General features: G+C 63.5%; 43 protein-coding genes and 1 pseudogene. 28 read left to right on the top strand and 16 right to left on the bottom strand.

Annotated features, from left to right (window positions below):
- Positions 1 to 245 (top strand): annotated as a pseudogene (locus MUO32_RS10635) (hypothetical protein); the annotation flags it as partial.
- A gap of 13 nt (positions 246 to 258) precedes the next feature.
- On the opposite strand, the gene MUO32_RS10630 reads toward MUO32_RS10635, so the two are convergent.
- Positions 259 to 1,164: a LysR family transcriptional regulator gene (locus tag MUO32_RS10630; protein ID WP_257948201.1), complete on the bottom strand. Its 906-nt coding sequence runs from the start codon at positions 1,162 to 1,164 to the stop codon at positions 259 to 261.
- Between the two features lie 226 nt (positions 1,165 to 1,390).
- Here MUO32_RS10630 and MUO32_RS10625 point away from each other — a divergent pair, with 226 nt between their 5' ends.
- The 5 genes from MUO32_RS10625 to MUO32_RS10605 all read left to right on the top strand — a co-directional run bounded on the left by MUO32_RS10625 (position 1,391) and on the right by MUO32_RS10605 (position 5,966).
- On the top strand, positions 1,391 to 2,176 hold the full coding sequence (locus tag MUO32_RS10625; RefSeq protein ID WP_257948200.1) for a transporter substrate-binding domain-containing protein: 786 nt from the start codon (positions 1,391 to 1,393) through the stop codon (positions 2,174 to 2,176).
- Between the two features lie 79 nt (positions 2,177 to 2,255).
- Entirely contained in the window at positions 2,256 to 2,981 is a 726-nt protein-coding gene (locus MUO32_RS10620) for an ABC transporter permease (protein ID WP_257948198.1), read from the top strand.
- Entirely contained in the window at positions 2,974 to 3,651 is a 678-nt protein-coding gene (locus MUO32_RS10615; protein ID WP_257948197.1) for an ABC transporter permease, read from the top strand. Before MUO32_RS10620 ends, MUO32_RS10615 begins: the two co-directional genes overlap by 8 nt.
- Before the next feature lie 10 nt (positions 3,652 to 3,661).
- Positions 3,662 to 4,405 carry an amino acid ABC transporter ATP-binding protein gene (locus MUO32_RS10610; protein WP_257948196.1) on the top strand — a complete coding sequence of 248 codons (744 nt, stop codon included), beginning with the start codon at positions 3,662 to 3,664 and terminating at the stop codon, positions 4,403 to 4,405.
- A 73-nt stretch (positions 4,406 to 4,478) separates the two neighbouring features.
- Positions 4,479 to 5,966 (top strand): M81 family metallopeptidase, encoded by a 1,488-nt coding sequence (locus MUO32_RS10605; RefSeq protein WP_257948195.1) that lies wholly within the window; start codon positions 4,479 to 4,481, stop codon positions 5,964 to 5,966.
- A gap of 102 nt (positions 5,967 to 6,068) precedes the next feature.
- On the opposite strand, the gene MUO32_RS10600 is transcribed toward MUO32_RS10605, so the two are convergent.
- The 4 genes from MUO32_RS10600 to MUO32_RS10585 form a co-directional block, all read right to left on the bottom strand.
- Positions 6,069 to 6,338: a hypothetical protein gene (locus MUO32_RS10600; protein ID WP_257948194.1), complete on the bottom strand. Its 270-nt coding sequence runs from the start codon at positions 6,336 to 6,338 to the stop codon at positions 6,069 to 6,071.
- A 176-nt stretch (positions 6,339 to 6,514) separates the two neighbouring features.
- A complete protein-coding gene (locus tag MUO32_RS10595; protein ID WP_257948192.1) occupies positions 6,515 to 9,712 on the bottom strand; it encodes an efflux RND transporter permease subunit in 3,198 nt (1,065 codons plus the stop codon).
- Positions 9,713 to 9,836: 124 nt separating this feature from the next.
- Positions 9,837 to 11,027 carry an efflux RND transporter periplasmic adaptor subunit gene (locus MUO32_RS10590; protein WP_257948190.1) on the bottom strand — a complete coding sequence of 397 codons (1,191 nt, stop codon included), beginning with the start codon at positions 11,025 to 11,027 and terminating at the stop codon, positions 9,837 to 9,839.
- 50 nt (positions 11,028 to 11,077) lie between these two features.
- On the bottom strand, positions 11,078 to 11,875 hold the full coding sequence (locus MUO32_RS10585) for an alpha/beta hydrolase fold domain-containing protein (RefSeq protein ID WP_257948189.1): 798 nt from the start codon (positions 11,873 to 11,875) through the stop codon (positions 11,078 to 11,080).
- A 143-nt stretch (positions 11,876 to 12,018) separates the two neighbouring features.
- Between MUO32_RS10585 and MUO32_RS10580 the strand changes: the two genes are divergently transcribed.
- Complete coding sequence (locus tag MUO32_RS10580; RefSeq protein WP_257948188.1) at positions 12,019 to 12,942, top strand: LysR family transcriptional regulator; 924 nt, start codon at positions 12,019 to 12,021, stop codon at positions 12,940 to 12,942.
- 4 nt (positions 12,943 to 12,946) lie between these two features.
- Here MUO32_RS10580 and MUO32_RS10575 read toward each other — a convergent pair whose 3' ends face one another.
- Genes MUO32_RS10575 through mtnK form a run of 5 tightly spaced genes read right to left on the bottom strand, consistent with a single transcriptional unit; the run spans position 12,947 to position 18,371 of the window.
- Entirely contained in the window at positions 12,947 to 14,065 is a 1,119-nt protein-coding gene (locus MUO32_RS10575; RefSeq protein ID WP_257948187.1) for a RuBisCO large subunit C-terminal-like domain-containing protein, read from the bottom strand.
- Positions 14,065 to 15,066 carry a transketolase family protein gene (locus MUO32_RS10570; RefSeq protein ID WP_257948186.1) on the bottom strand — a complete coding sequence of 334 codons (1,002 nt, stop codon included), beginning with the start codon at positions 15,064 to 15,066 and terminating at the stop codon, positions 14,065 to 14,067. The genes MUO32_RS10575 and MUO32_RS10570 overlap by 1 nt, the downstream gene beginning before the upstream one ends.
- Positions 15,067 to 15,068: 2 nt before the next feature.
- On the bottom strand, positions 15,069 to 16,004 hold the full coding sequence (locus tag MUO32_RS10565) for a transketolase (RefSeq protein ID WP_257948185.1): 936 nt from the start codon (positions 16,002 to 16,004) through the stop codon (positions 15,069 to 15,071).
- 4 nt (positions 16,005 to 16,008) lie between these two features.
- Positions 16,009 to 17,103: an S-methyl-5-thioribose-1-phosphate isomerase gene (gene mtnA, locus MUO32_RS10560; protein ID WP_257948184.1), complete on the bottom strand. Its 1,095-nt coding sequence runs from the start codon at positions 17,101 to 17,103 to the stop codon at positions 16,009 to 16,011.
- The gene (mtnK, locus tag MUO32_RS10555; protein WP_257948183.1) at positions 17,100 to 18,371 is read right to left on the bottom strand and encodes an S-methyl-5-thioribose kinase; all 1,272 of its coding nucleotides are present in this window, start codon (positions 18,369 to 18,371) and stop codon (positions 17,100 to 17,102) included. Before mtnK ends, mtnA begins: the two co-directional genes overlap by 4 nt.
- A 146-nt stretch (positions 18,372 to 18,517) precedes the next feature.
- Between mtnK and MUO32_RS10550 the strand changes: the two genes are divergently transcribed.
- The 5 genes from MUO32_RS10550 to MUO32_RS10530 all read left to right on the top strand — a co-directional run bounded on the left by MUO32_RS10550 (position 18,518) and on the right by MUO32_RS10530 (position 22,873).
- Positions 18,518 to 20,032: a sugar ABC transporter ATP-binding protein gene (locus MUO32_RS10550; protein WP_257948182.1), complete on the top strand. Its 1,515-nt coding sequence runs from the start codon at positions 18,518 to 18,520 to the stop codon at positions 20,030 to 20,032.
- Positions 20,032 to 21,081, top strand: a complete 1,050-nt coding sequence (locus MUO32_RS10545) for an ABC transporter permease (RefSeq protein ID WP_257948252.1) — start codon at positions 20,032 to 20,034, stop codon at positions 21,079 to 21,081. The genes MUO32_RS10550 and MUO32_RS10545 overlap by 1 nt, the downstream gene beginning before the upstream one ends.
- 50 nt (positions 21,082 to 21,131) lie before the next feature.
- A complete protein-coding gene (locus MUO32_RS10540) occupies positions 21,132 to 22,175 on the top strand; it encodes a substrate-binding domain-containing protein (protein WP_257948181.1) in 1,044 nt (347 codons plus the stop codon).
- Positions 22,176 to 22,274: 99 nt separating this feature from the next.
- Entirely contained in the window at positions 22,275 to 22,550 is a 276-nt protein-coding gene (locus tag MUO32_RS10535) for a type II toxin-antitoxin system Phd/YefM family antitoxin (protein ID WP_257948180.1), read from the top strand.
- The gene (locus MUO32_RS10530) at positions 22,550 to 22,873 is read left to right on the top strand and encodes a type II toxin-antitoxin system RelE/ParE family toxin (RefSeq protein ID WP_257948179.1); all 324 of its coding nucleotides are present in this window, start codon (positions 22,550 to 22,552) and stop codon (positions 22,871 to 22,873) included. Before MUO32_RS10535 ends, MUO32_RS10530 begins: the two co-directional genes overlap by 1 nt.
- A gap of 41 nt (positions 22,874 to 22,914) precedes the next feature.
- Here the strand turns inward: MUO32_RS10530 and MUO32_RS10525 are convergent, their stop codons facing one another.
- The 3 genes from MUO32_RS10525 to hutC form a co-directional block, all read right to left on the bottom strand.
- Positions 22,915 to 24,969: a bifunctional aldolase/short-chain dehydrogenase gene (locus MUO32_RS10525; protein WP_257948178.1), complete on the bottom strand. Its 2,055-nt coding sequence runs from the start codon at positions 24,967 to 24,969 to the stop codon at positions 22,915 to 22,917.
- Positions 24,970 to 25,029: 60 nt separating this feature from the next.
- Complete coding sequence (locus MUO32_RS10520; RefSeq protein WP_257948177.1) at positions 25,030 to 26,025, bottom strand: sugar-binding transcriptional regulator; 996 nt, start codon at positions 26,023 to 26,025, stop codon at positions 25,030 to 25,032.
- Between the two features lie 331 nt (positions 26,026 to 26,356).
- Positions 26,357 to 27,097: a histidine utilization repressor gene (gene hutC / locus MUO32_RS10515; RefSeq protein WP_257948176.1), complete on the bottom strand. Its 741-nt coding sequence runs from the start codon at positions 27,095 to 27,097 to the stop codon at positions 26,357 to 26,359.
- Positions 27,098 to 27,613: 516 nt separating this feature from the next.
- Here hutC and MUO32_RS10510 point away from each other — a divergent pair.
- The 6 genes from MUO32_RS10510 (at position 27,614) to MUO32_RS10485 (ending at position 34,558) form a co-directional block, all read left to right on the top strand.
- Positions 27,614 to 28,633: an ABC transporter substrate-binding protein gene (locus tag MUO32_RS10510; protein WP_257948175.1), complete on the top strand. Its 1,020-nt coding sequence runs from the start codon at positions 27,614 to 27,616 to the stop codon at positions 28,631 to 28,633.
- A 99-nt stretch (positions 28,634 to 28,732) separates the two neighbouring features.
- Positions 28,733 to 29,590: a proline/glycine betaine ABC transporter permease gene (locus MUO32_RS10505; protein WP_257948174.1), complete on the top strand. Its 858-nt coding sequence runs from the start codon at positions 28,733 to 28,735 to the stop codon at positions 29,588 to 29,590.
- Positions 29,583 to 30,413 carry a glycine betaine/L-proline ABC transporter ATP-binding protein gene (locus MUO32_RS10500; protein WP_257948173.1) on the top strand — a complete coding sequence of 277 codons (831 nt, stop codon included), beginning with the start codon at positions 29,583 to 29,585 and terminating at the stop codon, positions 30,411 to 30,413. Before MUO32_RS10505 ends, MUO32_RS10500 begins: the two co-directional genes overlap by 8 nt.
- Positions 30,406 to 31,899, top strand: a complete 1,494-nt coding sequence (gene hutH / locus MUO32_RS10495) for a histidine ammonia-lyase (RefSeq protein WP_257948172.1) — start codon at positions 30,406 to 30,408, stop codon at positions 31,897 to 31,899. The genes MUO32_RS10500 and hutH overlap by 8 nt, the downstream gene beginning before the upstream one ends.
- 371 nt (positions 31,900 to 32,270) lie before the next feature.
- A complete protein-coding gene (locus MUO32_RS10490; protein WP_257948171.1) occupies positions 32,271 to 33,422 on the top strand; it encodes a CaiB/BaiF CoA-transferase family protein in 1,152 nt (383 codons plus the stop codon).
- A complete protein-coding gene (locus MUO32_RS10485) occupies positions 33,422 to 34,558 on the top strand; it encodes an extracellular solute-binding protein (protein WP_257948170.1) in 1,137 nt (378 codons plus the stop codon). The genes MUO32_RS10490 and MUO32_RS10485 overlap by 1 nt, the downstream gene beginning before the upstream one ends.
- Before the next feature lie 30 nt (positions 34,559 to 34,588).
- Here MUO32_RS10485 and MUO32_RS10480 read toward each other — a convergent pair whose 3' ends face one another.
- Positions 34,589 to 35,116: a MaoC family dehydratase gene (locus MUO32_RS10480; RefSeq protein ID WP_257948169.1), complete on the bottom strand. Its 528-nt coding sequence runs from the start codon at positions 35,114 to 35,116 to the stop codon at positions 34,589 to 34,591.
- A 63-nt stretch (positions 35,117 to 35,179) separates the two neighbouring features.
- A complete protein-coding gene (locus MUO32_RS10475; RefSeq protein ID WP_257948168.1) occupies positions 35,180 to 35,968 on the bottom strand; it encodes an IclR family transcriptional regulator in 789 nt (262 codons plus the stop codon).
- 157 nt (positions 35,969 to 36,125) lie between these two features.
- Here MUO32_RS10475 and MUO32_RS10470 point away from each other — a divergent pair, with 157 nt between their 5' ends.
- The 10 genes from MUO32_RS10470 to MUO32_RS10425 all read left to right on the top strand — a co-directional run bounded on the left by MUO32_RS10470 (position 36,126) and on the right by MUO32_RS10425 (position 45,556).
- Positions 36,126 to 37,442: a sugar ABC transporter substrate-binding protein gene (locus tag MUO32_RS10470; RefSeq protein WP_257948167.1), complete on the top strand. Its 1,317-nt coding sequence runs from the start codon at positions 36,126 to 36,128 to the stop codon at positions 37,440 to 37,442.
- Positions 37,443 to 37,603: 161 nt separating this feature from the next.
- Entirely contained in the window at positions 37,604 to 38,500 is an 897-nt protein-coding gene (locus MUO32_RS10465; RefSeq protein ID WP_257948166.1) for a carbohydrate ABC transporter permease, read from the top strand.
- Between the two features lie 13 nt (positions 38,501 to 38,513).
- Positions 38,514 to 39,380, top strand: coding sequence for a carbohydrate ABC transporter permease (locus MUO32_RS10460; RefSeq protein WP_257948165.1), 867 nt, complete (start codon positions 38,514 to 38,516; stop codon positions 39,378 to 39,380).
- A 3-nt stretch (positions 39,381 to 39,383) separates the two neighbouring features.
- Complete coding sequence (locus MUO32_RS10455; protein ID WP_257948164.1) at positions 39,384 to 40,481, top strand: ABC transporter ATP-binding protein; 1,098 nt, start codon at positions 39,384 to 39,386, stop codon at positions 40,479 to 40,481.
- A gap of 1 nt (position 40,482) precedes the next feature.
- Positions 40,483 to 41,601, top strand: a complete 1,119-nt coding sequence (locus MUO32_RS10450) for a mandelate racemase/muconate lactonizing enzyme family protein (protein ID WP_257948163.1) — start codon at positions 40,483 to 40,485, stop codon at positions 41,599 to 41,601.
- Between the two features lie 3 nt (positions 41,602 to 41,604).
- Positions 41,605 to 41,934: an L-rhamnose mutarotase gene (locus MUO32_RS10445; protein WP_257948162.1), complete on the top strand. Its 330-nt coding sequence runs from the start codon at positions 41,605 to 41,607 to the stop codon at positions 41,932 to 41,934.
- The gene (locus MUO32_RS10440) at positions 41,927 to 42,997 is read left to right on the top strand and encodes a Gfo/Idh/MocA family protein (protein WP_257948161.1); all 1,071 of its coding nucleotides are present in this window, start codon (positions 41,927 to 41,929) and stop codon (positions 42,995 to 42,997) included. The genes MUO32_RS10445 and MUO32_RS10440 overlap by 8 nt, the downstream gene beginning before the upstream one ends.
- Before the next feature lie 13 nt (positions 42,998 to 43,010).
- On the top strand, positions 43,011 to 43,460 hold the full coding sequence (locus MUO32_RS10435; protein WP_257948160.1) for a MaoC/PaaZ C-terminal domain-containing protein: 450 nt from the start codon (positions 43,011 to 43,013) through the stop codon (positions 43,458 to 43,460).
- A 21-nt stretch (positions 43,461 to 43,481) separates the two neighbouring features.
- Positions 43,482 to 44,216, top strand: coding sequence for an SDR family oxidoreductase (locus tag MUO32_RS10430; RefSeq protein ID WP_257948159.1), 735 nt, complete (start codon positions 43,482 to 43,484; stop codon positions 44,214 to 44,216).
- A gap of 62 nt (positions 44,217 to 44,278) precedes the next feature.
- Positions 44,279 to 45,556, top strand: coding sequence for an L-fuconate dehydratase (locus tag MUO32_RS10425; protein WP_257948158.1), 1,278 nt, complete (start codon positions 44,279 to 44,281; stop codon positions 45,554 to 45,556).
- 63 nt (positions 45,557 to 45,619) lie between these two features.
- On the opposite strand, the gene MUO32_RS10420 is transcribed toward MUO32_RS10425, so the two are convergent.
- The gene (locus MUO32_RS10420) at positions 45,620 to 46,624 is read right to left on the bottom strand and encodes an AraC family transcriptional regulator (protein ID WP_257948157.1); all 1,005 of its coding nucleotides are present in this window, start codon (positions 46,622 to 46,624) and stop codon (positions 45,620 to 45,622) included.
- Positions 46,625 to 46,783: the final 159 nt, after the last annotated feature.

Genomic DNA, 46,783 nt, shown 5'->3' with positions numbered 1-46,783 from the left:
GATGTTTTTTATCGCGATATGTATTTTTGTGGTATGGTCCCGCCACGATCCCAAACGGAGACCTAAACCATCATGACCGACGCCCAAACAAAACCCATTATCTGGCCGACGAGTGCGACAGAAAAGTTTGTCGCGGACGCAACGTCATCGAGCGCCTGTTCTGTAAGCTCAAGCACTGGCGCCGCCTCGCAACCAGCTACCTTGCCGCGGCCGCTCTCGTTTCATCAATGATCGCCTGGATTTGAAGAAGTCCTCATTCTAGCGTACCGCTGCGACCTCCTGGAGCAGCCAGTCGCGGAAACGCATGAGGGGAGGATTGCTTTCGATGCTCTCCTTCGGGCAGATGAACTGGTAGGATTCATCCGGTTGGAACGTGTCTTCGGAGAGGACGCAGAGCGTGCCGCGTGCGATGTCCGTATCGAGGAAGGCGCGGTGCGAGAAGCCTATGCCGTGGCCGGAGCGGGCGGCGGCGAGCAGGGTGTGCTGGTCGTCGAAGAAGAGGTTCGCATTCGTGCGCGTTTCCTGAAGGCGGTTGTGGGCGAGCCAGTTCTTCCAGTCGTTGGCATTCCGATAGTGAAGACGTGCGACGCTCTGGCTGAACAGGAGGTCCGCGCCGCGTTCGACGCTTGCCAGCAGCGCCGGGCTGCAGACGGGTACAAGGCGCTCGCGCAACACCTCGACCGCGTAGTGGCCCGCCGGTGGATGCATGCAATAGCTGATCTGCGCATCCTCGCGCTCGTATCCGCCCGTGCGTTCCTCCAGATTGCTGAGATGAAGCTGGATGCCGGGGTTCTGCTCAAGAAAGCCGGCCATGCGGGGCACCAGAACCTCCATCGCGAAGAAGGGCCCGGTACGGATACGCAGGATCCGCGTCTCGTTTTCCTGGCCGATCAGGGACAGGGCGTTGGCTATCTCCTCGAAGGCGCGCGCGCACACATCGAGCAGGAGACTGCCCTCCGAGGTGATGCTGACACCGCGCGCATTGCGCTCCAGCAGGCGGCGGCCGAGCCGCTCCTCGAGCTGCTTGATCTGGTGACTGACCGCGCCCTGGCTGACGGCAAGCTCGTTTGCCGCCGCCGTGAAGCTTCGGTGATGGCCCACGGCCTCGAAGGCGCGTAGGGCGCGCAGATTGGCAAGCTGTTTGCGGCGTTGGCGTTCGGTCATCGTACCATGAGAAAAACTAATAATGAGGAATATATCTTTTGCATTGTTGCGTCGCCGGTTCAACAGTAGGTCTATAGGGGCTGAACGAAAGCGCACCGCCTGTCCGTTCCGCCGCGATCCTGGAAACTCAATGTTCTTCCGACTTCGGCGCCTTGCGCGCCGGATGGAGCGCGCGCGAGGGGAAATCCGGTCGGTAAACAAGAACGAGGGAACGATGATGAAAAAAATGGCGTTTTATGCATGTGCCGCGATGACGCTCGTGCTCACGGCGACGATTTCGGCGAAGGCGGAAACGATCCGCATGGGCGCGGAAGGTGCCTATCCGCCCTTCAACTATGTCGCCGAGGATGGCCAGCTCAAGGGCTTCGACATCGATCTCGGCAATGCCATCTGCGCGGAGCTGAAGGCCGAGTGCGAATGGAGCGTCAACGAGTGGAGCGGCATCATTCCCGCGCTTCAGGCCAGCAAGTTCGACATCATCGCCTCCTCCATGGCCATCACCGAAGCCCGCAGGGAGCAGGTCAGCTTCTCGGATCCCTATTACTTCAATGCCATGCGTTTCGTCGCGCTCAAGGAACTCAACCTTGCGGACGTCAAGCCGGCCGCGGTGAAGGACCTGGTGATCGGCACGCAGTCCGGCTCGATTGCCGTCGACATGCTCAAGCAGTTCTTTCCCGAAAACGAGGTCAAGCTCTATCCGACGCTTGGTGAAGCCTTCCTCGACATGAAAAGCAGCCGTCTCGATCTCCTGGTCGAATCCAAGATCGCCAGCGCCGACTGGCTGAAGCCGGGTGAGGACTGCTGCGTCTTCGTCGGCGAGGAGTTCCTTCAGGACGGTACGCTCGGTGCGGGCCTGGCGTTCCGCAAGGACGACAATGCCTTGCGCGAACGCGTGAATGCCGCCCTCGCCGAACTGGTGCGCAACGGCACCTACGAGACGATCCGCAAGACGTATTTCGACTTCGACATTCGCCAGAAGCCGAAGAATGCGAGCGAACTCTTCGGTCAATAGCCGTTTCTGATCGAAAGAAACGATGGCGAGGCCCGGCTGCCGGGTCTCGCCCGCCATCAGCACCCACCCGGACAGCGTCATGGATAAACTCTCCCTCCTGGCCTTCGGCCAAGGCGGCTGGGGCGATGAGATCCTGTGGGGTCTTGCCGTCACCCTCGCGCTTGCGCTTGCAACCTTCCCCGTGGCGATCGCGCTGTCCTTCCTGGTCCATTGGGCCAGGTCCTCGTCGCTGGCGCCGGTGCGGATTTTCGGACAGGTCTATGCAACGCTCTTCAAAAGCCTGCCGGAAATCCTGACCCTCCTCATTCTCTACTATCAGGCCCAGGCCGTGCTGCGCTGGCTGGCGCAACGCTTCCTTCCGCAAGTGGACCTTTCCATCAGCCCCTTTCTCGCCGGGCTCGTGGCGCTCAGTCTGGTGATCAGCGCCTATGGCAGCGAGATCGTGCGTGCGGCGATGAATGCCGTCGGCAAGGGGCAGTTCGAGGCCGCGGCCGCGCTCGGCCTTTCGCGGGCCCGGGCTTTCCACAAGGTGATCCTGCCGCAGCTCTGGCGTCACGCATTGCCGGGTTTCGGCAATCTGTGGGTCATCCTTTTGAAGGATACATCGCTCGTTTCCGTCATCGCGCTGAGCGACCTCACCCATGTCGCGGTCATCGCCATCAACACGACACGCGAGCCGTTCGTGTTCTATCTCGCCATCGGCATCCTCTATGTCGCGCTGGTCACGCTGTCCGCACGGGCGCAGAAGATGCTCGAAAAGCGCGCCTCGCGGGGGCTCATCATCGGGGGAGGCCAGCATGCTTGACCTCTGGCTCGACAACTGGACGCTCTGGCGCGATGGTCTCGTCACCACGATCAGCCTGACGGCATCCGCCATCGTTCTCGGTTTCTTCCTCGCAGTGCCGATCGGCGTGGCGCGCTCGCGTGGAAAGGGTTTGTCGGGATTTCTTGCGCTCGGCTACGTCAATATCCTGCGTGGCCTGCCCATGCTGGTGCTGCTCTTCCTGATCTACTACGGCGCCGGGCAGTTCAGCCGGGAGTTGCGGCAGGCGGGGCTCTGGTGGTTCTTCCGCGATGCCTATTATTGCGGCCTTCTGGCGCTGGTGCTCAACACTGCCGCCTATCAGGCGGAGATTATCCGCGGCAGCCTGGATACGATTTCCCGATCGGTTCTCGAAACCAATGCGGCGCTGAACCTGACGCGCTGGGTGGCCTTCCGGCGGGTGCTATTGCCGATTGCGCTTTCCAAGGCGCTGCCGGCACTCGGCAACGAGGTGATCCTGCTGCTGAAATCCACCTCGCTTCTGGCAATCATCACGGTCTTCGACCTGATGGGCCAGGCGCGCTTCATCTTCTCGAAGACCTTTGACCTCCGCGTCTACTACGTCGCTGCCGCGCATTATCTCGTCGTCGTCCTCCTCATTGAATGGGCTGTGCGGCGGATCGAGGCACGCACGCCCTGGGTCGCCCGGTAGGGGAATGTCCATGACGAAACAGCCTGCCGTCCATTTCGAAAAGCTCAACAAGTTCTATGGCGCATTCCATGTGCTGAAGGATATCGAGCTTGCGATTTCCTCCGGCGAACGCATCGTCCTGTGCGGACCGTCCGGCTCAGGGAAATCGACGCTCATCCGTTGCGTCAACCGGCTGGAAGCTCACCAGTCGGGGCGGCTGACCGTCGACGGCATCGTTCTCGACGACCTGCCGAAAACCGTGCGCGCCGTGCGAAACCGCGTCGGCATGTGCTTCCAGCACTTCAATCTCATTCCGCACCTGACGGTGCTCGACAATTGCACCCTCTCGCCGATCCACACCCACGGCGTCGCCCGGGCCGAGGCGCAAGCCTTCGCCGTCGACCTGCTCGCCAGCGTTCGCATGGATGGCCACGCGGGAAAGTATCCCCATCAGCTTTCGGGAGGCCAGCAACAGCGCGTCGCCATCGCCCGCAGCCTCTGCCTCCGGCCGGAAATCATGCTGTTTGACGAGCCGACATCGGCCCTTGATCCGGAATCGATCGCCGAAGTGCTCGAAATCATGGCGAAGCTCGCCGCGAATGGCATGACGATGCTGTGCGTCACCCACGAGATGGGCTTTGCGCGCCGGATCGCCGACCGCATCGTCTTCATGGAAGGCGGCGAGATTGTCGAGGCCGTCTCGCCAGACATCTTCTTCGGCCCAACTGCCGCCGAACGCTCCCGCCGCTTCCTCAGCCGCATGGCGCGGCACTGAGGGAGCGGCCGGTGCCAGGCATCAACGTGTCTCTTATTTTGTCTGTCCTGCATGAGGGCAGGGAAGGGTATTCATGTCCTATCGTGTCGCCATCATAGAGTTCATCAACGAGTCCAATACTTTCACCCTGAAGCGGACCGGTATCGGCGATTTTCACGCCTCGCATTACTTCAAGGGCGAGGAGATTCCGGACAATTTCGCGGGCACAGGCTCCGAAGTGGGCGGGGCAATCGAGATCGCGAAGGCGAAGGGCTGGACGCCGGTCTATATCGTGGCGGCGCATGCCGAACCGAATGGCATCATCCGCGAGGAGGCGCGCGCGGAAATCACGCAGGAGTGCCTGCGTCGTTTGCGGGAGAGCGGTCCCTTCGACGGGATTTTCGTGGCGCTCCACGGTGCCATGGTCACCGAGACGGACGAGGACGGCGACTGCCAGTTCCTGCGCGCGATCCGTTCGGTCGTGGGCGACGAGGTGCCGGTGGCCATCACACTCGATCTCCATGCCAATGTCTTTGACGAGCTTGCCGGCCTCGCGCAGATTTCCGTATCGTTTCGCACCTATCCGCATGTCGACATGCGGGAAGTCGGCCTCAGGGCCGGTGAACTGCTGCACGAGACGATGGCGGGTGCGATCGCGCCGAAACTCGCCATCCGCCGCCCGCCGATGCTGCTCGGCTGCGACGATGGGCGCACCACCGATAACGGACCGATGTGCCGCCTTCTCGAAAGCGCGGATGCGGAAGCCGCAGCACCCGGCATCCTGAACGTTTCGATCAATGCCGGCTTTACCGATGCCGATGTGCACGCGGCCGGGCCGAGCGTCGTCGTCACCTATGACAGCGCCGTTGCAATGGCGGAGGCGGCGGATGCCGTAGGTGAGCGGCTGTGCGACGCCATCTGGTCCTACCGCAACGAATGGGCGCAGCCGGTACCGTTGTCCGAATGCATCGCGGCGTTGAAGGACGCGGATCCGCAGGACGGTATCGTCGTGGTGGCCGACTTTTCCGACAATCCGGGCTCTGGCGCCTACAGCGACTGCACCGCGCTGATCGCCGCCATGCTGGAGGCCGGGCTTGCGGATGCCGCCGCCGGAGCGTTGCTCGACCCCGATGCTGCCGCCGAGATTGCCGCCGCCGGCCTGGGCGCCGAGGTGACGGTGACGATCGGTGGGCGGACGGACCCGATGGTCGGCGGCGGCCCGCTGAAGGTGACCGGTACCGTGATGGCGATCAGCGACGGCAGGTTCGTCTTCGAAGGGCCGATGTTTACCGGCCTGCCCGGCACCTGCGGCCGGAGCGTCTGCCTGCGGGTGCAGGGCCTCGATATCATGATCGTTTCCGAGCGCATGCAGATGCTGGACAAGAACATCTTCCGGACCGTGGGCATCGAGCCGACCGAAAAGGCCATTCTTGCGGTGAAGTCCATGCAGCACTTCAAGGGCGCTTTCGGACCCATTGCCGCGCGCATGATCGTCACGGACGCCGGCGGCCTCAGTTCCCCGGACCTCGAGAGCAGGACATACACCCGCGTTCGCCGCCCCGTCTATCCGCTCGATTGTTAGACGGTTCATCGTGCAAGGATAGGCTGGGGCGACGCCCCGGTCTGGCAGTCGGAGGTTTCGCGGTGGGTGTCAGAGAGCCAGAGGCGATTGGGCCTTCCGGGTTCACCCGGAAGCGTCTCCACGCATGTCGTAGGCATGCACGAATTCCACTGGCAACTCGTCACAGACCATCGCCTTCTGGCTGGCGGGGAACGATATTTCCCCACCAGCCCAGGCATCGTATTCCATGTTGATCTGGAGCTGCCCTTTTCGAAGTGTCGCCCAGGAATGATCCAATCCGCCGCCCTTCGATAGGTCCCACCCGTGGCCGCCCAGATAGTCTCTCAGGGAAAACCAGTCGTCTTTGCGGATATCAGACACCGTTTCAGCCATCGGCTTTGTTGCACCAGAAAATCACGCTCTTCTCAAGAGGGGGACTGTTCAAGACAAGCGTGATGGCAGGCAAAGCCGCGATGATCGGCCTGGTGTTTTCGCCGCGCCGGCCTGACGCCCGACGGGGGAACAGTCGCGCCTTGGCGGCGCGGCCATTCCTCCCGGGGCTTTCTTCATCAATGCTGGGGTGCCGGCAGTGCTTCCGGCTCCTCGGCCATTGTCGAGCGACCGTGCTGGACGAGCGGGCGGTTACCGGCAAGCCGGCGCAGCAGCACGTAGAACACCGGCGTCATGAAGATGCCGAAGAACGTGACGCCGATCATGCCGGAAAAGACGGCAAGACCCATCGCCGCGCGCATTTCCGACCCCGCACCCGTGGAAAGCACCAGCGGCACGACGCCCATGATGAAGGCCATGGAGGTCATGAGGATGGGACGCAGGCGCAGCCGGCTCGCTTCTATTGCGGCCTGGACGGGTGTTCGCCCTTCGAACTCCAGCTCGCGTGCGAACTCGACGATCAGGATGGCGTTTTTCGCCGATAGCCCCACCAGCACCACGAGGCCGATCTGGGTAAAGACGTTGTTGTCGCCACCCGTGTACCAGACCCCGGCAAGGGCTGCGAGCACGCCCATCGGCACGATCATGATGATGGCGATCGGCAGCGTCAGGCTCTCATACTGGGCGGCCAGCACGAGATAGACCAGCAACAGCGCGAGCGGGAAGACGTATATGCTCGAATTGCCCGCAAGAATCTGCTGGTAGGTCAGGTCCGTCCATTCGAAATCGATGCCGGCGGGCAGCGTCTCGGCGGCGATCTTTTCCACGGCGGCCTGGGCCTGGCCGGAGGAGAAGCCCGGTGCGGGTCCGCCGTTGATGTCGGCGGCGAGGAAGCCGTTGTAGCGCGTGGTGCGCTCCGGCCCCGTCGTCGCATCCACCGTCAGGAGGGCGGCGAGCGGGATCATCTCGCCCGACTGCGAACGGACCTTCAGCTGGCCGATGTCCTCCGGCTTGGCGCGGAAGGCGGAATCGGCCTGGACGCGCACGCTGTAGGTGCGGCCGAAGGCGTTGAAGTCGTTGACGTAGAGCGAGCCGAGATAGATCTGCAGCGTTTCGAACACATCCGTCACCCGCACACCGAGCTGCTGGGCCTTGGCCCGGTCGAGATCGGCATAGAGCTGCGGCACGTTGATCTGGAAGCTGGAGAACAAGCCCGCCAGTTCCGGCGTCTGGTAGGCTTTTCCAAGAAAGGCCTGCGTCGCATCGTTGAGTGCGCCATAGCCGAGGCCGGCACGGTCTTCGATCTGCAGCTTGAAGCCGCCCGTCGTACCGAGGCCGTTGACCGGCGGCGGCGGGAACATGGCGATGAAGGCATCCTGGATGCCGGCGAATTTCTGGTTCAGCTGCATGGCGATCGCGCCGCCGGAGAGATCCGGCGTCTTGCGCTCCTCGAAGTCATCAAGGACGGCGAAGACGATGCCGGAGTTGGAGCCGATGGTGAAACCGTTGATCGACAGGCCGGGGAAGGCGATGGCATGGGCGACGCCGGGCTGTGCCAGCGCGATGTCGCTCATCTTCTTGATGACTTCTTCCGTGCGGTCGAGCGTGGCGCCGTCGGGCAGCTGGGCGAAGCCGACCAGATACTGCTTGTCCTGCGCCGGCACGAAGCCGCCCGGCACGGCGTTGAACACCGTATAGGTGGCGCCGACCAGGGCGAGATAGACGATCATCACCAGCGACTTGCGCGTGACGAGCCCGCCGATGGTGCGGCCGTAGCCGCTCGACGCCGCGCCGAACGCCCGGTTGAAGCCGCGGAAGAACCAACCGAACAGGCCGTCCATGACGCGGGTCAGCCAGTCCTTGGGCTCATGATGGCCCTTAAGGAGCAGGGCGGCCAAGGCCGGCGAAAGCGTGAGCGAATTGATGGCCGAGATGACGGTCGAAATTGCGATCGTCAGGGCGAACTGGCGGTAGAACTGGCCCGAGAGCCCGCTGATGAAGGCGAGCGGCACGAAGACCGCGACGAGCACCAGCGCAATCGCGATGATCGGGCCGGAGACTTCCCGCATGGCGCGGTAGGTCGCCTCGCGGGGGCTGTGGCCGTTCTCGATGTTGCGCTCGACATTTTCGACCACGACGATCGCGTCGTCCACCACGATGCCGATGGCGAGCACGAGGCCGAACAGCGTCAGTGCGTTTACCGAGAAGCCGAAGGCATACATGACGGCGAAGGTGCCGATGATGGAGACGGGCACGGCGAGCAGCGGAATGATCGAGGCGCGCCAGGTCTGGAGGAAGAGGATGACGACGAGCACGACGAGCGCGACGGCTTCGAGCAGCGTGTCGACGACCTTGTCGATCGAGGCGCGCACGAACTCGGTCGTATCGTAGACGATCTCGTATTTTACACCGTCGGGCATGGCGAGCTGGAGCTGGTCCATGGTCGCGCGCACATTGTCAGCGATCTCGATGGCGTTCGAACCGGGCGCCTGGAGCACGGCGATCGCGACCGCCGGCTTGCCGTCGAGCAGCGAGCGCAGCGTGTAGTCGGCCGCACCCATCTCGACGCGGGCGACGTCCTTCAGGCGGGTGATTTCGCCGGCCGCACCGGTCTTGACGATGATGTTGCCGAACTCTTCCGGCGTGCGCAGACGCCCCTGGGCGTTGACGTTGAGCTGAAGGTTCACCTCGTTGGGCGTCGGCGAAGCGCCGATGATGCCAGCGGCGGCCTGCACGTTCTGTTCACGGATGGCGTTGCTGATGTCGCTGGCGGCCAGCGCATGTTCGGCGGCCTTCTGCGGATCGATCCACACGCGCATCGCATAGTCGCCGGCACCGAAGACCTGCACCTGTCCGGCCCCTTCGATACGGGCAAGGCGGTCCTTGATGTTGAGCGTGGCGTAGTTGCGCAGATAGGTGACGTCGTAGCGGTCGGTCGTCGAGACGAGGTTCACCACCATGATGAAGTCGGGGGAGCTCTTGACGGTCGTTACACCGAGCGCGCGCACTTCTGCCGGCAGGCGGGGCTCGGCCTGCGACACGCGGTTCTGCACGAGCTGCTGGGCCTTGTCCGGGTCCGTGCCGAGCTTGAAGGTGACGGTCAGCGTCAGCACGCCGTCCGACGTCGCCTGGCTGTTCATGTAGAGCATATCCTCGACGCCGTTGATCTGCTCTTCGAGCGGTGTGGCGACGGTCTCGGAAATGACGACGGGATTGGCGCCCGGATAGACGGCGCGCACCACGATGGAGGGTGGCACGACCTCGGGATATTCGGAAATCGGCAGCGAGCGCATGCCGATCAGGCCGGCCACCACGATGAGGATCGACAGCACCCCGGCAAAGACCGGGCGATCGATGAAGAAACGGGAGATGTTCATTGGTGCACCCTCTCCAGGATGAAATTTGGACGAACGGTCCTATCCGGCGGGCGAACGCACCACCGGCGGACAGGTATTTGCTTGGGTTACGGGGCAGGGCGCTTTGGCGCCCTGCCGGCCGCCGTTACTTCACGGAGGCGACGTTTTCCTGTTCCTGCGGATCGACCACGACGCCGGGGCGAACGCGCTGCAGGCCGTTGACGACGACCTTGTCGCCATTGGCCAGCCCGCTTTCGACGATGCGCTCGCCGCCCGAAAGGCCGCCGAGCACGATCGGCCGGTAGGTGACCTTGTTGTCCTTGTCGACGACGAAGACAAACTTCTTGTCCTGGTCGGTGCCCACGGCCTTTTCGCTGACGAGAATCTTGCTCTCGGGCTTCGGCTCGCCCATGCGGATGCGCACGAACTGGCCGGGGATCAGCCTGCCGCCCGGATTGTCGAAGACGGCGCGCACCGTGATGGTGCCGCTCGCTGCATCCACCTCGTTGCCGATGAGCTGGAGCTTGCCGTGGATCGGCGTTCCCGCGTCGGCGAGCGTGCCGACTTCGACCGGGATCTGCTCGATCGGCTGGAGCGCGCCGTCGGAGGCGGGCAGCGTCGCGAGCGCGGCGGCGACCGTCTCTTCGCTGACATTGAAGCCGGCATAGATCGGATCGACGGAGACGAGCGTCGTCAGTGCCGGGGAGGCCGAGCCTCCGGCGACGAGGTTGCCGGTGGTGATCTCCACCTTGCCGACGCGGCCGGAGACCGGTGCGCGAACCTCGGTATAGCTGAGTTCCAGCTTGGCGGCGTCGAGCGTCGCCTGCGCCGTCTTGAGGCTCGCCTGCGCTTCCGAAAGCGCGTTCTGGCGCTGGTCGATATCGCTCTGCGAGACGCTGTCGCTCTGGGCGAGGCGTTCGCCGCGCTCGAGCTGGATTTTGGCGAGTTTGACGCGCGCTTCGGCGGAAGCATGCTGCCCTTCCGCCTGCGTCACCGCCGTGTGGAAGGGCTGGGGATCGATCGTGAAGAGCAGATCGCCGGCCTTCACCAGCGCGCCTTCGCGGAAATCGACGGACTGGATGGCGCCGGCGACGCGCGACCGTATCTGCACACGGTCGATGGCCTCCAGCCGGCCGGAGAACTCCTGCCACGTCACAACGTTCTTGTTTTCGACAACGGCGACCGTGACCGGCACCGCAGGCACTTCAGCCGTTGCCGTGGCTTCTGCCTTCGCGGCCTTGCTCGGAACCTGAACCATCAGGGCGGCGCCGAAAATGGACGCGAGCAATCCCAGGCCGGTGCCCGTGAGGGCCCAGCGTTTGCGCTTCGACATCATTGTTTTCTCCTTGTGGCCTCAGGCCACGCTATGCTTCGAGTTCCGTAAAATCAGTGAATGCTAATATTTTGAACAAAACCGGAAAACTGGCTGGCAAGGCTGCCGGCCCATGGCCCGGTTCCATTGGATGTCCCGCTGTAGATTGTCGGCCAGCCTGTTCCCGCGGGAAGGACATGCTGCTGAACCTTGACGCCGGCCTGGGCGAGGCGATCGGCATAACCCAGCGCCTCGTCGTGCAGCGGATCGTCCGCCGCCGTGAGGACGAGCGCCGGGGCAAGATCCGAAAGACGCGAACACAGGCAGGGCGCGGCATAGGGATGGCACACACCGCCGCTGAGATAGTGGCTCCAGCCATCCGCCCAGCGCTGGCGCATACCGATGGCGTCGGCCTCGCGGAAGGAGCGGCTTGCCATGAAGGGATCGAGCAGCGGCGAGAGCAGCACCTGGCCGTCGAGTTCGTCGGCGAAGTGGTCGCGGGCCTTGAGCGCTACGCCGGCCGCGATATTGCCGCCCGCCTCCTCGCCGCCGATGAGGAGCGGCGACTTGCGGTCGCCGAGGCCGGCGCGCTTCTTGGCGAGATAGGAGAAGATGGAGAAGCCGACTTCCAGCGGCTTCGGGAAGACACCGCCGCCGAGCGCATTGTAGTCAGGCACGGCGACGATGGCGCCGGTCGAGGCGATGCATTCGGCAAGCGGGCAATGTCGGAGCCCGGTCTCCGTGAACGCGCCGCCGTGGAAATAGAGCAGGACCGGCGCGCCCTTGGCGTATTCGGCGCCCTGATAGACGCGCACCGACACGGGGCCGATGGCCACCTTGTCGAACGTCATATCCTTGATCTCTACCGGCATCGATTTTGTCCTGTGGGCCGCTTGGAAATAAGCTGGTCCCTCACCATTTATATCGTCAGTCATTTTGCCCAGATAAGTGTGGTAAAACGGATTTCACTGTCCAATATTTCGAACAATCATAGCTTCCTACGTGGGAATGTTCCATGGATCAGCTTTCTGCGATGCGCGTCTTTCTCCGGGTGGTCGAGACGGGCAGCTTCACCGGTGCCTCGACCGCGCTTGGCATGCCCAAGGCGACCGTCAGCAACCTCATCCAGAACCTCGAGACGCATCTGCAGACCAAACTGCTCAACCGCACCACCCGCCGCGTCATGGTAACGACGGATGGAGCGCTTTATTACGAGCGGGCAAACCAGATCGTCACCGAAATCGACGAGCTGGATGGCAGCCTGTCTCATTCCCGCATGAGCCCGAGCGGGCGCCTGCGCGTGGAAATGTCGGGGGCTTTCGCAGACCTGCTGATCATTCCCGAACTCAATGATTTCCATGAGAAATACCCCGATATCAATATCGATCTCGGGGTAGGCGACCGGACGGTGGATTATCTGGCGGAGAATGTCGATTGCGCGCTTCGCGGCGGCTCACCGGGCAATGCTTCGCTGATCGCGCGGCGGGTCGGGGAGATGGATGTCGTGGCCTGCGCCGCGCCCGCCTATATCGAAAGCTTCGGCCTACCGGCGCATCCATCCGAGTTGGAGGCAGACCACCATTGCGTGAACTATTTTCTCGCGCAGACCAACCGCATCATGCCCTTCGGTTTCACGCGCGACGGCGAGGCGCTGGAGATCAACAGCCGGTACATTCTCTCGGTCAACGACGCGCGCAGCTATCTCGCCGCAGCATTATCCGGCCTCGGCGTCGCGCCGCTTCCCTGCTTCATGGCGCACGATCCCATCGAACGCGGCCAGCTTGTGCCTGTTTTGTCGGATTGGCGCATCGAACCCATCCCGCTCTACATCGTCTATCCGCCGAACCGGCACCTCAGCAACAAGGTGCGCGTCTTCGTCGACTGGGTCGTGCGGCTTCTTGCACGCACGGAGTTGACGGCGGGCGCCGGCAAGTCGTGACGCCTCAACCTTCGACGGCGGCGACCAGGCGTTTGCAGGCGCCGACGAGGTCCGGTTCCGACAGCAGCGCGCCGCCGATAAGATACATCACGTCATTGCCATAGGCGTCGCGCATTTCCGGCACCCGGGCAAAGGTCATGCCGCCGCCGGGGGCTGCGACGATGGCCTTGGGGCCGCCCATGTCCACGGCACAGGCTTTTGCGATCGACTGGCATTCTTCACGCGTAAAGCCGAAGCGGCCGCCGAAATTCGGATAGACGACGGCGTCGGCGCCCATCAGGCGGTGCAGCGTGCCGAAGAAGGCACGGTGCGAGAAGCCGCAATCGGGCGAAACGACATTGGCGCCCGAGAATGCCGGGTGCGACACGATGGGCAGGGAAAAATTCGGATCGGCGGCGAGCGTGCGTGCGATATCGTAGCCGGCGAGCGCTGGCGCAATCATGACGCCGCCTGCGCCAAGCTCCTGCGCCTGTTTTGCCCGCTCGATGATGGCGGTGGCGGGGCCGGTGATGTTGGGAACGAAACTCGTTTTGCCGCCGCTCTTCGCATTCGCCTCGCCGACAGCTTCGATGCAGGCCCTCAGGCGTTCGTCGAACGGCGCCGTCTTCTGGTCGACGAGACCGTGGTCGTCTTTCACGAAATGCATGCCGCCGAGCGCGAAATCGTGGGCAAGGCGGGCAAGCTGCGCAGTCGACAGGCCGACCGGCTTGATGGCGGACATCAAGAGCGGCTTTTCACCGATGCCGGCGCGGGCGCGCAGACCTGCTATACCGTGGCGCGGCCCCTTGCAGAGGCCGAGCAGGCCGGGCGACAGGCCGATATCCTCCACCTTCAGGCCGGGCTTGATGGAGCTGTTGCCGAAGACGATGTTGAGAAATTGCAGGAAATCCCCGCCGACATCGTCCTCCGAATAGGAGATTGCGGCGAGAAAGCCCGGCCGGCCCTCGGTATCCCTGTGCAGGCTTTCCAGCCGGCCGAGGATCTCGTCCTCGACATAGCCTTTCGGCACGACGCTGCGCGGGATCTCCACGGTCTGTTCCAGCGCGATATCAAGCGCGCGCGCCTTGGCTTCCGCCTCGTCGGCGGCACGCACGAAATAGGTGACCGTGAAACGCGGGGCCATCAGAGCGCCTCGGCCTTCTGGGCGGAATGCACGTGGTCAAGACGCACTTCCGCCAGTTCTTCCTCGCCGATGGCCAGGGGCTTGCCGACGAGGCTTTCGATGGCCGCGACAAGCGCGCCGGCGTCGAGGCCGTATTTCTTCATCAGATAGGGTTTCGAGGCACCGTGCGCGAAGGTGTCGTTGAGGCCGAGGCGCTTCAGGCGGATGCCGAGCCCTTCCTCCGCGAGGATTTCCGCGACCAGCGAACCGAGGCCGCCGACGATGGTGTGGTTCTCCAGCGTGACGACGCCCTTCTTGCCGCGCGCGGCTTTCAAGAGGCCGTCCCGGTCGAAGGGTTTCAGAGTCGAGGCGTGCAGATGGTGGACGCCAATGCCGCGCGCCGCGATCGGTCCGGTGGCCCGCAGGGCCTCTTCCGTGCAGACGCCGGAGGAGACGACGAGAATGTCATCGCCTTCCGAGAGGGTGCGCAGCTTGTTGAATTCGAAGGGGGTCGAAAACAGGCGGGGCACCTCGCCGCGCAGGATGCGCACATAGACGGGGCCGTCGATGCTGTCGGCGACCTCGAGCACGGTCTCGACTTCCGTCGCATCGCCTGTTTCGAGGATCGTCATGTTCGGCACGGCGCGGAGCACCGCGATGTCCTCGATGGCCTGATGCGTGATGCCGCCCGGCGTGGTGATGCCGGGCAAAAAGCCCATCAGCCGGACCTTGCGGTTGGAATAGGCGATCGAGTTGATCAGCTGGTCGTAGGGTCGGCGATAGAGGAAGACCGAGAACGTATGGATGAACGGCCGGAACCCCTGCATGGCGAGGCCGCCGGCGAAGGACAGCATGTTCTGCTCGGCCATGCCCAGCGACAGGAACTGGTCCGGATGCCGGTCGCGAAAGCCGTCGACCTCGCAGGAGGAGGTGAGGTCGGCCGACAGGCAGAGCACTTCAGGGCGTGCGGTGGCGAAGGCCTCGAAAGCCCTAGCATAGGGACGGTTGACGATTTCGACCATGGTCAGGCCCCTTCCATCGCGGTGAGATCGATGCCGAGTTCGACGGCCAGCGCAGCTCGCATTTCCAGCCGCTCTTCGGCGCTCTTGAAGCGCACATAGTGCAGGCGCGGGAAACGCTTCTTGAGGAAATCCATGCCCTGATAGGGCGAGGTGTTGGCGAGGATGACGAGCGGCTTGCCGGGTTCCGCACTTTCAGCGGCTTCGCTGAGCGCACCGAGATCATGGCCATCCACGGAACGGCAGGTGACGCCGAAGGACGCGACACGGGACGCGAGATCGCCGAGATCGAGCACCGAGGACATGGCGCCGTCGCATTGCTGGCGGTTCACATCGACGATGACGCGGATATTGTCGATCTTGTGATAGCTCATCGCCGCAAGGCATTCCCAGGTCTGGCCCTCCTGGAATTCACCGTCCGACATATAGACCCAGACCTTGCCGGGTTCCTTCTTGCGCAGCCGCGCCCAGGCGACGCCGGACGCCATGGAGAGACCCTGCGCGAGGGAACCGGTGGTCACTTCCATGCCGGGGCTGTGCTCGGCACCGATCATCTCGACCGAGCCGCCGTCCTTGTTGAAATGGTCGAGCGCATGTTCGTCCATCCGGCCGGTCTCGATCAGCGCGGAATAGATGACGAGCGCATAGTGGGCCGGCGAGATGAAGAAGCGGTCGTATTCAGGGCCGACGGGGCCGTGATAGCCGGCACCCGTGAAGGCATCCGGGTTGTGTGCGGAGGGTACGCCACGGAATGGCAGCGGCACCTTCGGCAGCGTCGGTTCGCCGAGCTTCAGCACCTCGTTATAGAGCAGCGCGAGGCTTTCGGCGGCCGAGCAGGCCTGGCTGAGATAGCCGCCATTGTGCTTCATCGTGTGGAAGAACACGCGTCGGCGGATGCCAAGCGCGATCTCCTCGGTGGATTTCTGGTTGGGCAGGCTCATCGTCTCAGCTCCGTTCCGGGAAGAGCGCCTTCAGGCCCTCGGGCGACGGCGTGGCGATGCCACGCTCGGTGATGAGGCCGGTGATGAGGCGGGCGGGCGTGACGTCGAAGGCGGGGTTGGCCGCAGGACTACCCTCCGGCGAGATGCGCACGCTGGCAATCGAGCCATCGGCGGCGCGGCCCTGCACGAAGCTCACTTCATCGGGGGTGCGCTCCTCGATCGGAATTTCCTTGACGCCGTCATGCACCGTCCAGTCGATGGTGGGTGAAGGCAGCGCCACGTAGAAGGGCACGTCGTTGTCGCGCGCGGCGAGCGCCTTCAGATAGGTGCCGATCTTGTTGCAGACGTCGCCGTTCGCCGTGGTGCGGTCGGTGCCGACGATCACCATGTCGATATCGCCATGCTGCATCAGGTGTCCGCCGGCATTGTCGACGATCAGCGTGTGCGGCACGCCGTGGCCATTCATTTCCCAGGCGGTGAGATAGGCGCCCTGGTTGCGCGGCCTCGTTTCGTCGACATAGACATGGACCGGAATACCCGCCTCGACGGCCATGTAGATCGGTGCGGTCGCGGTGCCGTAGTCGACGGTTGCAAGCCAGCCGGCATTGCAATGGGTAAGGATGCGCACCGGCTCGCCCGGCTTCTTGCCGGCGGCGATCTTGCGGATCACATCGAGGCCGTTGGCGCCGATGGCGCGGTTGAGTTCGATATCCTCTTCCGCAATCTCGGCAGCGCGCGCATAGGCGGCGTCCACGCGCTCACTCTCCGGCAGCGGGCTGAGATGTTCGCGCATCGCATTCAGCGCCCAGCGCAGGTTGATGGCGGTCGGGCGCGTTTCGTTCAACTCCTCCCAGACCGCATCGAGATGCGCATCGGAAGCGTCCTTCGCCATGGCGATGGCGACCCCATAGGCGGCGGTGACGCCGATGAGCGGCGCGCCGCGCACCCACATGTCTCTGATGGCGATGGCGACATCGGCGACGGTCTTCAGCGTGACGACGCGGAATTCGTGCGGCAGCCAGCGCTGGTCGATTATATCGACGGCGCGACCGTCCTCGTTCAGCCAGATCGTATGGTAGTGGCGGTCTCCGACTTTCACGCGAGGATCTCCTTTTCAAGCCGCTCCACCGTCTCGCGGATGTCGCGGAGGCTGTGGATGCGCTGCCGGTTGACGGCGAGGTGACGCCCGAGCTTCAAGGCCTTGCTTTCGCAGGGCGCGCGGCGGTCGGGGTCGGCGATGGTTTCGAAATCGGCATTGTGGGCAAGGCCGAGGATGCGGCGATGGATCTCGATGCCGGCAAAGCCCAGCATCTCGCGCCAGATCTCGTCGATGACGATGTTGAGCGCCTGCTCGGCGGCGAGCGGGTCGTTGCGGTCCTCGAAGAGGCTGGCCTGGTAGAGGATGCCCTTGCGCTCGGTGCGCCAGAGATGGGCAAATTCGGCGCGGAACGTCTCCCACAGCGTATCGATCGTATCGAGCAGATAGGCGCGCATGCTGTCGCGCGCGCCGGGTGCCGTCTCATGACCGGCCTGCGAAAAATAGCTCATCCAGAAATTGGCGATCAGCATGCCGACATCGAAGCTGATCGGGCCGTAGAAGGCGAATTCGGGGTCGATGACGCGGGTCTCGTCATCGGTGACCATGACGGAACCGGTGTGCAGGTCGCCATGGCAGAGCGTTTCGGCTTTGGCGGAAAAGAGGTGTTTCAGCCGCTGCGCCTCGACTTTGAGGTCGCGGTCGGCCCGCAGATCGGCAACGAGCGGATCGAGCTGCGGCGTGGTGTGGCGGTTGAGCGCGGCTTCGAAATAGGGATCGGAAAAGACGAGGTTTTCCGAGATGTCGCAGAGCTCGACGTTATCGGAGAACAGCGCGACATCCGCCTTCTTCTCGCGCGTCACCATGGACAGGTCGGAGCCGCGGAACAGCGTGCGAGCGACGAAGAGGCCGAGGTCGCGGCCGATCTTCGGTAGCTCCCTGCCGTCAATCAGCGCGCGGCGCAGGATGACATGCGGCGTCAGGAACTCCATGACGATGATGGCCTGCGTCTCGTCGAAAAACAGGATTTCCGGCACCATGCCGGGATCGCGCGCGCCCTGGCGCTTCAGCGCGTGATATTCGAAGAACGAGCGCTTGAGCGGCAGCGGCCAGCTCTCGCCGACGAGGCGCACATAGGGCAGCGCCTGCTTGACGATGGCGGCGCCCGTTTCACCTGTGACGATGAAGACCAGATTGAGGTTGCCGTCGCCGACTTCCTTCACGGTCCAGCGGGACGAATCGTCACCGATCCTTTCTTTCAGGGCGGCGTTTGCGCCCAGCCGAACCGGCAATGTCTCGGCGCTCAGCGCCTCGAAGACGTGGCTGTCCATGATGTCCTCCTCCTGCGCATGGGGCGGTCGCCTCCGCCTGCCGCCATGCCGTCTTTGTCCACAGCTAAGGCATCATTCTGTCAATTGTCAACGGCCTTGACATTTGATGAGAGCCTATCCTAACGTGGCGTCATCGGGAGGAATACATGAGCGAACAGGCAGTGTTTCGCATTGAGGGCGTGCGCAAATCCTTTGGTCCGGTAACGGTGCTTCAGGGTGTGGACCTCGACCTCAAGGCAGGCGCAGTGACGGTTTTGATGGGTGCCAACGGTGCCGGCAAATCCACGCTCGTGCGCATCCTCTCCGGCGTCTACACGCGGGATGCCGGCGCCATCACGCTGGCGGGCGCCGCCTTCGATCCGGCAACCCCGGCCGAGGCGATCCGCGCCGGTGTCGTTACCGTGCACCAGAACATCAATGACGGCGTGGTCGCCGATCTCGATGTCGCGACCAACCTGACGCTCGACCGGCTGAGCGGGCGCGGCGCACGGCTGTTCTTCAATCCGCGCCGGGTGCGGCGCGAGGCCGCCGCCGTCGCCTCCCGCATGGGCCTTGCGATCGATCTCTCGGCCAATATCAACGACCTGACGCTGGCCGACCGCCAGATGGTGGCCATCGCGCGCGCCATGGCGCATGAGCCGAAGGTTCTGATCCTCGACGAGCCGACCTCGTCGCTGTCGAGCGCGGAGGCCGATCGCCTGTTCGATCTCGTCGACCGCCTGAAGGCGCGCGGCGTCGCCATTCTCTATATCTCGCACCGCATGTCGGATATCCGCCGCCTCGCCGACAGCATTCTCGCCTTGCGCGATGGCCGCATTACCGGCCGTTTCGAGGGGCCGGAACTCGACTATGAAGGTGCGGTCAATGCCATGCTCGGCCGCAAGGTCTCATCCGGCGAGGTTGCGGTGCGCGCGGCGGGCCGCCCGGTCTTCGGCGTGCGCGGTCTCAAACTGTCCGAACAGACGCGGCCCTTCGATTTCGATCTCGGCGATGGCGAAATCGTCGCCGTCACCGGCCTTGTCGGCGTCGGCAAGACGGCGCTCGCCGAAACGCTGTTTGGCGCACGCGCGCCGACGGCGGGTGAAATGACCTTGGACGGCAAGCGCTATGCGCCGAAGTCGACAGGCCAGGCGATTGCGCAGGGCGTCTTCCTCGTCGCGAAGGACCGTGCGATCAGCGGCATCGTGCCGGATTTCAATATCTACGAGAATATCAGCCTGCCCTTTCTGCGCCGGCTGTCGTCCCTCGGCATTGCCAGCCGCCGGGCGGAGAAGCTCAAGGCGCGCCAACAGATCGCCGAACTCGGTGTTGTCTGCCGCAGCGAGCGCGACGAGATGCAGACGTTGTCGGGCGGCAATCAGCAGAAGGTCATGGTCGGCCGCTGGCTGTCCGAGCCGTCGCGCCTGCTCATCCTCGACGAACCCTTCCAGGGCGTCGACATTGCCGCCCGCCGCGATATCGGCGCGAAGCTGCGCGCCTCCGCCGCCGGGCGAACCACCATTCTTTTCCTGACGGAACTCGACGAAGCCTTCGAGGTCGCCGACCGCATCCTGGTGATGTCGGAACAGACCATCGTGGGCGAGCACCGCAATACCGACATCGATGTCGAGCGGCTGCTCTCCGAGATCGCCGGGCAATTCTATCAACAGGTCAGTGCATGATGACGAGTGAACAGAGCAAATCCGCCGCCACCGGCACCATCCCGCCGGCCGCCCTCAATATCCGGGAAACCGCGATCAAATACGGTTTCCTCGTGCTGCTCGTCGGCATGGTGCTCTATTTCTCGGCTGTCACCGGCGGCTTCGCCTCGCCGCAGAGCGCGGTCTTCATCCTGCAATCCGTATCGATAACGGGTATTCTGGCGCTGGGCGTCACCGCGACGCTCGTCGTCGGCGGTTTCGACCTTTCGATCGGTTCGGTTGCCACCACGGCCATGATGGCCTCGTCCTATGTGATGGTGGTGATGGGCGGTGACGCACTGACGGCGACGCTCGTCTGCCTGGCCGTCGGCGTGCTCGTCGGCCTCGTCAACGGTATCATCATCGTCTACATGCGCGTGCCGGATCTGCTCGCGACGCTCGGCATGATGTTCCTGCTGCTCGGCCTCCAGCGCATCCCGACCGAGGGTCGCTCGATTGCCACCGGCATGACGCTGCCCGACGGTTCGACGGCGACGGGCGCCTTCAGCCCGGCCTTCCTGGCGCTCGGCCGCCACCGCTTCGACCTGATCCTGCCCAATCTCGTGCCGGTCTCGGTGGTCGTGCTGATCGTGCTCGCCATCGTCATCTGGTTCTTCCTCGAATACACCCGCTTCGGCCGCATGATGTATGCCGTCGGCTCCAACGAGCGCGCCGCAAGCCTCGCCGGTGCGCCGGTCAATGCCTACAAGATCTCGGCCTATATCATCTCGGGCGTCTTCGCCTCGATCGGCGGCATTCTGCTGGCCGCCCGCCTTGGGCGCGGCGATATCGCCTCGGGCAACAACCTGCTTCTCGACGCCGTCGCGGCAGCGCTGATCGGCTTTGCCGTGCTCGGTGCCGCCAAGCCGAACGCCTTCGGAACGGCCATCGGCGCGCTCTTCGTCGGCATCCTCTTGCAGGGCCTGACGATGATGAATGCGCCCTATTACACCCAGGATTTCGTCAAGGGCGCCGTGCTCGTCATCGCCCTGATTTTCACCTTTGCGCTCTCGAAAAGAGGCAAACGCTGAGGGGAAAAACCCCGGCGGATCACCAAAGTTCACCAGTGGAGGAGACTGACATGAATTTTACGCGTAGAACCCTGGGCAAGCTGACGCTCGGGCTGATGGCCGCGGCGTCGTTTGCCGTGCCGTCCTTTGCGGCGGATATGCCCAAGCCGTTCGACAAGCCCGGCGAGGTGAAGATCGCGCTCGTGCGCTATCTCTCGACCGGCGACTTCTTCCAGTCCTACCTGGCCGGCGTGGAAGCGCAGGCCAAGGCGCTCGGCGTCCAGCTTCAGGTCTTCGACAGCCGTCAGGACGCAGCACTCCAGGCCGACATGGTCGACCAGGCCATCGCGCTCGGCGTGCAGGGCATCATCATCCAGCACGGCCTGACGGAATCCATGAAGGAAGCCGCCCAGCGTGCCGTCGATGCCGGCATCAAGGTCGTCGCCTTCGACGTCAATGTCGAAAACGACAAGATCCCGCAGGTCGAGCAGTCGGACCGTGACCTGGCTCGCCTCGCACTCGAGCAGGCGATCAAGGACAATGGCGAGAGCTTCAAGGCCGGCTACGTCTACGTCGCCGGCATCGCGCCGCTCGACCGCCGTGACGAGACCTGGAAGGAGTTCAAGGCGAAATACTCGGGCATCAACGAGGCCGCCCAGTTCGGCACGATGGACAACCCGATCGCCAACTCGGTCGCCAACCAGGCGCGTTCGGTGATATCAGCCAACCCCGACATCACCGTGATGTTCGCCCCCTATGACGAATTCGCCAAGGGCGTGAAGATCGCCGTCGACGAAGCCGGCATGTCGTCGAGCGTCAAGATCTACTCGGCCGACATCTCGACCTCGGACATCGCCGCCATGCGCGAATCCGGCTCGGCCTGGGCTGCGACGGCTGCGACGAACCCGGCCGTGGTCGGTCAGGTCTCGGTGCGCTCGCTCGCCATGCTGCTGGCCGGTGAAGACCCGGGCAAGCAGGTCATCGTGCCGCCGACCCTGATCACCCAGAAGGATCTCAACGATCAGGACATCAAGAACATGGAAGAACTCGGCGTGAAGCTGCCGCAGTTCGCCCATGCCGATGTCGTCATGCCGGCATGGATGCCGAAGCCCTGATTTCGGGTTAGCGAATGAAGAAGGGGCGGCCCATCGGGCCGCCCCTTCTTATTGTGCCTGGTCCTTTAAAAGACTATATTTGGTCCGAAGGAGCCCTCCATGAAGTTTTCCGAACAGGTCCGGCCGATCAGTTACCTCAAGGCGCATGCGCCCGAAGTCGTGCGCGCTCTTTCGGAAAACCGCCAGCCGGTGGTGCTGACCGTTCACGGCGAAGCCAAGGCCGTGCTTCAGGATGTCGGCCAGTACGAAGAAACGCAGGAGACGCTCGCTCTCCTGAAGGTGCTGGCGTTGACGACACGGCAGGTCGAAGACGGCAAGGTACGTCCCGCCAGTGAGGCCTTCGCTGAAATCCGCAAGCGCCTGTCCAAACGCTGATGGGCTGGCGCGTTCTTCTTTCGCAGGACGCCGAGCGGGACATCGAGGACCTCTATCACTTCATTGCGCGCCGGGATGGAGCAGACACGGCAGAGCGCATCCTCGGCGAGATCGAGGCTGCGATCACCGGCCTGGATGCATTCCCCGAGCGCGGGAACATCCCGAAGGAACTCGTCTCCATCGGCCTCGGCGAGTATCGGGAACTCCATCACAAGCCGTGGCGTGTGGTCTACCGCATCATGGGGCAGGATGTGGTGGTCTACTGCGTTGTCGATGGCCGGCGTGACATGCAGTCGTTTCTGGAGCGCCGCCTTCTGCGTTAGAGCGGGCCGGCCCTAAGGCCGCCCCGCGCCAATTCTCGGGTTCAGCGCATCGCTGCTGCGATATTGCCGCCATCGACGGTGGTGACGTCGGCGGTCGTGCGTTCGGCAAGCGCGTGGTGCACGAAGGCGCGCGCGACGTCTTCGGCCGTCACTTCGAGGCCGAGCAGGTTGCCGCCCATATAGTCCTTGACGGAGAGGCCGCGGGCCGCTGCGCGGTTGGCGATCATCTCGTCGTTCAGCAGGCCGGAGCGGATGCGGTCGGCATTGACGGCGTTGACGCGGATGTTGTCGGCGCCGTGTTCCAGGGCGTACTGCCGCGACAGGAAGAGCGTTGCGGCCTTCGGCAGGCCATAGGCGCCGAACTTCGCGCCGGGATTGACTGCTTGCTTCGAGGCATTGAACAGCAGCACGCCGCCGGTCTTCTGCGCCTTCATGATGCGCACGGCATTCTGCGCCACGGTCTGGTGGGCGAAGAAGTTCAGTTCGAAACTCTTGCGCAGCAACGCGTCGTCCATCGTGGCGATCGGGCTTTCCCAGGCCGCACCCGCATTGGACACGACGATATCGACACCGCCAAAGGTGGCGATCGCCTTGTCGAAGGCGGTGCGCACGGAGACGGGATCGGTGATGTCGCAGGCGATGCCGATGGATCCGTTGCCAGCCGCCTTGGCGACTGCCGCCGCCTTCTCGCCATCGAGATCGAGCGCCACGACATGGGCGCCCTCGGCCGCAAAAGCCTTGACAACCGCCGCGCCGATGGCGCCGGCCCCGCCGGTGACGATGGCGACCTGTCCGGTGAAAGGTTTCGGCTTGGCGCCGGCCAGCTTCGCCTGTTCCAGCGACCAGTATTCGAGATCGAAGAGATCGGGACGGCTGACCGGCTCGAAACGGCCGACGGATTCGGCGTCGCGTGCGGCCTCGATCCACATCTCGCCGACATCGACGGCAATCGTCGCATCCTTGAAGGTCCGGCCATGGCCGAACATGCCGAGGCCGGGCACCAGCGTCAGACGCGGCATGGGATCGAGCATGGTGCGCTTGACGTCGTCGCGGGCGTCGTTGCTGCGGAAGTATTCGGTGTAGTCGGCGGCGAATGCGGCGACATGCTGGTCGATGACCGCGCGGTAGCCGGCAAGATCGTCCTTGGCCGGTGCCGGCAGCACCATCGGGCCGGTCTTGATGCGGATGGAAAGATCGGGCGTGGACACGCCACGTGCTGCGATGTCGTTGACTTCAACCGCGTTGACGAAGTCGAGAATGGCCGGAGACGAACGGAACACACTGACCATGCGGTCGTAGCGGCCTTCGCCCCTGTCGACCGCGACCGCACCGCGCAGCATGGCGGCGATGTCGGCGGGGCTTGCCAGCGAAGCGGGCAGGGCGGCCGGCGTGAAGGGGTTGCGGCCGTTGGTCTTCACATGGTCTTCTGCGACCGTGACATAGTGGATCATCCGGTCATAGGCTTCCTTGGCGGTGTCGCCGAAGGTGAAGATGCCGTGTTTGTCGAGGATCAGGCCCTCGACCGTCGGGTCCTGCTCGAAGACTTCGGCGGCCGCCTTGGCGAGCGCGAAGCCGGGCATGATATAGGGCACGAAACCCATCTTGGTGCCGAAGAGTTCGGCGCTCATCTCCCGGCTCTTCGCCTGGTCGGCGATGGCGAGGATAGCGGTCGAATGGGTGTGGTCGATGAATTTGTGCGGCAGGAAGGCGTGCAGCAGCGCTTCCACCGAGGGGTTCGGCGCACCGGGATCGATCAGATTGGCGCGCAGCAGCGTCACCATGTCCTCGTCCGAGAGCTTTTCGAGCTTGCGGCTCTTGAGGAGCGCGCTGATCTTCACGGCGGGCAGGCCCGGCGGCTCGATTACGCCCATATCCCAGCCGCTGCCCTTGACGCAGAGTACGGCGTGAGTGTCACCCACGAGATCGGTCACTTCGGTCTTCACGGAGGTGTTGCCGCCGCCGTGCAGCACAAGGCGTGGCTCGCCGCCGAGCAGCCGTGTCGTATAGGTGCGCAGCGCCAGGTCGCGGTTGACGCCCTTTGCCGCATAGCCGGCGACGACCTTTTCCGCCTCGTCGTCGCGCCAGAGATTTTCCATCGTGTTCAGCCTCCCGATAAACCGGTCCGGCCGGCATCGGCGGACCCAAACAGTCTTGGCTCAAGCCTTGCCCGAACCGTCTTTACTCAAACCGCTCTTGCCGAGCCCATCCTTGGACCAGCGCTGCAAAATCCGCCGCGCCATCGATGTGGTGACGACGAGATGCGAGACGAAGCCGCCCTTCAGCGCGGCCAGCAGCGGCTCGAACTTGTTGTCCTCCTGCACGACCAGCATGCGTTTCTTGATGGAACGGATAGAATCGAGATCGGCGGAAATGCAGCGGCGATTGTGGTTGCAGTCCATCCATTGCCCATCATGGTCGATCAACTGGCCGGCGATGACGCCGGCTGCACCCTTCTCGCCCATGGCATGCATGTCGGCCGCCGACAGCGCGCCGCATTTGACGAGATGGCTGTCGTCCTCGATGCCGCCGACGGAATAGAGTGCGAGATTGCAATCCGAGATCGTCGCAAGCTGCTCCTTGATGACGGGCTCGCCACGCAGCTCATCGGCGAGGCGCTCGGAAGAGAGCACGAGCGGCGCATAGAAGTTGATGCCTTCCGCATTCAGGCGCCGGGCGATTTCGGTGGTGCACTGGTCCGGCCGGTAGGAATAGGGCGCGCCGAGATTGCCGCAGAGCTGCACGACGGTGACGCCGCGCAGGTCGGCAAAGGGCATGACGTCGGCGATGTGATAGACGGTGCGGCCCCAGGCGACGCCGATCCGGTCGCCCTTGTTGATCAGTTCGAGAAAGACCGAAGCGGCAACGACGGGCATTTCCGCCGCCGGATCCATCGCCTGACGATCTTCCGGCACCAGCCACGCGGTGGTCAGCCCCGTCGCGTCTTCCAGCTCGCGGGCCAGCACGTCGTCGGAAAACAGCTCCGAGGAGGTCGAGATCGTGACGATCCCCATCTCGCGCGCCTTGCGCAGATACATGGCGATCGAGGCGCGGGAGATTCCGAGCCGCTGGGCGACCTCGTCCTGCCGCAGGCCATGCGTGTAGTAGAGCCAGGCGGCCTTGTGAATGATCTGGTCGTTCGGTCGGACAGGCATCAGGGTTCTTTCGTCGGATGTTTTGACATTAGTCACTGACGCTGACAAAAGTCAACGCGCAGGCACTCGAAGCGCCATGGAATGGCGATCCTACCGTGAATATCCGTTTGAGCTTGTAAAGAAATTCGACAGAAGCCGATCGTCGCGCAGCCTTCGGACGGCCCCGCGCCATTGTGCGGCCGCGCCGGATGTCGGGCGATCAAGGTGTCGTGAAGGAAGACGGCGGGCTGGTCTTCAGCCGGCCTTCTCCATCGGAGATAGCCGCAATTGATCGCTCAGCCCGTTCATCGACGGCGACAGCGGTTTCGGCCGCGTGTTGGCCGTCCGTCGGTCAGAAGTTGCTCTGCAGGCGGTAGCGCGAGCCTGGATAGAGCAGCCGGACCGACGTCACCACCCGGTCGTGCGACCAGGTACGGCGGCGGATGAGGATGCACGGCTCGAAGCGGGCGATGGCGAGAACCTTGCATTCCCAGGGTTGCGGCAGCACGGCCTCGATGAACTGCTCTGTCTTGGCAATCGGCGCGATGCTCGTCAGGAAGGCATTGGGCGTCGTCGCGACGAAATCCTGCTCCAGATAGTCAGGCGCGACGGCGGGATTGACGAAGCGGTCCTCCAGCTGGATCGGTACGTCATCTTCGTTATGCACCATGACCGAATGGAAGCACTGCGCGCCGACATCCAGCTCCAGCGCCGCCGCCAGTTCGTGGCCACAGGTTTCGCTCTGGGCGAGGATGAGTTCCGTGCGGTGGACCGAGCCGCGCTCCAGGATCTCGTCGGCAATGTTGCGCACGCCAAGCGCCTGCGCACTGCGCTTCTTGGGCGCGACGAACGAGCCCTTGCCCTGCACGCGGGTGATCACCCCCTCGTTGGCGAGCTCGCGCAATGCGCGATTGGCCGTCATGCGGCTGACGCCAAGCGATTCCACCAGTTCGTTTTCCGAGGGAATGCGATGGTTGACCGGCCATTCGCCGGTCTCGATCCGCGCCCGGATTTCGGTCTTCATCCACTCATAGATCGGCGCGCCACGATCCTTCGCGTCCCTCGGCGAAAGGCCGGTGTCTTGGTTCAGCATCGCCACGGCTCCCCGCATTGAGATCAGCACCTGCTTACAGAATATATCCGATGAAAGTAAGCGCGGTTTTCGATTTGCGCCACTTGCTTGTCTGTTAAAAATCTGCAATGTTGCATATACAACTTGAGGCGGATCGCAAAACTTGTCTTTGGTTTGGCCGCAATATGGGCAGCGCCCGCGTAATGGGTGCGCCGATAGAGGTGGGGGCCTCAAAAACAGCTTTTCACGCCTTTCCGACGCGCGGAAGAGTACAAAAAATACCTGAAACTGACGCTTTAAGGCGGTCATGGCCGGGGAGTGGATGTCGCTTGCGGCTTTCGAGGCTTCGCTTTGGAGCTTCATTCGAAAATCGACAAAAGATGTCGCCATCAGGCGCGCTCTGTTGTCGGCATCGCAGGATTAATGTCTGTTAAGTTGTATAGTGAACTTGAGGAAAGGTTCCACATGGCATGCCGGCCGCGACAGCGGCCTCCAAATCCGGTTTTCAACGTCACATCATCAAAAAGGGGAACTGACATGCTGAATTCCAAACTGAAATACGCACTTCTCGCCGCCGTCGCGCTTCTCGGCGGTTCGGCCGGCACGGCCCACGCTTCCTATTGCGGCGACGGCAAGACCGTCACCTTTGCCGGCATCGACTGGGAAAGCGGCGCCTTCATTACCGAAGTCATGAAGGAAATCCTCAGCAAGGGCTACGATTGCAAGGTCGATTCCATTCCCGGCAACTCCGTGACGCTGGAACAGGCGACGGCCAACAACGACGTGCAGATTTTCGCCGAGGAATGGATCGGCCGTTCCGACGTCTGGAACAAGGCTGCCGAAGCCGGCCAGGTGAAGTCGGTCGGCAAGACGTTCGTCGGCGCGGCGGAAGGCTGGTTCGTGCCGGAATATCTCGTCAAGGGCGATGGAGCGAAGGCGGCGGACCTCAAGAGCGTCGGGCAGCTTTCCGACCCGAAATTCGTCGAACTGTTCAAGGACCCGGAGGAGCCGACCAAGGGCCGTTTCCTGAATTGCCCCTCGGGCTGGACCTGCGAGGGCGTCAACACCGCCAAGCTCGAAGCCTACAAGCTCGGCGAGGCCTATGTGAACTTCCGCCCCGGCACCGGCACGGCGCTTGATGCCGCCATTGCCGCCGCCTATCTCCAGCAGGAGCCGATGCTGTTCTACTACTGGAGCCCGACGGCGATCATGGGCAAGTACAAGCTCGTCCAGCTCGAGGAGCCGGCCTACAGCGAAGCCTGCTGGAAGGAACTGACGAGCGCCGACGGCAAGCGTGAAGCCGGCTGCGCCTTCCCGTCCGTCGAAGTCGCCTATGGCATCAACAGCACCTTCGCAAGCGAAGCGCCGGAAATCGTGGAAATCCTCGAAAAGGCGACCTTCCCGCTGGAGGAAGTCAATGCCAGCCTCGCCTACATGACCGACCAGAAGGTCGATGCTGTTGCGTCTGCCAAGAACTTCCTGCAGACCAAGGCCGACGTCTGGGGCGGCTGGGTTTCGGCAGATGCCAAGGCGCGCATCGAAGCTGCCGTCAAGTAACCGCAGGACTGCGCGCCGCAAGAACGGCGCGCAGTCTTTTCCCGTCAGGACAGGGGCCGGCTGCCGGAGGGGCGGTTGGCGCGCGCGAGGATGTCACCGATGTTTCCTGAAGCTTTCCATATTTCCATTCGAGGCCCGATCAACGATTTCGTGCAGTCGCTGGTGGTGAACTACGGGTTCGTCTTCAAGGCGATCTCGCAGACGCTGCTTCAGGCCATCCTTTTCGTGGAATGGATCCTGCGCGGCCTGCCCTGGTGGGCCGTCTTCCTCGTCTTCCTGGCGCTTGCCTGGGCCGCGTCGAAGAAGATCTCGCTGGTCGTCACGGTCGCCGTCATGCTGTTCGCCGTCGGCGCGCTCGGCCTCTGGGATCTGACGATGCAGACGCTGGCGCTGATGCTGATCGCCAGCCTCATCTCGGTGGCCATCGGCGTGCCCATGGGCATCTGGCTTGCCAAGAGCGAGCTGATGCGGCGCATCACGCTGCCGGTGCTCGATGTCATGCAGACCATGCCGAGCTTCGTCTATCTCATTCCGGCGATCATGCTCTTTGGCCTCGGCAAGGTGCCGGCGGTGCTCGCCACCATCATCTATGCGGTGCCGCCGCTCATTCGCCTCACCGACCTCGGCATCCGCCAGGTGGACGGCGAAGTCGTCGAAGCCGCAACCGCCTTCGGCGGCAGCCCGTCGCAGATCCTCTTCGGCGTCGAACTGCCGCTTGCCACGCCCACCATCATGGCCGGTCTCAACCAGACGATCATGATGGCGCTCTCGATGGTCGTCGTCGCCTCGATGATCGGCGCGCGTGGTCTCGGCGAGCAGGTGTTGAACGGCATCCAGACGCTCGATGTCGGCAAGGGGCTGGAAGCCGGCGTCGGCATCGTCATCCTCGCGATCGTGCTCGATCGCATCACGCAGGGTTTTGGCCAGATGAGCCGGAAGGAGCGCGGCAATGACTGACATCAAGATCCGCAACGTTTCCAAGATTTTCGGCGGCAACTGGAAGGCGGCACTCGCCATGACCCAGCAAGGCGCCGACAAGGGCGAAATCCTCGCCAAGACCGGGTGCAGCGTCGGCCTCGACAATGTCAGCCTCGATATTCCCGGCGGCCGCGTCTTCGTCATCATGGGTCTCTCGGGTTCCGGCAAGTCGACGCTGGTGCGCCACATCAACCGCCTGATCGAGCCGACGAGCGGCGAAATCCTCGTCGATGGCAGCAACGTGCTGGATCTGAAGCCCAAGGAGCTGCGCGATTTCCGCAACCGCCGCGTCAGCATGGTCTTCCAGAATTTCGGCCTGATGCCGCATCGCACCGTGTTGCAGAATGTCGTCTATGGCCAGCGCGTGCGCGGGCTCGCCAAGGACGATGCGAAGCCTATCGGCATGAAGTGGATCGAGACCGTCGGTCTTGCCGGCTATGAGAACAAGTTTCCGCACCAGCTTTCCGGCGGCATGAAGCAGCGCGTCGGTCTGGCACGGGCGCTTGCCGCCGATACCGACGTCATCCTGATGGACGAGGCCTTTTCCGCGCTCGACCCGCTGATCCGCGCCGATATGCAGGACCAGCTGCTCCAGCTCGAGAAGAACCTGCACAAGACCATCGTCTTCATCACGCACGATCTCGACGAGGCCTTGCGTATCGGCGCGCAGATCGCAATCCTTAAGGATGGCAAGCTGGTGCAGGTCGGCACGCCGAGCGAAATCCTCAACAGCCCCGCCAACGACTATGTCGCCCGCTTCGTGCAGCGCCGCGCCGGCGCAGGAGAGCCGCATCATGCCTGAGACGATCGTTCTCGATCGCCCCTTGAGCTTCCAGGAGATCGCCGCTGTCGCCAGGGGCGCGGCGCTCTCCCTATCGGACACGACATGGCAGCGCATCGCGAATGCGCGCGCCATCGTCGACGCACTTGTCGAAAAGCGCGTGCGCGGCTACGGCATCAATACCGGCGTCGGCGCGCTATGCGATGTGATCGTGGATATTCCCGAGCAGCAGGCGCTGTCGCGCAACATTCTCCTCAGCCACGCCTGCGGGGTCGGCGAACCGCTCGGCCGGGAAGAAACCCGCGCCGTGATGGCCGCGCAGATCGCCAACTTTTCGCACGGCTATTCCGGCGTGCGGGTGGAGACGGTGGAGACGCTGCTGGCGTTGCTCAACGCCGATATCCTGCCGGTCATCCCATCGAAGGGTTCGGTCGGCTACCTCACCCATGCAGCCGCCATCGGCATAGTGCTGATTGGTGAGGGCGAGGCGCGTCACAAGGGTGAGACCATCTCCGGCCGGCAAGCCCTGGAGACACTCGGGCGCGCGCCGCTGGTGCTTGGGGCCAAGGAAGGCCTCAGCCTCGTCAACGGAACGCCCTGCGCAACCGGTCTTGCCAGCCTTGCCGTCGCTCGAGCGACGCATCTGCTCGATTGGGCCGATGCCGGCGCAGCGATGAGCTACGAAAATCTCGGTGCGCAGGCGGGTCCCTTCGCCGCCGCGCCGCTCGCACTGCGCACGTCGCCCGGCCTTCAGGCCGTCGGCGAAAACCTGCGCCGCCTGCTGTCGGGCAGTGCGTTGCTCGCCCAATCCGCAGGCTCCCGCACGCAGGACCCGCTCAGCCTGCGCGCCGTGCCGCAGGTGCATGGCGCGGTGCGCGACAGTGTCGCGCAGATCGCGGAGGTGGTGAACCGGGAATTGTCGAGCGTCACGGACAACCCGGTCGTCGCCGGCTCGCCGGAGGCGCCCGAGGTGCATTCTCAGGCCCACGCCGTGGGTGCGGCGCTCGGCCTTGCCATGGATGCGCTTGGCATCGCGGCAGCGGAGCTTGCCGCCATTTCCGAACGCCGCATCGACCGGCTCGTCAATCCGCTGGTGAGCGGTCTGCCCGCCTTCCTCGCGGAGGGCAGCGGCGTCTCGTCCGGCTTCATGATCATCCAGTACACGGCGGTCGGGCTTGTCGCGGAAAACCGCCGCCTTGCGGCCCCCGCCAGTCTCGACGGCGGCATAACCTCCGCCTTGCAGGAAGACATCCTCACCCACGCCACACCCGCCGCCGACAAGGCGCTGGCGATCATCGCCAATCTCGAAACCGTGCTCGCCATCGAGGTCCTGGCGGCTGCGCAGGCCTATGACATGCAGCCCGGCCCGAGCGGCAGGGCGAATGGCACGCAGGCCCTCTACGGCCGTGTGCGAAAGACCGCTCCGGTCTATCGGGATGACCGTCCGCTCAACACGCTGGTTTGCGCGACGCGGGCCCTGTTGCGTTCGGGTGCTTTCGAAGACTGAGGACCGCCGTCCCTATCGCCCGCATGCCGCATCAGATGCATCGCATCTGATGCGGCAATGGACGCCTTTTCTTGCGATCCGACCAAACTCGTAACGGCGGAACGCCGAGGGCCGGTAGCCGGGCCCAATTCCATTTTCGAGATCGGCGATGCCGTCCTCCCGCGCTTTCGGCAACGGACCAGAGCGCACGCTGCCAAATCATTTTCAAAAAGCGCGTTTTCCCGATGGGAAGGCCCGTATCGGCCGGTACGCCGTGTATCACGGCAGGTTCCGTGCGGATCAACGTTGTGTTGACAGTTCGCTCCATGCGCTCATATATAAAGCGAACATTCACATAGAAATTTACGCGACTGGTTTGAACTGGGGGGGAAATGGACGATAACGGATTGTTGGCCGGCTTAACCGTCATCGATATGAGCCAATTCCTATCTGGCCCCTATTGTTCGCTTCGATTGCTCGACCTTGGCGCACGCGTCATAAAAATCGAGAGGCCTGATGGTGGCGACCTTTCACGGCGGCTTTATCTCAGCGACACGGAGGTCGGCGGGGATTCGACGCTGTTCCACGCCATCAACCGCGGCAAGGAAAGCCTTGGCATCGACCTGAAGAATGCCGACGATCTCGCTTTCCTGCGCAAGCTGATCGGCACGGCGGATGTCGTCATCCAGAATTTCCGGCCGGGCGTCATCGAACGGCTCGGCCTCGATTACGAAGCGGTGAAGGCGATCAACCCGGCGATCGTCTATGCCTCGATCAGCGGCTATGGCGAAGAGGGGCCCTGGGTCCTGCGGCCGGGACAGGATCTCCTGGCGCAGGCGCGCTCGGGCCTGATGTGGCTGAATGGCGACGAGCAGCAGGGGCCGGTGCCGTTCGGTCTCGCCGTCGCGGACATGCTGGCCGGCGCCAATACCTGCCAGGGCATTCTTGCGGCGCTCGTGCGCCGTGGCATTTCCGGCAAGGGCGCGCATATCCAGACCAGCCTGCTCGAAAGCCTCGTCGATTTCCAGTTCGAGGTGCTGACCACGCATCTGAACGATGGCGGCCGCAAGCCGAAGCGGTCCGGTTTTCGCAGCGCGCATGCCTATCTTTCGGCGCCCTATGGCGTTTATCCGGCCAAGGATGGTTATCTCGCCATCGCCATGATGCCGATCGGGCGCTTGCAGGACCTGCTGGAACTGGATGCGTTGGCGGTCTATCGCGATGACGCCAAGGCCTGGTTCACCGAGCGCGATACGATCAAGCAGATCATCGCGGCGCGCATCGCGGCCGAAACGGTCGATCATTGGCTCTCCATACTGGAGCCCGCCGATATCTGGTGCTCCAAGGTGCTGGAGTGGCCCGAACTGCTGACGAGCGAGGGCTTCCAGATCCTGGACATGCTGCAAACCGTGACGCGCGAAGACGATGTCTCCGTCGGCACGACCCGCTGCCCCATCCGCGTGGATGGCACGCGGCCGTCCGGCGGCCGCGCCGCGCCGCGGATCGGCGAACACACCGCTCGCATCCGTGAGGAATTTGCCTGATGAGCACGATCGTCCTGAAAGGCATGACCTGGAGCCATCCCCGCGGTTACGATCCGATGGTGGCCTGCTCCGAAGACTGGCTGAAGCAGACCGGTGTCGCCGTCGAATGGGACAAGCGCTCGCTGCAGGATTTCGAGAGCTACCCGGTGGAGGAACTCGCCCGGCTCTACGATCTCATCGTCATCGACCACCCGCATGTCGGCCAGATCACGGCGGAGAACTGCCTTGCGGCGCTCGATGTGCCTGGCCGGGAGACGGATTTCGCCGGGCTTTCGGCCGGCACCGTCGGCGCGTCCTTCCCGAGCTACAATTGGCAGGGTCGCCAATGGGCCTTCCCGATCGACGCGGCCACGCAGGTGCTCGCCTACCGCCCGGATCGCCTCGGTGCCGCGCCGACGACGTGGCAGGATGTTCTCGACCTTGCGAAAACCGGCGAGGTCCTGCTGCCGCTGCGCCCGCCGCATTCCCTGATGTGTCTGTTCACGCTGTGCGGCAATCTCGGCAGACCGTGCTCGGTGGAAAAAGACCGGCCCTTCGTCGATGCGGATATCGGCGTTCAGGCCATTGAAATGATCCGGGAACTGGCCGCACTCATCGATCCCGCCTGTATCAGCATGGATCCGATCGCCGTGCTGGACAGGATGGGCGAAGCGGATGCGCGTTGCAGTCTTTCCCCACTGATCTACGGTTATGTCAGCTATTCCCTGGAAGGGTTCCGGGCAAACCGCATCGCCTTTGCCGACATGCCGGTGGCGGGCGTCGGCGGGCCGGTCGGATCGGCGCTCGGCGGCACGGGTATTGCCGTCTCGGCCTTTTCAGCCAATCGCGATGCTGCGATCGATTTTGCCTACTGGATTGCCGGCGCAGAGCAGCAGGCCGGTCGCTATTGGCGCTCCGGCGGACAACCCGGCCATGCGGCCGGGTGGGAAGACGAGGGTGCCAATGTGGCGACGCTCGGTTTCTACCGCAACACGCGACGCACGCTGGAGGGCGCCTGGCTTCGGCCGCGGCATGACGGCTACATGCCGTTCCAGGAGGCCGCATCCCAACGCATCAATCAGGCGGTCACAGGCCGCGAACCGGCAGCAAAAGCCGTCGCGGACCTCAACGACCTCTTTCTGCGAAGCTTTCGGTAGGACGACCCTCGAGTGGGGCAGGCGCCCCACTCACGCCTGAGGCTTGCCGTCGCGGTATTTCACCGTCTGGATATGCTCGCAGTAGAGCACGAGTTCGCCTTCGCCCTTGAAGACCTCGTAGGACGCGCGGATGAGGCCGAGTTCGTCGTATTTCGGATGCTTATCGAGATTGGTGCGGATCGTATAGATCGTGTCGCCGATGAAGACGGGCTTGATGAAGCGCAGGCGATCGTAGCCGTAGGAAAAGGCGTTGACACAGTTCGTCGCCACCAGCCCGAGCCCGGCCGAAAACACGAAGGCGCCTGCCACGAGGCGGCGCCCGAACAGGCCTTCGCTCTCCGCAAAGATCTGGTCGCCGACATAGGGGTGCATGTCGAGCACCAGCGCATTGAACTGCATCGATTCGCCTTCCGAGATCGTGCGGCGCAGCGAGCGGATCCTGTGGCCGATCTCGAAATCCTCGTAGAACCAGTTTTCCGCGTTCCAGACCGGCAAGGCGGCGTGGGCTTCCGGCATGGTCTTGGGATGGGTGCTTTCAATTCCGACGGTCGGCGGCATGCGTGTCTCCTCTGATGTGAGGACACTGCCGCATAGGAATGATCTATTCAAATACGAATTTTATCAATCGTCTGCGTTGAAGCCCGCGCCCGCCATTTCGGAAAGCGTGCGCGTCGTCTCGCTAATCAGCTGGATGGTGGTGGAGATATCGGGCGCCGTCGGCGTGTTGATCAGCGTGATGTAGGGGACGGTTAGAGCCGCGATCGCCGTGCCATCCGCGCCAAGCACCGGTGCGGAAAGATTGATGACGCCGGCCGTCTGGGCGCTTGGCATCATCTCGTAGCCGCGCGCGCGGATGAGGTCGAGGCGCGCCAGGAATTCCGGCGTCACGCGTGCATCCTCGCCGCCGCTGCCGACATTTTCGGCGATCATGCGCATGCGCTCTTCCGGAGAGCGGAACGCCAGCAGGGCATGGCCGGACCCGGTCTCGAACAGGCTGATGCGCGAGCCGACGCGAATGGAGATGCCCCAATATCCGGGCGCTTCCTGCTGGGCGATGACGACGGGATTGCCGCGGTCGAACACGACGAGCTGGTTGGCCTGCCGCGACGTTTCGGCAAGCTCGCGCATCAGCGGAATGGCAAAGGAGACGAGGCGGCGGACAGGCGCGTGCAGCTGGGCGAGGCCGAAGAGTTTCAAGGTGAGCGAAAAGCGGTCGCCGTCGATACGGGTGACGTAACCGCGCTTCACCAGCCGATCGAGCATCCGGTAGAATTCGTTCGGGCTGCGGTCGAGCCGCTTGGCGATTTCCGCCTGGGTCAGGCCGCCGTCGACGGCGGCGAGAAGTTCGAGAATATCCAGGCCCTTGTCGAGGGCCGGCGCCCTGTAGCGATCGTTTTCGTCTTCTGACACGCGCCATCCCCTGTGAATAAGCAATTTCATATACGCATAAATCAGGCGTGACAATGCGCTGTTCTCAGTTATCACTTGACGCCAGATGAATAAATGGTTTGTATATGAATGAAGCTCTTATTGGTAAGGGCTGGCGAAAAGCCACTGGGAGGAAAGAATGACAAGATTTCTAGCCGGCGTTGCCGCCGGGGCCGTGATCTGCGCGTGGGCGGGTGCTGCCCTTGCTGCCGATCTGCCGGGTAAGTTTGAAGGCGTCACCGTCGATGCGAAGCTCATCGGCGGTCAGCAGTATGAGGCGCTCTATGCGCGCATCGCCGAATGGGAAAAGGCGACCGGCGCGAAGGTGAACGTTCTCTCGAAGAAGAACCATTTCGAGCTGGACAAGGAGATCAAGTCTGACATCGCGACCGGCAACATCACCTGGTGCGTCGGCTCGAACCATTCGTCCTTCGCCCCGCAATATCCCGATATCTACACCGATCTGAACGCGCTGCTGCCGAAGGAAGAGATCGGCGCCTTCGTGCCGGCCAACATCGCGTCCTCGACGCTCGGCGGCAAGCTGGTCATGCTGCCGCGCGCGCAGTTCGATGTTTCCGCGCTCTACTACCAGAAGAGCCTCTACCAGGACGACGCCAAGAAGGCGGCGTTCAAGGAGAAGTACGGCTACGACCTGACGCCGCCGGATACCTGGCAGCAGGTCACCGACCAGGCGACCTTCTTCTCCAGCCCGCCGGATTTCTACGGCACGCAATATGCCGGCAAGGAAGAGGCGATCAACGGCCGCTTCTATGAAATGCTGGTCGCGGAAGGCGGTGAATATCTCGCCGCTGACGGCAAGCCGACCTTCAATTCGGAAGCCGGCGTGCGCGCGCTCGACTGGTTCGTGAACCTCTACAAGGCCAAGGCCGTTCCGGCCGGCACGACCAACTATCTGTGGGACGATCTCGGCCAGGGCTTCGCCTCGGGCACGATCGCGGTCAATCTCGACTGGCCTGGCTGGGCGAGCTTCTTCAACGACCCGAAGGCGTCCAAGGTTGCCGGCAATGTCGGCGTGAAGGTGCAGCCGGCCGGTTCTTCCGGCAAGCGCACCGGCTGGTCCGGCCACCATGGCTTCTCGGTCACGGAAAGCTGCGCCAACAAGGACGCCGCCGCCTCGCTCGTCTGGTTCCTCACCAACGAGGACAGCCAGAAGCTGGAATCCGCCGCCGGTCCGCTGCCGACGCGCACGGCCGTCTGGGAATACAATATCCAGCAGGCTGAAAGCGACCCGTACCGCAAGGAAGTCCTGAGCGCCTTCCAGGAAGCCGCAAAGCACGCCTTCGCAGTACCGCAGACGGCATCGTGGATCGAAATCTCCAACGCCGTCTATCCGGAGCTTCAGGCCGCCATCCTCGGCGACAAGACCTCCAAGGAAGCGCTGGATGCCGCCGCCGCCAAGGCAACGCAGATCCTCGAAGACGCGGGCGCGCTCTAAGCGTACCCTGTGGCGCCGGTCACCCGGCGCCACTTGTAACCCTTGTGTCGCCGCCTTGCGGCGCCACTTGCCACCCCTAATGACATTTCGGAAAACGAGAGAACGCTACCGGTCTCGGCAGGCGGGTTTTCCTTGCATTCGTGAAGACAGGAGAAGCCGATATGAAAGGCTGGAGGCCACCGGCACCGTTTCTGCTTCTGCTGCCCGCCATTCTGGTGCTGGCAGCCGTCGTCATCATTCCGCTGATCCTGTCGCTCTATTCAAGCTTCACGCCGTTCCGGCTGACGCAGCCGGCATCGCTCTTTACCCTGATCGGTTTCCGCAACTATGTGCGCATCCTGACGGATATCGAGTTCTGGACGGCCTTTGGCCGGACCGTGCTCCTGCTGACGGTCGCGCTCAATGTCGAGATGCTGCTCGGCCTCGGCTTGGCCATGCTTGTCGAGAAGGCCACGCGCGGCCAGCGGCTGCTGCGCACCATCATGATGTTTCCCATGATGTTTTCGCCGATCCTCGTCGGCTTCCAGTTCAAGTTCATGTTCAACGACAATATCGGCCTCGTGAACAACGCCCTGCAGTCGCTCGGCCTCACCGATCAAGCGATCCCGTGGCTGATCGACGGTTCGCTCGCCTTCTTCGCGATCCTCGTCGCCGAAGTCTGGTCGTCCACCTCGGTCTTCGCCATCCTCATCCTGGCCGGCCTGCTCGCCATGCCGAAGGAGCCGATCGAGGCGGCGCGCGTCGATGGCTGCACGCCCTGGCAGACGTTCCGCTACGTCACCTGGCCCTTCATCATGCCCTTCGCCTATATCGCCATGACGATCCGTTCGCTCGACGTCGCCCGCGCCTATGACATCGTGAAGATCATGACGGATGGCGGTCCGGCAAAGCGTACGGAACTGCTCTGGACGCTCATCTCGCGCACCGCCTATGCGGATGCCCGCATGGGCCTCGCCAATGCCATGGCCTATGTCGCGATCCTGCTTTCCATCCTCTTCACCGTCTATTTCTTCCGCAAGCTTTCGGCCGCGCGGACCCAGATCGCAGCCGAATGGTAAGGGGAGTGCTGACATGAACGACAACGCAAAAGCCCGTTTCAACGGCTTCCTCTTGTCCATCGCCCACAAGATCGGCCTCTTCCTGGCAATGACCATCATCTGCCTGCCGGGCCTGTGGATCGTGCTTGCCTCCTTCCGCCCGACGGTCGAGATCATGGCGAAGCCGCCGGTCTGGATCCCGCAGGAGCTTTCCTTCGATGCCTATGTCGCGATGTTCTCCGGCGTCGGGCAGGGCGGTATTCCGATCATCGAATATTTCCGCAATTCGCTGATCATCTCCGTCACCTCGACGGCGATCGCGCTCGCCATCGGCATGGCCGGCGGCTATGCGTTCGCACGCTTCCGCTTCAAGGCGAAGTCGTCGATCTTCCTTGGCCTGATGCTCACGCGCACCGTGCCCGGTATCGCGCTGTCACTCCCGCTGTTCTTCGTCTATTCGAAGCTCGGCATCATCGACACGCATTTCGGCCTGATCACCGCCTATGTCGCGCTCAACGTGCCCTTCACCATCTGGCTGATCGACGGCTTCTTCCGCCAGGTGCCGAAGGATTTGGCCGAGGCCGCGCAGATCGACGGCTGCACGCGCTGGCAGGCCTTCTGGCAGGTGGAGTTTCCGCTCGCCGGCCCCGGCATCGCATCCGCCGGCATCTTCGCCTTCCTCACCTCGTGGAACGAGTTCGCGCTCGCCTCGCAGCTCACCCGTTCCGTCAACTCCAAGACCCTGCCGGTCGGCCTGCTCGACTACACGTCGGAATTCACCATCGACTGGCGCGGCATGTGCGCGCTGGCGGTGATCATGATCATTCCGGCCCTCGTCCTGACCTTCATCGTGCAGAAGCATCTCGTTTCCGGCCTCACCTCCGGCGCAGTCAAAGGATAATCCATGGCAACCGTTTCCCTTGAAAAGCTGGTGAAGCGCTACGGCTCGCTCGACGTGGTGCACGGCATCGATCTGGAAGTGGCGGACCGCGAGTTCATCGCGCTCGTCGGCCCCTCCGGTTGTGGCAAGTCGACGACGCTGCGCATGATCGCCGGCCTCGAACCGGTCTCCGCCGGCAATATCAAGATCGGTGGCCGGGTGATCAACGACCTGCCGCCGCGTGCCCGCAACCTTGCCATGGTCTTCCAGTCCTACGCGCTCTATCCGCATATGACCGTGCGCGAGAACATGGGCTTCTCGCTGAAGATCGCAGGCCAGAAGCCGGAGGATATTGCGCCCCAGGTGGACGAGGCGGCCAGGACACTGGACCTCACGCACCTGCTCGACCGCCGTCCCTCGCAGCTCTCCGGCGGCCAGCGCCAGCGCGTCGCCATGGGCCGCGCTATCGTGCGCAATCCGGATGTCTTCCTGTTCGACGAGCCGCTGTCGAACCTCGATGCGAAGCTCAGGACGCAGATGCGCGTCGAGATCAAGAAGCTGCATGCCAAGGTGCAATCGACCGTCATTTACGTCACACACGACCAGGTCGAGGCGATGACACTCGCCGACCGCATCGTCATCATGCGTGACGGCTATATCGAACAGGTCGGCACGCCGGAGGATGTCTTCCAGCGGCCGAATTCGAAATTCGTCGCCGGCTTCATCGGTTCGCCGCCGATGAACCTCAAGGATGCCGACATCGCCGACGGGCAGGTCGTTTTCGCAAATGGCGACCGCCTGCCGCTGCCGGCCCGCTTCAGGGACCGCGTGACGGCCGGTCAGAAGGTGACCTTCGGCCTGCGTCCGGACGATCTCTATCCGGCCGGCCACGGCATTCATTCCGGTGAGGACGCCGATGTGCACAGGCAGGACCTGCGCGTCATCCTGACGGAACCGCTCGGCAACGAAACGCTCGTCTTCTCCGACTATGCCGGCGCCGAATGGGTCGGTCGCATGCTGAACCCGCGGCGTCTTGCGCCCGGCGAGGCGCTGTCCTTCTGCTTCGACCTGTCCCAGGCCCATCTCTTCGACCGCGAAAGCGGCCGCACTTTGCGAGGCTGACATGGCGAAGATCGAACGCGTCGAACTGAAAATGGTCGACCTTCGCCCGAAGGTCGAGCGCACGGATGCCATTCAGAGCTTCGTCAGCCAGGAAACGCCGCTCGTCACCATCACCGACAGCGACGGCGCGGTCGGCACCGGTTACAGCTATACGATCGGCACGGGCGGCTCCTCCGTCATGAGGCTGCTCGCCGATCATCTCGTGCCGCGGATCATCGGCCGCGACGCGGACCGGATCGAGGCGATCTGGCACGAGCTGGAATTCGCGACCCACGCCACCACCATCGGCGCCATCACCTCGATTGCGCTCGCCGCCATCGACACCGCGCTCTGGGACCTGCGCGCACGGAAACAGAACCTGCCGCTCTGGAAGCTTGCCGGTGGTGCGAAGGATCGCTGCCCGCTCTACACGACCGAAGGCGGCTGGCTGCATATTCCCGTGGAGGCGCTGGTCGAGGATGCGCTGGACGCCAAGTCCAAGGGGTTCACCGGCTCGAAGGTGAAGATCGGCAAACCGCACGGTTCGGAGGATGTGGCGCGTCTCTCGGCCGTTCGCAAGGCGGTCGGCGATGGCTACGAGATCATGACTGATGCCAATCAGGGCTTTTCGGTCGACGAGGCGATCCGCCGGGCGGAACGCCTGCGCGATCTCGATCTCGGCTGGATCGAGGAGCCGCTGCCGGCCGACGATATCGACGGCCATGTACGCCTCAACCAGTCGACGTCGACACCGATTGCGATCGGCGAATCCCTCTATTCGATCCGCCATTTTCGAGAATACATGCAGAAGGGCGCCTGCTCGATCGTGCAGGTCGATGCCGGTCGTATCGGCGGCATCACGCCGTGGCTGAAGGTGGCGCATGCGGCTGAGGCCTTCGACATGCCGATTTGCCCACATTTCCTGATGGAACTGCATGTCAGCCTGACCTGCGCGGTGCAGAACGGCAAATATGTCGAATACATCCCGCAGCTCGACGACATCACCACGTCGCGCCTGAAGATCGAGAACGGCATGGCGCTGGCGCCGACTGTGCCGGGCCTCGGCATCGATTGGGACTGGGACGCCATTCGCGCCCGTTCGATTGGCGAGTTCGAGCACGAAATCCGCAAGGGAGCCTGAGACATGCAGCGCATCGGCATGGTGATCGGCCTGAAGCCGGAAAAGATCGAAGAGTACAAGCGCCTGCACGCCGCCGTCTGGCCGGAGGTGCTGGCCAGGATTTCGGCCTGCAATATCCGGAACTATTCGATCTTCCTGAAGGAGCCTGAGAACCTGCTCTTCTCATTCTTGGAATATCACGGCGCCGATTACGCCGCCGACATGGCGAAGATGGCCGCCGATCCGAAGACGCAGGAATGGTGGGCCGTCTGCATGCCCTGCCAGGCACCGCTCGAAACCCGCAAGGAAGGCGAATGGTGGGCTGGCATGGAAGAGGTCTTTTTCCATGCCTGATTTCGATCCGACATCGCTGGCACAATCCTGGCCCCTTCCGTCAAATCCCCGCCCGATCGTCACCTTCGGTGCCGGTTCGATCGTCGGCGACGCGCATTACCCCGCCTATCGCAAGCGTGGTTTCCCGATTGCCGGGGTCTACGATCCTGATCATGCCAAGGCGGCGGTGTTGGCCGAGAAATGGGGCGTTGCAGCCTATCGCACGGTCGAGGAGGCGGCGTCTGTCGAAGGCGCGATTTTCGACCTCGCCACTCCACCGGCAGCACACGCCAAGGTGCTGGCGGCCCTCCCGGATGGTGCGGCGGCGCTGATCCAGAAGCCGATGGGCTCCGACCTCGCGGCGGCGACAGAAATCCTGCACATCTGCCGCGACAAGAAGCTCAAGGCCGCCGTCAACTTCCAGCTCCGCTTCGCGCCGATGCTGCTGGCGCTCAAGGATGCCATCGCCAAGGGGCTGCTCGGCGAGGTCGTCGATTTCGACGTCCATCTGGCGCTCGATACGCCGTGGGAACTCTGGTCCTTCCTCGAAGGCCTGCCGCGCATCGAGATCGCCATGCACTCGATCCACTATCTCGACGCCATCCGCCAGATCCTGGGCGATCCGAAGGGCGTGCACGCCAAGTCGATCGGCCACCCGAACCACCGGATGGCGCAGACCCGCACCACCGCGATCCTCGATTATGGCGACCGGGTGCGCTGCGCGTTGTCGATCAACCACGACCACAAGTTCGGCCGCCGGCATCAGGCCTGCGAGTTCCGCGTCTCCGGCACCGAGGGCGCGGCCTATCTCCAGCTCGGCGTCAATCTCGACTATCCGCGCGGTGAGCCCGACATTCTCGAAATCTACCCGAAGGGCGGCGACGGCTGGGTGTCGGTGCCGCTTGAGGGGACATGGTTCCCCGACGCCTTCGTCGGCCGCATGGCCAACCTCCAGCGCTTCGTTTCCGGCGAGGATGCCGAACTCGTTTCCTCGGTCGAGGACGCATGGATGACCATGGCGCTTGTCGAGGCCGCTTACGCCTCCAGCGCCGCTCCCGCCACGCCGCTCGCCGCCCGGCCGTAAACAGGAACAGCAGATGGAACAGGTCAAGTATTTCGAGGATTATGAAATCGGCGAGGGGCGCAAGACGAACGGGCGCACGATCACCGAGACGGATTTCGTCGTGCATGCCGGCCATACCGGTGATTTCTTCCCGCATCACATGGATGCCGAGTTCATGAAGACGCAGCCTTTCGGCCAGCGCATCGCCCATGGCACCATGGTCTTTTCCATCGGTGTCGGCCTGACGGCCAGCGTCATCAATCCGGTCGCCTTTTCCTACGGCTATGACAGGATGCGTTTTGTCAGACCGGTCTTCATCGGCGATACGATTCACACCCGCGTGACGATATCGGCCAAGGAAGACGATCCGAAACGCGCCGGCTCCGGCCGCGTCATCGAGCGCACCGAGGTCATCAACCAGAAGGGCGAGGTCGTGCTCGCCGCCGATCATATCTACGTCGTCGAGCGCCGACCGAGCGCCTGACGCCCCACGCAAGGAGAAACCATGAGCCTTTCCCTCGAAAACAAGCGTGTCCTGCTTACCGCCGCCGGTCAGGGGATCGGCCGGGCAAGTGCGCTCGCCTTCGCGCGCGCCGGCGCCAAGGTCATTGCGACTGATATCAACGCTGAGGCGCTGAAGAGCCTCGCTACCGAAGCCAATATCGAAACCTATGTGCTCGATGTGCTCGATGGGGATGCCGTCAGCCGCGTCGTTGCCGCGACCGGCCCGTTCGACGTGCTCTTCAACTGCGCCGGCTTCGTGCATGCAGGCTCGATCCTCGACATGCCGGACAAGGATCTCGACTTCGCCTTCGACCTCAATGTCCGCGCCATGGTGCGCATGATCCGGGCCGTGCTGCCGGCGATGCTGGAGAAGAAGGACGGCGCCATCATCAACATGGCCTCGGTCGCCTCCAGCATGAAGGGGGTACCGAACCGCGCCGCCTACACCATCACCAAGGCGGCGGTCGTCGGTCTCACCAAGTCGGTTGCCGCCGACTACGTCGCCCAAGGCATCCGCTGCAATTGCATCTGCCCCGGCACGGTCGAAAGCCCCTCGCTACAGGATCGCCTGCGCGCCCAAGGGGATTTCGAGACGGCGCGGGCCGCCTTCATCGCCCGCCAGCCGATCGGCCGCATCGGCACGCCGGAAGAAATCGCCGATCTCGCCGTCTACCTCGCCGGCGCCACCTACACGACGGGCCAGGCCTACGCCATCGACGGCGGCTGGACCATCTGAGTTAACGACGGCCATCGGCATTGCGTCGATGGCCAATCCGACCATTTCCAAGGGCCGTTTCCATGACCAAGATCACCAGCCTCCGTTCCATCGACCTGCGCTTTCCCACCTCGCAGAGCCTCGACGGCTCGGACGCGATGAACCCCGATCCGGATTACTCGGCCGCCTATGTCGTGCTCGGCACGGACGAGGCGGGGCTGGAGGGCCACGGCCTCACCTTCACCATCGGTCGCGGCAACGAGATCTGCTGCGCGGCGATCGATGCGATGAAACATCTCGTCGTCGGTCTCGATCTGGAATGGGTACGCGAAAATCCCGGCCGCTTCTGGCGCCATGTGACCAGCGACAGCCAGCTGCGCTGGATCGGCCCGGACAAGGGCGCCATGCATCTGGCGACGGGTGCGGTGGTCAATGCGGTCTGGGACCTGCTTGCCAAGCAGGCCGGCAAGCCGGTCTGGCGCCTCGTCGCCGAGATGAGCGCGGAGGAAATCCTCGATATCATCGACTTCCGCTACCTCACGGATGCGCTGACGCCGGAGGAGGCGCTCGCCATCCTCAAAAAGGCGGAAGCGGGCAAGGCGGAGCGTATCGCGACCCTCGAAAAGGAAGGCTACGCCTGCTACACGACCTCGGCCGGCTGGCTCGGCTATGACGACGAGAAGCTGCGGCGTCTCTGCCAGGAAGCCGTCGATCAGGGCTTTACCCACATCAAGATGAAGGTCGGCCGCGATCTCGAGGACGACAAGCGTCGCCTGCGCATCGCGCGCGAGGTGATCGGCGACGAGCGCACCATGATGATCGATGCCAACCAGATCTGGGAGGTCGGCCAGGCGATCGACTGGGTGAAGGAGTTGCAGCCCTACAAGCCGTTCTTTATCGAGGAACCGACGAGCCCCGACGATATTGCCGGCCACAAGGCGATCCGCGACGCGATCCATCCCGTGAAGGTGGCGACCGGCGAAATGTGCCAGAACCGCATCGTCTTCAAACAGATGATCGCCGGCGGTGCGATCGACATCGTGCAGATCGATTCATGCCGCATGGGTGGTCTCAACGAGGTGCTGGCGGTGCTGCTGATGGCGGCGAAATACGGCCTGCCGGTCTGGCCGCATGCCGGCGGCGTCGGGCTCTGCGAATATGTCCAGCATCTCTCGATGATCGACTACATCGCCGTCTCGGGCACGAAGGAGGGCCGGGTGATCGAGTATGTCGACCATCTGCACGAGCACTTCCTCGACCCCTGCCGCATCGAGAACGCCGCCTATATGCCGCCGTCGCTGCCGGGTTTCTCCATCGAGATGAAGCCGGAATCGATCAAGGACTATACGTTCCAGGCGTGAAAAACCCGCCGCTGCAGGGCCCGGTTGGTGACGGCGTCGATGGCGCCGTCCGCACGGCCATCGTCAGTCTTTGACGCGCACCGCGGTGGGGACGATGCCGAAGCGGCGACGGAAGGCGGTGGCGAAATTGGCGGCGCTTGTGTAGCCGGCGATGGCGCTGGCGTCCTGTACGCCAGCGTCGCCACGGCTGAGCGCGGCGAAGGCCCGTTCGAGCCTGATATTGCGCACATAGTCGAAAACGCTGCGGTTTTCCGAGGCGCGGAAGAGGCGTTGCAGCCCGCTGGCGCTGATGCCGGCGGCGCGCGCGATGGTTTCGACGCTGAGCGGCTCGGTGGTGTGTGCCTCTATGAAATCCTTGGCGCGTTGCAGGCAGGTCGCGTCCTGCCGGCTCAACAGGGTTCCGCCTGCATCGCTGCGATCCGCCTGGAGCACCGCGGCCATGGTCTCGGCGACGAGTTCGACGGCGCGGCCTTCGAGATAGAGATCGCGCAGTTCCGGAATGAGCGGCGACGGGTCGAAGATCTGGCGGACGAGTTCCACCATGCGCGGCGTCAGCGTCCAGCGGTGTTCCGCGAGGTGATCGCGCAGCAGGCGCGCGCCGCCCTTGGTATCGGCGACGGCCTCCAGGGCGTCCCGGTGCAACCATTCCGGCGTGGCGGAGACGACGAGATGGCGCAGGTGCTGGCGTCCGCGTGAAGCGCGCGCGAAATGCTCGGGGCAGGCGTTCATGATCGCCACCCCGCGCGCCGCGCCGCGATCGGCCTGGAAAGCGAAGCGGCGGTCGCCGATCGACAGGTCCACGCTGCCTTCCAGGAAGAAGATGCAGGAAAGCTCCTCCGGCAGCAGGGAGGTGGCGGTGAAGGCGCGTTCCTCGATGGCGTCGCTGATATGAACCACCAGCCCGCGGCGCAGCTCCCGATGCAGGAACGCGCCCTTCATCAAGGTGTCGTCGAGGGAGAGCCGGTCGTCCGGGCTGTCGAGCGCGATGCCGTCGTGTCGCAGGAAGTCCCGCACGCGCACGCGCCCGTCATTTCCCTGCCGTCCGGCTTCGCCTGATGCGACTGCCATCCTCAATCCTTCAATCGTGTCGTGCCTGAACCGCGCATAGTGACCCGCGAGTGTTACCGGACCTTCACGCTGGTCCGAGATTTGTCGGATCGCAAAGGCATCTGCGCGTCCCGCAAAGGAACCGACATTGCCGCCTGTGACACTGTTGCCCTAATGAAT

Origin of the sequence: Shinella sp. CPCC 101442, from assembly GCF_024704725.1 — a bacterium.
Classification (GTDB): Bacteria; Pseudomonadota; Alphaproteobacteria; order Rhizobiales; family Rhizobiaceae; genus Shinella.
The sequence above is the reverse complement of the archived record's forward strand: the minus strand, read 5'-3'. Positions and strand labels throughout refer to the sequence as shown.

What these genes read in the sequence shown, in the direction of transcription:
- MUO32_RS10630 (WP_257948201.1), bottom strand. Translation starts at nt 1,164, where the DNA reads ATGACCGAACGCCAACGCCGCAAACAGCTTGCCAATCTGCGCGCCCTA.
- MUO32_RS10625 (WP_257948200.1), top strand. Translation starts at nt 1,391, where the DNA reads ATGGCGTTTTATGCATGTGCCGCGATGACGCTCGTGCTCACGGCGACG.
- MUO32_RS10620 (WP_257948198.1), top strand. Translation starts at nt 2,256, where the DNA reads ATGGATAAACTCTCCCTCCTGGCCTTCGGCCAAGGCGGCTGGGGCGAT.
- MUO32_RS10615 (WP_257948197.1), top strand. Translation starts at nt 2,974, where the DNA reads ATGCTTGACCTCTGGCTCGACAACTGGACGCTCTGGCGCGATGGTCTC.
- MUO32_RS10610 (WP_257948196.1), top strand. Translation starts at nt 3,662, where the DNA reads ATGACGAAACAGCCTGCCGTCCATTTCGAAAAGCTCAACAAGTTCTAT.
- MUO32_RS10605 (WP_257948195.1), top strand. Translation starts at nt 4,479, where the DNA reads ATGTCCTATCGTGTCGCCATCATAGAGTTCATCAACGAGTCCAATACT.
- MUO32_RS10600 (WP_257948194.1), bottom strand. Translation starts at nt 6,338, where the DNA reads ATGGCTGAAACGGTGTCTGATATCCGCAAAGACGACTGGTTTTCCCTG.
- MUO32_RS10595 (WP_257948192.1), bottom strand. Translation starts at nt 9,712, where the DNA reads ATGAACATCTCCCGTTTCTTCATCGATCGCCCGGTCTTTGCCGGGGTG.
- MUO32_RS10590 (WP_257948190.1), bottom strand. Translation starts at nt 11,027, where the DNA reads ATGATGTCGAAGCGCAAACGCTGGGCCCTCACGGGCACCGGCCTGGGA.
- MUO32_RS10585 (WP_257948189.1), bottom strand. Translation starts at nt 11,875, where the DNA reads ATGCCGGTAGAGATCAAGGATATGACGTTCGACAAGGTGGCCATCGGC.
- MUO32_RS10580 (WP_257948188.1), top strand. Translation starts at nt 12,019, where the DNA reads ATGGATCAGCTTTCTGCGATGCGCGTCTTTCTCCGGGTGGTCGAGACG.
- MUO32_RS10575 (WP_257948187.1), bottom strand. Translation starts at nt 14,065, where the DNA reads ATGGCCCCGCGTTTCACGGTCACCTATTTCGTGCGTGCCGCCGACGAG.
- MUO32_RS10570 (WP_257948186.1), bottom strand. Translation starts at nt 15,066, where the DNA reads ATGGTCGAAATCGTCAACCGTCCCTATGCTAGGGCTTTCGAGGCCTTC.
- MUO32_RS10565 (WP_257948185.1), bottom strand. Translation starts at nt 16,004, where the DNA reads ATGAGCCTGCCCAACCAGAAATCCACCGAGGAGATCGCGCTTGGCATC.
- mtnK (WP_257948183.1), bottom strand. Translation starts at nt 18,371, where the DNA reads ATGGACAGCCACGTCTTCGAGGCGCTGAGCGCCGAGACATTGCCGGTT.
- MUO32_RS10550 (WP_257948182.1), top strand. Translation starts at nt 18,518, where the DNA reads ATGAGCGAACAGGCAGTGTTTCGCATTGAGGGCGTGCGCAAATCCTTT.
- MUO32_RS10545 (WP_257948252.1), top strand. Translation starts at nt 20,032, where the DNA reads ATGACGAGTGAACAGAGCAAATCCGCCGCCACCGGCACCATCCCGCCG.
- MUO32_RS10540 (WP_257948181.1), top strand. Translation starts at nt 21,132, where the DNA reads ATGAATTTTACGCGTAGAACCCTGGGCAAGCTGACGCTCGGGCTGATG.
- MUO32_RS10535 (WP_257948180.1), top strand. Translation starts at nt 22,275, where the DNA reads ATGAAGTTTTCCGAACAGGTCCGGCCGATCAGTTACCTCAAGGCGCAT.
- MUO32_RS10530 (WP_257948179.1), top strand. Translation starts at nt 22,550, where the DNA reads ATGGGCTGGCGCGTTCTTCTTTCGCAGGACGCCGAGCGGGACATCGAG.
- MUO32_RS10525 (WP_257948178.1), bottom strand. Translation starts at nt 24,969, where the DNA reads ATGGAAAATCTCTGGCGCGACGACGAGGCGGAAAAGGTCGTCGCCGGC.
- MUO32_RS10520 (WP_257948177.1), bottom strand. Translation starts at nt 26,025, where the DNA reads ATGCCTGTCCGACCGAACGACCAGATCATTCACAAGGCCGCCTGGCTC.
- hutC (WP_257948176.1), bottom strand. Translation starts at nt 27,097, where the DNA reads ATGCTGAACCAAGACACCGGCCTTTCGCCGAGGGACGCGAAGGATCGT.
- MUO32_RS10510 (WP_257948175.1), top strand. Translation starts at nt 27,614, where the DNA reads ATGCTGAATTCCAAACTGAAATACGCACTTCTCGCCGCCGTCGCGCTT.
- MUO32_RS10505 (WP_257948174.1), top strand. Translation starts at nt 28,733, where the DNA reads ATGTTTCCTGAAGCTTTCCATATTTCCATTCGAGGCCCGATCAACGAT.
- MUO32_RS10500 (WP_257948173.1), top strand. Translation starts at nt 29,583, where the DNA reads ATGACTGACATCAAGATCCGCAACGTTTCCAAGATTTTCGGCGGCAAC.
- hutH (WP_257948172.1), top strand. Translation starts at nt 30,406, where the DNA reads ATGCCTGAGACGATCGTTCTCGATCGCCCCTTGAGCTTCCAGGAGATC.
- MUO32_RS10490 (WP_257948171.1), top strand. Translation starts at nt 32,271, where the DNA reads ATGGACGATAACGGATTGTTGGCCGGCTTAACCGTCATCGATATGAGC.
- MUO32_RS10485 (WP_257948170.1), top strand. Translation starts at nt 33,422, where the DNA reads ATGAGCACGATCGTCCTGAAAGGCATGACCTGGAGCCATCCCCGCGGT.
- MUO32_RS10480 (WP_257948169.1), bottom strand. Translation starts at nt 35,116, where the DNA reads ATGCCGCCGACCGTCGGAATTGAAAGCACCCATCCCAAGACCATGCCG.
- MUO32_RS10470 (WP_257948167.1), top strand. Translation starts at nt 36,126, where the DNA reads ATGACAAGATTTCTAGCCGGCGTTGCCGCCGGGGCCGTGATCTGCGCG.
- MUO32_RS10465 (WP_257948166.1), top strand. Translation starts at nt 37,604, where the DNA reads ATGAAAGGCTGGAGGCCACCGGCACCGTTTCTGCTTCTGCTGCCCGCC.
- MUO32_RS10460 (WP_257948165.1), top strand. Translation starts at nt 38,514, where the DNA reads ATGAACGACAACGCAAAAGCCCGTTTCAACGGCTTCCTCTTGTCCATC.
- MUO32_RS10455 (WP_257948164.1), top strand. Translation starts at nt 39,384, where the DNA reads ATGGCAACCGTTTCCCTTGAAAAGCTGGTGAAGCGCTACGGCTCGCTC.
- MUO32_RS10450 (WP_257948163.1), top strand. Translation starts at nt 40,483, where the DNA reads ATGGCGAAGATCGAACGCGTCGAACTGAAAATGGTCGACCTTCGCCCG.
- MUO32_RS10445 (WP_257948162.1), top strand. Translation starts at nt 41,605, where the DNA reads ATGCAGCGCATCGGCATGGTGATCGGCCTGAAGCCGGAAAAGATCGAA.
- MUO32_RS10440 (WP_257948161.1), top strand. Translation starts at nt 41,927, where the DNA reads ATGCCTGATTTCGATCCGACATCGCTGGCACAATCCTGGCCCCTTCCG.
- MUO32_RS10435 (WP_257948160.1), top strand. Translation starts at nt 43,011, where the DNA reads ATGGAACAGGTCAAGTATTTCGAGGATTATGAAATCGGCGAGGGGCGC.
- MUO32_RS10430 (WP_257948159.1), top strand. Translation starts at nt 43,482, where the DNA reads ATGAGCCTTTCCCTCGAAAACAAGCGTGTCCTGCTTACCGCCGCCGGT.
- MUO32_RS10425 (WP_257948158.1), top strand. Translation starts at nt 44,279, where the DNA reads ATGACCAAGATCACCAGCCTCCGTTCCATCGACCTGCGCTTTCCCACC.
- MUO32_RS10420 (WP_257948157.1), bottom strand. Translation starts at nt 46,624, where the DNA reads ATGGCAGTCGCATCAGGCGAAGCCGGACGGCAGGGAAATGACGGGCGC.